This is a genomic window from Streptococcus dentasini (assembly GCF_053206945.1).
The window spans coordinates 1-57,671 of the sequence record NZ_JBRUHS010000013.1 but is presented as its reverse complement, the minus strand read 5'-3'; the positions used below and the strand labels follow the sequence as shown (position 1 = coordinate 57,671).

The following is a 57,671-nucleotide window of genomic DNA, read 5'->3' as shown; positions in this document are numbered from 1 at the left end:
TAACATCTGCTGCTTTGTTACGAGCTTCATTCAGAAGTTCGCGAACCTCATCATCAATGACCAAAGCAGTCTGACTGGAGTATGATTTATCCATTGGCATTTGGCCCGGATTCATAGCATGATTACCTTCATACTGAACAGGTCCAAGTTTATCACTCATCCCATATTCAGTAACCATAGCACGCGCCATAGCAGTAGCCTGTTCAAAGTCATTAGAAGCACCTGATGTTTGGACATTAAAGATGATTTCTTCTGCAACACGACCACCCATTAAACCAGCCAGTTGTTCTTTTAACTCATCCTTAGACAGAAGAGATTGATCTTCCTTAGGCAAGGAAATCATGTAACCACCAGCACGACCGCGTGGAACAATGGTAACTTTATGAACATCACGAGCACTTGAAAGTACCAAGCCAACTATAGTGTGACCCGCTTCATGGTAAGCCACAATTTGACGTTCTTTTTCCGAAACTTTTTTATCTTTTTTAGATGGGCCGGCAATAACACGGTCTTCCGCTTCATCAATATCACTGGCATCAATCTTAGTCTTATTACGACGAGCAGCCACTAGAGCAGCTTCGTTTAAAACATTTTCCAAATCAGCACCAACAAAGCCTGGGGTTTGCTGGGCAATAACCTTGAGGTCAACATCTTCCTTGAGCGGTTTATTTTTAGAATGAACCTTCAAAATAGCTTCACGTCCTTTAACATCAGGACGGCCAACCAAAACTTTACGGTCAAAACGACCGGGGCGAAGAAGAGCTGGATCAAGTACGTCACTGCGGTTTGTAGCAGCAATAACGATGATACTTTCATTTCCTTCAAACCCATCCATTTCAACCAAAAGCTGATTGAGGGTTTGTTCCCGTTCATCATTTCCGCCACCCATTCCGGCTCCACGACGACGGCCAACAGCATCGATTTCATCAATGAAAATCAAAGCTTTTTCAGCCTTTTTTGCATCTTCAAAGAGGGAACGAACACGACTAGCTCCAACACCGACAAACATTTCCACAAAATCAGAACCTGAGATGCTAAAGAAAGGAACACCAGCCTCACCAGCAACAGCCTTAGCTAAAAGCGTCTTACCAGTACCCGGAGGGCCTTCAAGAAGAACTCCGGTTGGAATACGTGCTCCTAAAGCACGGTATTTTTTTGGATTTTTTAGAAAATCTACAACTTCGACTAATTCCTGTTTTTCCTCCTCAGCTCCGGCAACATCAGAGAAACGAACTTTAATATCCCCCTGACTAGCAGCCTTAGCTTTATTACGACCAAAGCTCATAGCGCCTCTGGCACCACCACCGCCACCTTGATTCATCAGGAAATAAAAGAGCATTCCCATGATAACTAAAGGAACAAAGAGGCTAAAAACATAAGACAGAATCGTCCCACTAGAACTCTCTGGAATAACTTTTATCTTCGTATTAGAATCATTGGCCGCCTTCTCTAATTGGTTCAAAGACGAATCACTTGGTAGGATGATGGATGTAAACTTGGTAACAGAAGCAGACCCACTATTAAAGAAATTAAAATCAGCATTCCCATTTTCTGATGAACTCTTCTTTGCCTTAGCATAGTCACCCGTTACTTTAACAACACTGCCGCTCGGTTGATAAGTGACCGACTTAACATCACCATCTTTTATTTCCTTCACTAGGGTCGAATAACCAATTTCCTTGGTCTGACTAGAATCCCCCTTGAAATAAAAATTAAGAGCCGTAACTCCCACGATAATGAGAGTGAGGTAGACATAGGCATTTCTGACTAACCCATTTTTATTTTTATTATTCATTGACTAACAAAAAACTTTCTAATTACTCGTGTGTGTAAATTTCTTCTTTTAAGACACCAACATAAGGCAGATTACGATACTTTTCCGCATAATCTAAACCAAACCCAACAATAAACTCATTAGGAACATCGTAACAGATATAATCCGCTTCAATATCAACAACCCGTCCTTCAGGTTTATCAAACAGAGTTGCAATTTTTACGGAACTGGCCTTACGATACTTGAACATATCGCGTAGATAGAGGAGAGTACGTCCAGTGTCAATAATATCTTCAACAAAGATGACATCCCGACCCTCTATATTAGTATCAACATCTTTTAGGATCTTAACTTCGCCACTACTTTGTGTACCACCTTGATAGCTGGAAACAACCATAAAGTCAATCTCAATATGAGTATCAATATGCTTAATCAACTCAGCCATAAAGGGAACAGCGCCTTTTAATACTCCTACTAAAAGAGGATTTTTATCAGCATAATCTCGTGTCAACTGCTCACCAAGCTCTCTTGTTTTAGCAGTGATTTCCTGAGCAGAATACAGCACTTTTTCAATGTCATTATCCAGAGTCATAAGTCACCAGTTTCCTTAGTTTCTATACACAATTTGGCTCTTATTGTAACACATTGAGGCACTTTTCTCAAATATAAGTTTCCTCCAGCAAGGACAAAAATAATCTGCCCATCTTGTTCTGCTACGACTGCCGTTTGTCGATCCTTTATAGAAATTTTTTCATCAATAAAAAGGCGGCGCAGCTTCTTATGAAAATTCCCAAAATCCAGTTGATCGCCTGCCTGCCTAGGTCGTAAGGTAATTGGCGATAGACTGACCAGATCTACATCGCCAATCTGGCCAAATTTAAAGCAATTTTGACCAATACTGACGATATTGCCATATTCTAACACTTTAGCGGTAAAGCTGTTATCCGTCTCAGGACCGATTTTATCAATCCAAAATCTTTTATCCGCAACATGTAAATAAAAACCTGCTTTCAAATAATAGACACACGCTTGGGACTTTTGTAACTGTTTAAGAGTTTGATTAAATTGAGGTTTGCTCAACCTTAAATCAGAGAAATTAGCTAGATAATCTTGCAAAAGAAAATATTGTACAGCTTTTGTTTGCGCTCTAAAAACTTCCAAATTACCCTTTTTAAAATCAACCGTTAAATCCATCAAGGCTGTCAGCAATAAGTCGGTCTCTTCTCCCAAATCTCGAAGGTGTCGGGAGAAAGCAGGATTTTCCTGCGACAAATATGGTAAATATTCCCTACGAATTCTATTACGAAGGTAACAATTGCTGGCATTTGTTTCATCTTCAAAGTGAAAAATAGTAGGCAGTTCACTTTTTGAAATCGTTAAAAACGGACGAATCAGTTGACCGCCTGCAAAGGACTGTATGGCTGCCATTCCGCCTAAATGTCTGAGACGACTACCACGTAACAGGCGCATAAATATTGTTTCTGCCTGATCATCAGCATGATGAGCTGTCACTAAGGCTGTATAGCCCTTTTCCCGCATGAGGCGCTCAAAAAAATGGTACCTAAAATCACGTGCTGCTTTTTCAGAAAATCTTCCCGAAAAATAAGAGACAAAAAATGGAATATTCTGATGACTAGTCCACTCTTTTAAGTAAGCCTCTTCCTTATCTGATGATTCTCTTTGTTTATGGTTAACATGAGCTACCCCGATAGTAATGTCTAGGTCATCTTTATATTGATGTAAGAAATGGAGTAAATTCATTGAATCTACTCCACCTGAGACTGCCACTAAAACCTTTTTATGAGAGGTAAAATACCCTTTTTTCTGAATATCTTTGAAAATAGTTTGATAAATCATTTTAAAATCCTGTACACACCGTCAGCGATAGCTGTAATATCATCATAGGTAGCATTTTCTGTAAAAACAGATAAAACAAAGGGGGTATCACCATAAACAATAGCTACATCATGACGGTATTCGTAGGCATCACCAATTTTGTGAGCGACTTTTACAGGGATATTTTTAGAAATCCGCTGCTTATCAAAATCAGTCGAGGATAGATAATTTGTAATATCGCCATTTTGCTCATAGATAGCTGTCATCATTTTTCCAGCTATCTTGGCAGAAACCTTACGGTTTTCCATATTCCAATCAGTGCCAATAGCTGATTTTATTGTCTTTTGGAAGTCTTCATTATACTGATTAGCCACGTAGTAACCTAAAATATTTGTAGCGACATTGTCAGAATACTGGGTAACCTTTTGCTCCAAATCTTTGATACTGTAAGTTTTATTATCAGGAGTTTTACTGATAATTCCACTTCCTTCAGTCTTATAAGCACTCTTAAAATCATTAACTGCTGCATTATAAACTAGTTTCTTAGAGCTATCTATTTTCCCTTTATTCAACTGCTCTTGAACATAATAAAGCAGAGGTAATTTACTAACACTCGCCGAATACATGGTCTTATCTGCATTGATTTCGGCTGTTTTACCATTATCTAACTGCTCAACATAAATACTGTATTTATTGGGATTATTATACTTTTTCTTCAGGAAATCTTGAACAGCTTCTATTCGTTTATCTTTTTGGGAAACCAAAGCTTCATTGATCCACCCTTGTCCTTTAATAAATAAATAACTGCCATGATGGGTAAGGGCTCTTTCAGAGACTTGAATCTTACTGTAAGCTGTAACAGCCGAACGTTTAGATACCATCCCTGTTACATAGGGCTTTTCATAAATTGCTACCTCATTGCCCGTCCAATAGGACTTTTCCTTCCCTAAAGTTCTCTTAGCAAGGACCTTATCATCATAAAACTGACTGTAACTGGCCTTGGCATAAGTCCCGTTAGCAAACTGAAAAAGCGGGATTCCTTTAGAATTTGTAAATACTTTTTTTATCTTTATCTTAGAATCAGGATCAATCTTACCTGAAACCTTGGTCAGGTTACTATCAGCATAAGTTTTTACTGTTCGATAAACATTAGGATTAGCCGGAACTTTGGCAAAATAAAAGTAATCAAACTGCCGTTCTGAAACCTGATCAAACTGCTTCCAAGAGGAAGAAGAAACTTCTCTGTCTCCCTTAACAGTCCAGAAAGAAACCAAAAAAATCGGCAGTAAAACTATAAGGGCAAAAAAGATGATATTCTCATTGCCTGTCTTAATCCTCATGAGGCACCTCCTCTTTTAAGGATTGATTTTTCTGTCTGAGCTCTTCTAATTTTTCATCAGAATGAGCTAAAAATTTTTCAATAATTACAATCAAATTTTCCATATATACTAATTATTGAGGAACCAGCTCAGGAATAATAAAGGTGACCTCACCTGAATTAGAGTAATGATACTTTGCACGCGCATATTTTTCCACAAACTCATCGTCTTTTAGTCGGTCAGCTAATTTTTCTTCCTGAGTTGTTTCTGACTTGGTTTGCTTATAATCCTTTTTTAGCTGAACAATCTGAGCTTTCTTATCCTGCAAATCTCGATAACTTGAAACCAAATTATAGGTTGGCAAAATAAATAGCAAGATGACAAAAATCAAAGTCCACCCCATAAAACGGTGACGCTTACGCGTTTCTTCCTCTTCATAACGTTTAGTAAGGTTAGTAACCTTGATATAGTCATTATTCAGTTGAACGACCTTATCATTTTTCCCCATCAGCGTCTATCCTTTTTTCACTAATGATCTCATACATACTCTCTGCATCATCTTTTTTTGTACTGTCTTTCATCTCCAGAACGCGGACAGTTAACAACTTATTACCAAAACGGATTTCAATGTCATCATTAATTTTTAAATCCGTTGAAGATTTGGCCAGCACGCCATTAACCTTGATGCGACCCTTATCAGCCACCTCTTTAGCAACCGGCCGACGTTTGATAATACGTGATACTTTTAAGTACTTGTCTAATCTCATCCTACCAACTTCTTTCCTTTCTGAAGTCTATCCCTCTCATTTTACCATTTTTTGGCTATGCGTTCTAGAGAAACTACAAAATGTAGGAGAAAAGGGGGCGTGATCAGTCCAAAATTTTAAAATTTTAGCTCTCACCACGTCTTGGTTTTAAGGTGGTTACCTGAAACAGCCTTTCCCCAGATCGTTTTTGACACTTGCTTTGCAAGTTTTATTCCTGATTAAAAAGGTCTGGGGACAGACTGCCAAAGCCTGCCACCTAAAAACAGGAAACTGGCAGAGGACTGAGCCTTAAAATAAGAGAGCGAGGAAAATCAGAATCGTGATTTTATAACGATTTATTGATTTCTGTCCCACTCTCGACTTTATGTCTCCATAAATAAGCTTAATTCCTCAATTATCTGTTTAAGCAAATAAACTTTTCATATTTTTTAAAACTAACAGCAACATAATGATAACACATAATCATATTATGCAGGCGAATAAACTGACTTCTATACCAATAATCCAATCAGTTGCACTTGATTTTGCTGAGAGCCTCAGGAGGGACGATCCTGCTGACTACCCACCAGCATAACAGCAATTCTCAAATGGCGGAAATAAACGAAGGTAGTAAAATGTTAGAAATAAAATAGAAGGTAGGGCATATATGATGGTGATACTATCACTCACAAAATAATGCATCATAAGATTAAGTATAAAAACATGATAGGCAAACATCAATTTTGTAATCTTAACTTCATACGAATGGCTCCTTGCCCCACCATTTGAAAGAATAGATTGACAGGAAAGTAAAGTTAAAAGCTATCCTAGTCTCTGGTTGTTGTCAAACTACATTATATATTCCGACTATAAAAGACCAATCTTTCAACAGCTTTAAAGCCTGTTTTCTGATAAAAAACTTCCGCTGGTGTTTCGCGATCAGTCAATAAAACAAAGTTTTCAACACCTGAATCTGCCAATTCTTTCTTTAGTTCCTCTAACAGCCTTTTTCCAATTCCCTGCTGTCGAAAAGCCTTTTTAACCCCCATCTCGTTAATAAAAAATTCTCTTCCTGACCACCAATTTCTTATCGTTCCATAAACAAAACCAATAAACTCATCGTTTTCAATAGCTAAAATACCTAGAAACTTTGGCGTATGATAAAAGTCTGAAATATATTCTTTAGCACCCTCAAAGGTCCACTCATCGTACCAAGGTTCACCATTAAAAATATCTACAAAAGCTTGTGTACAGTCTTCCAAGTCTGCTTCCGTCATTAGTCTAAAAATCATATAAAATCCTTTCTAATTACGATTAACTACTATTTGAAAAATAATAGCGCTCCAATGGCTTGACCTAGGATAATTAAAACCCATATAGCCAGTAAAAGTCCTAACCCTTTTAAACTCTCTTGAAGGAATGTTCGCTTTACTTTTTCCTTCCCATTGATAAAATCTAGAATTTCTCCATAAGTTTTAAGATGATGTTTTTTTGATAGTGAAAAGATTTTATAGAGACAATAAAGTATCGGCAAAATGAAAATATTTCTGATGATCATGTCATTAGGTAAGATAGCAAAACGTCCTACATAAAAGCGCCCTATAGGTTCCAGTAATGAGTCTAAAAAGATGACTATTCCGGTAGTTATCAACCATCCCTTTAACTGTGATGAATCTACATGATGTTTCATAATCACGACATCTCCTTTAATTAGATTATCTAAGGAGATATCGAAAAAAGTAGCTATCAATAACAGTGAGTTGATATCTGGATAGGTTTTTCCTTGCTCCCAGTTAGAGATTGTTTAGCGCGAAACATAGAGTTTTTCCGCCAGTTCTTCCTGAGAGAGACCTTTTGCCTTCCGTAATTCAACCAAGCGATTGTGTAGCTCCATTTCGATCTTCTTATTAATTTCAGTCTAATCATTTCATCCTAACTTTACCATACAAATTCTTTGCTAGGCCAGCATTTTTTATGTCAAAAGGATTTGACACATTGATCTACCAAGTTTCTCATAATTTTTCTTTGGTTTGTTTTCCTTCTTTTATCTCTGTAAAAGCACGGCCAAAGACCATGAGCTCTTCTAGAATTTCGTAATCTTTTTTATGGCGTACATCAAAGACTACTTCGATTTTACCGTCGTGTTCCCCAATGCGAGCCTTGAGTTGGGTCTTGGACAGAGCTTCAAAATAGTCTTGAGTCAAGAAGAGCTGTCTAGTTGACTTTTCAAAACGAACCACAACATCCTGTTTCTTTTTCTCAACTAATTCAACAAAGACATTGTCCATATAGGATTTAAGAAGACCAATTTCAAGGAGGTAAGCGACCTGATCTGGATACTCACCAAAGCGATCAATCAATTCATCCTGCAAATCTTGGTAATCTTGCTGGGAGTTAAGCTCGCGAATCTGCTTGTAGATATCGATCTTTTGACGCTCATCGCTGATATAGTCAGCTGGTAGGTAGGCATCAATTTGTAGGTTAATCTCAGCGTTTCCTTTTTGACGGACTTGTGATCCCCCTTGCTTATGCTGGATGGCCTCTTCCAGCATTTGAGAATACAACTCAAAACCAACTGAGTCAATAAAACCACTCTGAGAGGCCCCCAGGATATTGCCAGCACCGCGAATGGAGAGGTCTCGCATAGCAATTTTAAAACCAGATCCTAACTCAGTAAAACCCTTAATCGCCTCTAAGCGTTTCTCAGAAGCTTCTGACAAGAGTTTATCTGGCTGATACATGAGATAAGCATAGGCAATACGATTGCTGCGTCCGACTCGGCCGCGTAGCTGATAAAGTGTGGAGAGACCCATACGATCTGCATTTTCGACAAAGAGAGTATTAACATTAGAGATATCAATACCGGTTTCAATAATTGTCGTTGCTACCAAAACATCATAGACACCATCAATAAAATCAAAGAGGGTATTTTCCAGCTGAATCTCACTCATCTGACCATGAACAAATCCAATACTAGCTTCTGGGACAATTTCTTGAAGTTCTGCTACTTTTTGTTCAATACTCTCAACACGATTATAAATATAGAAGCTCTGACCGCCGCGATCCATCTCGCGAATAATAGCTTCGCGAATCATACCTGGATTAGTCTCAAGTACATAGGTCTGAACAGGATAACGATTGGTCGGGGGTGTCTCAATAACGGAAAGGTCACGAATCCCCAACATAGACATATGGAGCGTTCGGGGAATAGGCGTTGCGCTCAAGGTCAAGACATCCGCCTTCGTTTTAAGTTCCTTAAGACGTTCCTTGTGCTTAACACCAAAACGCTGCTCCTCATCAATGACAATGAAGCCTAAATTTTTGAAAGTTAGGTCTTTTGAAAGAAGACGATGAGTCCCGATAATGATATCAATCTTACCGTCTGCAATCCGCTCAAGCGTCTCTGCCTGCTCTTTCTTCGTTTGGAAACGGCTGAGCACCCCAACCTCAACAGCAAAATTTTCAAAACGCTCCTTAAAATTGTTGAAATGCTGCTGGGCCAGAACTGTTGTTGGCACAAGAACGGCAACCTGCTTGCCATCATTGACCGCTTTAAAGGCTCCCCGCATAGCAACCTCTGTCTTACCAAAGCCAACATCCCCAACTAAGAGGCGATCCATAGGCTTGTTTGATTCCATATCTGCTTTGACTTCCTTGATAGATCTGAGCTGGTCGTCCGTTTCTGCATAAGAGAAATCCTCGTCAAACTCATGCTGATTCTCATCATCTGGTGAAAAAGCAAAGCCTTTGAGCTGGCTACGCTCAGCATAAAGTTTTAAGAGATCGTCAGCAATATCTTCAACCTGCTTAGAAACTCTGCTTTTAGCCTTTTGGAAACGGCCATCATTGAGCTTGTTGATTTTAGGCTCTTTACCATCACTGGCCATGTATTTCGACAAAAGTTCAATCTGCTCAACTGGAATCGAGATAGTATCCGCATTTTGATACTGAACGGTCAGGTAGTCGCGGTGAACACCAGAAATCTCAATAGTCTCAATCCCCATAAAGCGACCGATTCCGTGGGTATTGTGGACGACGTAATCCCCTTTTTCCAGCTCATTGTAGTCTTTAAGTCGCTCAGCATTACTAATATGCTGACGTCTAATACGGCGTTTGGGAGTCTTATGATAGATCTCTTTTTCTGTGATGAGAACTAGCTTTTCATCCGCAAAATAAAAACCACTGGTCAGATGGCCCGTAATCAGCTGAATCTGGCCTACTTGTAGATCATCCTCCGCCACGATAGGAATGTTTAACTCGTACTCAGATAGACTCTCCTGAAGTTTTTCCAATTTAGCCGCGTTATCAACTTGCAAGACAACAGTAGCACCAGATTTAGAGTAGCGCTTAATTTCATCAATCAAAAGAGGAATCTGGTTGAAGAATTCCTGCATGCTATACTGGATCAGATTGTAAATCTGATGAAAGCGGATATTGCCCAAACCCCTGTGGAAATTTGAAAAGAAAGTCGCTGGCTGATAATGACGCAGTGTCTGATAGGTATCTGCAAAATAAACCTGATTAGCCAGAGCCTTTTCCTGATGCAGACCCTCGGTTAGGTAGTTAGCAATCTCCATCTCTAGCTTAGCATGACGATCCGTCAGTTTTTGAAAATCATCAAAGAAGAGGGGAGTCCCCTTCGGAAGGTAGTCAAGCAAGGTATAGGTCTTGGCATAAAAGAATGACAGAAATTTCTTAAGATCCTCATGGCGATGGCCATCTGCTACTGTCGTGTAGAGTCCTTCCAAATAATCCTTAAGCCTCTTACTTTGTGACTTAGCTATAGCAGTATCAAAATGTTTCAATGCTCGCTCACGATTTTCCTGAGTCAATATAGCTTCATCAACTGGACTAAGGCGAACACAGTCCAAATTTGTCTGAGATACTTGGGTTTCAGGATCAAAAATTCGGATACCATCAATCTCGTCACCAAAGAATTCCAAGCGATAGGCAGTGTCTGTAGATCCATCATAGATATCCAAAATATCTCCACGATGGCTATATTCCCCTGGAGACAAAACTTGAGAAACGGACTTATAGCCAATGCTGGTCAGCTGCTTGACCAAATCAGATATCTGATACTCCTCACCCACCTCAAAATCTAGGACAAACCTAGCATAGTCTTTAGGATTTGGCAGTAAAATCTTACTGGCTAAAAGACTGATGACCAGAATTCCAGTGCTAGCTTCATCCAATAGAAAATTGAGACTTTCCACACGTGACAGAGATTTTTCTTGGGAGGCCACGATAAACTCTGCTCCGACAATATCATCTGCAAAGAACTGATAAACTTGGTCATCCCCGACCAAGCCTATCAAATCAGCAGCTAAGTTCTCAGCTTCATTTTGTGTAGCCGTAATAACGACCAGCTTACCTTGATTAGCCTTGAAGTTAGAAGCAATAGCCAAACTTTTAGTACTGCCAGATAAGCCCAAAACTAGCTGACGATCAATTAAACCAGTCTTATCTTGCCATTCTTGAATCTGTTTATTCTGCCCAAATAGGCTTATTAATGTTTTATCTCTATTATCCATTGTATTTTTGCATTGTTTGCTCAAAATCACGAGTTTCTAGATAGAAATTAAGGGCGTCTGCAACCTTATCCAAAGAAGCCTGCATAGTCGCATAGTCATCTTGGTCAAAATGACTGAGTACATGATTAACTACGGTCATCCCAGGCTTAGGGCGACCGATGCCAATCTTAATACGGTCAAATTCCTGAGAGCCAACATGCTTGATAATACTCTTAATACCATTGTGACCACCGGCAGATCCTTTCTGACGGAAACGAATCTTACCGACCATCATATCCAAATCATCATAAATAACTACCAGATCTTTAAGCGCAAGATTGTAATAGGTCATCAAAGCATGAACAGCCTGACCGCTTTCATTCATAAAGGTCAGGGGCTTAACAAAGTAAATTTTTTCTCCATTGATAAAGCTTGAGCCAACTGCTGCCTTAAAATTTTTCTCTTCTGAAAATGTAACGTTGAGATTTTCCACAAAGCGCTCAATAGCCATAAAACCAGCATTGTGACGCGTTTTATCGTATTTTGAACCAGGATTCCCCAGTCCCACAATTAATTTTGCCATAATTTATCACTTTTCCTTAAACACACTAAAAGGACTGGAATATGCTTCCAGCCTTATTCTTCATAAAATTATCAGACATTAAAACGAAATTCCATAATATCGCCATCTTGAACCACGTAGTCTTTACCTTCTTCACGCAAGCGACCAGCCTCTTTGACGGCTTTTTCTGAACCGTACTCAATCAGGTCATCGTAAGACATAGTAACCGCACGAATAAAGCCCTTTTCAAAATCTGAGTGGATAATACCAGCGGCTTGAGGAGCTTTGATCCCGCGCTTGAAGGTCCAAGCACGAACCTCCTTTTCACCAGCAGTAAAGTAAGTTCCAAGGCCCAATAAGTGGTAGGCAGCGCGTGTCAATTTATCCACACCGGACTCTTTCAAACCCAGATCCTCAAGAAACATAGCCTTGTCATCATCATCTAGCTCTGATATTTCTTCTTCAGCACGCGCTGAGATAACTACTACTTCGGCATTTTCAGTCGCTGCAAATTCACGAATCTGCTTGACATACCCTATCTCGTCCGGATTAGCTACCTTATCTTCATCGACATTTGCCACATAAAGCACTGGCTTAGTCGTCAAAAGGAAAAGTTGCTTGACAATCTTTTCTTCTTCCTCAGTAAAATTGATGGTACGCGCAGATCTACCATCCTCAAGAACAGGTTTGATTTTCTCAAGAACGGCAAATTCTGCCATAGAATCTTTATCTTTTTGCGTACGTGCAACTTTTTCCACACGCGCATAGCGTTTGTTGACAGATTCAAGATCTGCCAGAATCAACTCTAAATTGATAGTATCAATATCTGCAATTGGATCTACAAAGGCATCTTCACGGCCTTGCTCCCGCATAACATTTTCATCATCAAAGGCACGGACCACATGAACAATGGCATCTACCTCACGAATATTGGCCAAGAATTTATTTCCCAGACCTTCACCTTTAGAAGCTCCTTTTACAATCCCCGCAATATCGGTAAATTCAAAAGTTGTTGGTACCGTCTTTTGAGGAGTAATCATCTCTGTCAACTTCTGTAAACGCTCGTCTGGTACTTCTACCATCCCTACATTTGGATCAATCGTCGCAAATGGGTAGTTGGCAGACTCTGCACCTGCTTTGGTAATTGCATTAAAAAGAGTTGATTTACCAACGTTTGGTAAACCAACAATACCTGCTGTTAAAGCCATTTATATAGTCTCCATTACATTTTTCGTCCTGACTATTATAGCAGAAAATCAAAGAAAAAGCTTGTCTAGTGACAAGCAATTTATAAGAAAATGAATAATAAAGGGACAGTAGCTAGTAGTACCCACCAATATTCTGAAAGTAAATCAACAATAATCGTCAAACCATCTCTTTTCTCATATTTTCCAGTTTCAGGATTGATGACATACTCACGACCTTTTAATAAATGTAAATTGCCATCATCTTCGTCTATTTGAAAAGTGGATTGCTGCTTTCCTTTAACTAACTCATCTAGGTTAACCTTCAGAATTTCTGATAACTTGACTAGATTCTCCAAATCAGGTGTTGCATCACCATTTTCCCATTTGGCGGTAAGACAGAAATCTATGATTTCGTCGTCGCACCCCCGCAAGGCTGATTAGAATGGTCACGAGAGAAGCGAAGGGAACATTCAATCAGCTACTGCGAAGACAGCTTGATGAGAAATAAAGAGTTGTTGTGCTAATTCTTCTTGCGAAATGTTTTTTCTTGCCGAATTTTTTTGAGCTGTTCTGCAAACATGGTCATCACCATAACCACCCTTCTTTTTTCTAGTCTCATTATACTAAAAATATTAGAGTAAATTAGCACTTTTTATCGCAACTAACAGTTGCATAATGCTAGAAAAATGCTGTTCATAAGGTTTCCAAGGTTGCATCCCATTAAAAAGACAGTTAAAAGTCACTTTACATCAGACTTTCTACAGTTGTAAGACTTTTTTCATCTTCCGCTCAAAATCATGTCTGCTCATCATGACGACATGGTTACAATTGGTACAGTGAATTTTGATATCAGCCCCAATGCGTGTAATTTCCCATTCATTAGCCTTTTTACCAGTGGACTTGATGGTACAGGCATGAGGTTTTTTCATCTCAACCAAAGAACCTACTTGATACATAGACACCTCCAAAATCTCTAAATAGTAGCCCTATTATAACCAAAAAGCTCCAGCCTGACAAACCCAGTAAAACACTGAGCACTTCCCGAAGATTATGAAAAAGACACGTCCATTCTTCGATACGCAATAAGCTAGAAGGGCGGGTTCTAGGGCATCGGAGTCGCCCTAGGGAAAGTTTATTGACATAAAAAGAAAGAACTCAGTAAAACACTGAGCACTTCCCGGAGATTATGAAAAAGAAAAGTTTATTTAGGATTGACTATAGTATAGCCTAAACCACTTAAAATTAACTTAAAATTTCCTGATTTTTTTAATTTGTTCGAACTGGGGTAATCAGCTGGATGAAGTTTTCACTATCATCACCTGGCGTTAGGGTGAAAGGACGCACTGGTGAGATAAAGCGAATACGTACAGTTTCACTCTGTAAAGCTTTTAGAGCTTCAATCAGATAAGTTGGATTGAAACTAATAGTCAAATCACTGCCGCTAGTTTCTAGAGTATCAATTTCTTCATTGACCTTTCCAACTTCCGGTGAATTAACATGAGCTGAAACTGTACCATTAGCAATTTCTAGCTTAACTGTTCCATTTTGGGTCGCATTAGAAATCAAATGGGCCCGCTCCATAGCTGAACGAAGACTATGAGTATCAAAGAGAATTTCCGTTTCAAATTCATTGACTAAGAGACGATCAGTATCTGGATAAGCCCCTTCAAGCATACGCGCATAGAAGCTAATATTTTCACTTCTAAAGAGAATCTGGCTGCCAGATAAGAAGACTTCAACTGTTTCTATCTCATCTGTAAAAACCGATGAGAATTCACGAAGGGAGCGACTCGGAAGGACAACATCAAAGTCATCACCTGCATTTTCCAAAACAAGTTTACGCTGACTCATACGATGAGAATCTGTTGCGACAGCCTTAAAATTTTGGTGTTCTGTCAGCACCAAATGAATCCCTGTTAGTATGGGACGACTTTCTTGTGTACTAGCAGCAAATGCTGTTTCAGCAATTAAAGTTTTCAGCACCTTTGTATCAAAAATCAAGGGATTGCTAGTAGGAACCTCTTGGAGACGAGGATACTGCTCAACATCTTTTCCTTTAAGGGTAATTTCTGACTTTCCACTAGTTAGCACCACTTGATGATGGTCAATCTCTTTAAAATCAAGACTGATATCTGGCAAACTCGAAACAATATTGATAAAGAAATTTGCTTCAAGCAAAATACTACCAATTTCTGTAATTAAAAGTCCTGCATTATCATTTGTACTAGCAATAGAATTTTCAATAGAAATTTGTCCATTAGAACCTGTAAGCGTAATGCCAGCAGTAGTAACATCGATTTTTATACTGGATAAAATAGGGATAGCATTTTTAGAACTGATAGCTCGTTTAGTTGCATTAAGCGCTTGTAAGAAAAAAGCTTTATTGATTGAGAAGTTAATCATAATGACTCCTTTATATTTATAAGTATTAGTTTAGTAGTAGTAGTAGGTCTTGTTTATAGGGTGGAAAAATATGGACAAGCTATAGGTCATAAGGCTTACAGCTTGTGCACAACCTGTGGATAAATCTCTAAAAAAAGCTTTATTTATCCACAAGTCTATTTGATCTTATTTTTAATGGTATCAATCTCAATACGCAGACTGTCATCTTGAGCAATAATGTTCTTAATTTTATTATAAGCATGAAGGACGGTTGAATGGTCACGTCCGCCAAACTCTTTACCAATTTTTGGTAGACTGTTGTCGGTCATCTCACGCGCTAAATACATAGCAACCTGACGAGCTAAGACGATATTTTGATTACGCTTAGTTGACTTGATTTCCTTAACAGTTACACCGTAAAATTTGCTAACCTGACTTTGGATTTCTTCGATAGAGACAATATTGATAATTGGTGCATCTTGTTTGCGGGCTCGAATAGCTTCTGCTGCCAGATCTACTGTAATAACATTAGCCTGCTTGAAAGTGGCAACCAAATTGATATCCTTAAGAGCACCTTCTAAATCACGAACATTAGAGTCGAACTGACCAGCCAGATACTCAATTGTATCTTGTGAAAAAGTATAAGGATAGCCCTGTTCAAGAATCTTATTAGTCAAAATAGCAATCCTAGTTTCGTAGTCTGGTGGCGTGATATCAACTGTCAATCCCCATTTAAAGCGTGTAACCAAACGTTCTTCAAGATTATTGAGATGGTCGGGTGTTCGGTCGCTGGTCAGAACAATTTGCTTATTGTTAGCATGGAGGGCATTAAATGTATTGAAAAATTCTTCCTGTGTCCCCTCTAAGGTTTTTTTAGCCAAAGACTGAATATCATCAATAAGGAGAACATCAAGGCTGCGGAAATTTTCTTTGAGCTCTTCCATAGATTCTAAGCGAATATGAGTGACGAACTCATTAATGAAGTTTTCTGCTGTAATATAGCGAACCCGCGCATTGGGATTATTTTCCAAAACCGTGTTGCCAATAGCATTGAGCAGGTGAGTCTTCCCAAGTCCTGGACCACCCCAGATGAAAAGGGGATTATAGGTCGTCCCAGGGCTATTAGCAACAGCAATAGAAGCCGCTTTAGCCCACTTGTTTTCATCCCCTTGGATAAAATTATCAAATTGATATTTAGAATTTAAATTAGAAGAGACAGAAAGGTCCTGAGTAGCTTGGTTATTGTTTTCTTGATAGTTGGTCTCTTGTCCATTACTACCAGCCTGAATATTGTTAATTTCTGCACTTTCAAAAATGTACTGGGCGTTAATCTGGGTGTTAAATACTTCAAAGCCAGCCGTAATCAAAACTTGTTGAAGGTTTTTTTCCCAAAATAATTCCTTCATGCGATCGATATAAATAATAGCTGTATCATTTTCAACTCGGATCAATTGAGCATCAAGAACGAAATACTCGAATGTCGCTTGAGTAAGATGTTCTCGAGCTAACTCAAAAACTCTATTCCAAAAAATCTGCTCATTTTCGGTCATAGATTTCTCCTTTGCTTGATAATAAGGACTTCTCCTGTTTTCCTAGTTTAATCTCGTACCGTATTTTAACATAAAAACTATAAGTTTTCCACAGGGGTGATAAAAACAATTCACATTGTTCAAAGAAGTTTTCCACAACTTGTGGAAATGCAGTGAACTCCCCATAAAATAGGCTTTTTTGTCCACTAAATAGTGTGGAAAAAGCAAGCAAGGATGAAAGCTTTTTACACAATCTATTTCAGTCTGTTGATAATTCTGTTGAAATCGTCTTGGGATGAAAAATTGATAGAAAGTTTTCCTGAGTTCTTTGCTGTCATTGTAATAGTGACAGGTGTTCCCAAAGTGCGTGTCAATTCTTTTTCTAAATCTTCTTTAAAAAGATCTTTTGCAGAATTTGAAGGTTTTCCCTTATCCTTAGGTGAGGGTTTTAATTGTCTTTCTAGAGAACGGACAGACAAGCCCTGTTTCTGGATAGTTACTAACCAAGCTTCTTGGTCAGCTTGACTGAGACCAAGTAGCAGACGAGCGTGACCTGAAGAAATGTGCCCCTCCTCTAACGCGCTTTTAGCCTTATCAGATAAATTAAGCAGCCGCAGAACATTTGTAATATAGGGCCTTGATTTTCCCATATAATTAGCAATATCTTCGTGTGTCATCTGATTGGTTGCTAACAGATTCTGATAAGCTTTAGCTTCCTCAATTGGATTAAGATCAGAGCGTTGTAAGTTTTCAATAATAGCCTGAATACGACTATCCTGATCAGAAAGTTCTTTGACAATAGCTGGCATCATCTCTAATCCAGCTAATTGACAGGCTCTAAAACGTCTCTCACCAGCGATTAATTCATAACCAAAAACAGGAGATTTGCGGACAATAATAGGCTGAATTAAACCATTCTCCTTGATAGACTGAGCCAGTTCTTCTAATTCCTCTTGATTAAAGTGTAGGCGTGGTTGAAAAGGATTGGGAGAAATATCACTCAGCCTAATGTTTTTCAATTCTTCTGCCATGGTGTTCCTTTCACAAGTTATACAGCCTAAGGGCTGCAATTATATTAAAGATAAAGCGTATAAGTTTGAAGATAAGCTTTCCGAGTTCTAATTTTATGCTATTAATTACTAGGAAGGTGAAATAGAGGTCGAAAATTAAACAACTGAATCGTTTCTTCACAATATTTTAGCAAGTTTTATTCATAAAAAGAGAAGGCTAGGCATATTTGCCCAGCCCCATCTAAAACTACTGCTAAATTAATAAGAATACTAATGGCCTTAATCTCATTACTCATCTTCAGATGAAGAATCAAGATCTTGGCTGGTTTTATTCAGCTTAATATCAGTTGTCTTTTTATCCCCATCACGGTAGAAGGTAAGTGTAACAGTGTCTCCAACCTTGTGCTTATATAGTTCTTCTTGGAGTTCAGCAACCGTTTTAACCTCTTTGTCATCAATTTTTGTGATCACATCATATTCTTTCAATTTACCATCTGATGGCATGCCTTCCTGAACAGAACCAACAACAACCCCTGTAGAGACTTCATCAGGAACATCAACCCTAGCTCTAGCTGATTCACTTGCTGATCCTAAATCAGCCATAGTAATACCAAGAGCCGGACGAACAACTTTTCCATCTTTTTCCAGCTGGTTGATAGTTTTTATAGCATCGTTAGCAGGAATCGCAAACCCTAAACCTTCAACGCCTTCAACGTTAATTTTACTTGATGTGATGCCAATAACCTGACCTTCAATGTTGATAAGGGCTCCGCCTGAATTACCCGGGTTGATAGCGGCATCAGTTTGAATTGCTTTAGTATGGATAGTAGAGCCATCTTCAGCCTGTAGAGTGACATTACGATCCAAGCTAGAAACAATTCCTTGGGTTGCACTGTTGGCTAACTCGGAATCTACTGGACTACCGATAGCGATAGCAGTTTCTCCCACTTTGATTGAAGATGAATCTGCAAATTCAGCTATTTTGGAAACATCCTTGGCTTTTACCTTGATAACCGCCAAATCAGAATAAGTGTCAGAACCCACTAGCTCAGCCTTAATAGAATTTTTTGTATCTTTTTCTTTTCCTCGCAAGATAGTCAATTTCTCAGCGCCGGTCACAACGTGAGCGTTAGTGACAATATAAGCATCATCGCCATCTTTCTTATAAACAACACCAGAACCTTGACTTAAGGGAGCTAAACCATTTTCATCAACTTCAAGCCCAGAAGCTCGCACAGCATCTTCTGTCTCAGCATCGGGAACTTCCTGATAGTTAACAACGGTTACTATAGCATCCTTAGTTTTATTGATAGCTTTTGTCACATCAGATGAATTATCATATTGAACATTGCTCTTTACAGTTGGATTAAATGAAGATGTGACCCCGTTGAGCTTTAGAACAAGCAGAGAAGCCAGCAAGCCCCCTAAAAATCCAGCTAACAATATAAAAACAGGTTGAAACCACTTTTTCCAGTCAAATTTTTTCAATGGGAAAACCTCCTAAGCGCTCTTACTTATATTTATACCTCCCTACTATACCCTATTGTTTGGGAAAAATCAAGAATCCACAGCTTGTGGATAAGTTTGTTGAAAGGATTATAAAAAGCCTTTAAATAAGCAAATTTATGGGCTAAACTATTGTGGAAAACTTGTGAATGAAAGTGATATGATATAATAATGTCATGAAAGTGAAAGTTATTACTGTGGGGAAACTCAAAGAAGCTTATCTTAAAGATGGGATAGCTGAATATCGAAAACGCTTAAACCGTTTTAGTAAAATTGAGCTTATTGAACTTCCTGACGAGAAGATACCTGATAAAGCTAGCTCTGCTGAAATCAAGCAAATATTTGAAAAAGAAGCTGAGCGTATTATGACTAAAGTAGCTGAACGTGATTTTGTGATTGCTTTAGCTATTGAAGGAGACGAATGGTCTTCCGAAGAATTTTCCCAAAAATTGGCTGATACAGCCTTGAGAGGATATTCAGATTTCACGTTTATCATAGGTGGCAGTTTAGGTTTAGCTAACCGTGTGAAAAAACGAGCAAATCTGTTGATGAGTTTTGGAAAGTTGACTCTGCCCCATCAACTAATGCGTCTGATTCTCATGGAGCAAATCTACCGCGCTTTTATGATTCAAGCAGGCAGCCCCTATCATAAGTAAACAACGTTTATTTTATCATTCCTTAGTAAAGTTGAAGTCTAATGTAAGAGCCATTAAAAAGCAATAATTAAAATAAGCTTATAAGGAAAATCAGATTAATCCTACAAAGCCAGAATTTTCGACCAAACTTTATTAGGTTTAACACATACAGCAACTTGTTTATCATATTGACAGTAGGAGTTGTATTTTGATAGAATAAGGAAGAATTGGTTCCATAGCTCAGCTGGATAGAGCATTCGCCTTCTAAGCGAACGGTCGCAGGTTCGAATCCTGCTGGAATCATCGTTTTGTGTAAGCATTCAGATCTAGTAAGGGCTGTTTTTTAATCTATGCAGAAGAGCTTAGCTTAAGTTTTCATCTAGCTCCTTAGTGAGAGGCTTCTCTCCAGCGTTTAGTAGTTTAAGGAATTTATAAAATAAAAATAGAAAATACTATTGACAGCTCACAAAGAGTAAGGTATACTATCTAAAGTCTGGTCCGTTGGTCAAGGGGTTAAGACACCGCCTTTTCACGGCGGTAACACGGGTTCGAATCCCGTACGGACTATGATAAGACTTAAGAGCTGTCCTCCAGGCAGCTTTTTAAAACATTATAAAAAATAAAAGCTTCTGGTAATTAATCTCCAGAAGCTTTTATTTTTTTCTCAGACCAGAAATATCGGCTACTGCTATAGCTAATAAACAGTAGGAAACCTAGTAAAGAGAGAAAACTGGCTATTTTAAAGCCATTAGGCAGGTAGTTGAGTTCAACCTTTCCTTTACCAGCCGGCACATCTATAGCCATAAAGCCTTTTTGGACCCTGCGAATTTTAGCTCTGTGTCCATTGATTTTTGCTGTCCATCCCTTGTCGTAAGGAAGAGTGAAAAAGAGAGAGCCGGCTTTCTTAGCAGAATATTTCGCATGAACCTGACTGCCACTAGTTCTTACAGAGACCTTTCTATTATTAATAGTCGTCATAGCCCTCTGATAAGCTCTAGTATCAAGACCATAAAAGGTCGGTGTTTCAAAAGAAATTTGATTATTTTCAGGGAAGCTCAAAGTTACCGTAAGCTCAGTAGGTTTATTAAAATAGCCCAAATCAAAAAAGCTGTACGCATTATCGGTTGTGTAAATATGATCTTTACCATTGGCAGTAACAGTAAGGGATGATGTGGTGTCATTGCTAAAACTCAGATCAGGAATGCTGATATAGACCTGCTGATTTGGGATAGTTTGAACTTTGTAAGTAACAGCCTTTGTCTGTCCAGTTCCTGTTTCTAAATTGATACGATTATTGAAATTGGGGTGAACAGCATCAGTAGCGGATTGACTTGACAAATGTGTAAAGTACTGTTGATGAAGGCCACTCAAATGATTTAATAATAAGGCTTGGTTATCTAATGTATTGACAGTAAAAGGAAGATCCTTGTAGACACCTTTAGTAAGAATAGCCATCTGACTAGCATTTTTATTTTTATACAGTGTTAAAAGTCCAGAATTAGCGACTGATGTAAAACCGTATTTATCGATATCTTCTGCTGATAAGTTATAAGTAATATTAAATAAACTGTCAGCGATAATGGTATTGTTTTGGTAACGTAAGTTGAGATTCGTACCCGTTGACTGGAAACCCAAACGATCTAAAGTACTGCTGGAAGCTGTATTTCTGATAGAAGAAAACTGGGAAATACCGTTGTAATTAAATTTCATACTATCATTACCAGTCTGTGGCATGGTACGCTCCAGTCTAAAAAAGCTTTTCTTATCACTTTTAGCTTTTTTGACAAGACTAGTGATTTCTGTCTGTTCGCGGTTATATCCTTCACGAGAAGGAAAAATCCATTCGTCACCCAAGCTAGTTACTTGATAATAGGAATTGAGTCCAATTTCAAAAGTAGAAAAGAGTAGAGTAAAGAGAATAAAAGCCAAGGTGCTTAACTGTTTTCTATTGAAAGACAGCAAAATAACTGCATAAGCTAGAAGGAAAGCAAGTGTCAAGATAAGGTTGACAGGTTTTAAAAAATGATAATGGGTTGTGTAAAGGAAGGTTAATACAAAACCACTAGCTAAGGCAGAAAAAGTAACAATCAGAAAATTAGGTTGAAACTCTTTAATATGTGATAGACTTTCAGCAGCCATTAGGATGATTAAAAGAGAAAAGAGCCAGGCATAGCGATGCAAGAACATATTCGGCGTATGCATTCCCTGCCAGATTAAATCCAGCGGGCTAAGATAAAAACTAGCGACCATAAAACCTAACAATAATCCATAAGCTAGTTTAACTGGCCACTTGAGTGTTCGTAGGCTAAAGAAAATGAGAGCGAGGGATAAAGGGAAAAGTCCTACATAAATCATTGGAATAGCGCCAAACTTAGTCGTATCATAGGCACCGACAAAATTTTTAGCAAAAATATCAAAGAACCATGCCTTTTCAGATAAGAGACTATTAAATTGAGAAAACTCCTCACCGTGAGTTGACAGATCCAAATAGCTCGGTAACAGCATAATAGAAGCAGTCAAACCCGATAATATTGACACAACTGTAAAGTCTAAAAATTTTCTAAAGACTAACTTCCAACGAAAATCTCGACTAAGTTGAACCAGAAAATAGAGTGTCAGGAATATGGCCATCATAAAACCAAAATAATAATTTTGGATAAAGAGTAAACTTAGTGTCAAGTAATAAAGCCAAAATTTCTGTTTATCTAATAGGGAGTGGAGTCCCAAAATAATAAGGGGAGCAAGTATAAAAACATCCAGCCAAGTATTAATTTCAAGCTGACTAACGGCAAAACTCATCAAAGAATAGGAGCTTGATAAGCTAATAATAAGCGCTTGTTTAATATTGACAAAGAGTCGTTTCAGTGTAAACGACATTGACAATCCGATTAATCCGAATTTTATCAAAGTAAAAAGGTAGATGGCATCTGCCATTGATTTTACAGAAAAGAAATAATAAAACGGCGATAGAAAAGATCCTAAATAATAGCTTATTAAAGCGTAAAAATTCAGTCCCAAACCACTAGTAAAAGTGTAAAATAGGCTGTCACTGCCGTGCAAGATGTTGCGGAGTTGGGTTGCAAAAATAACATACTGATGAAAACCATCACTTGCTAATATAGTAGTCTTACTACCCCAGTAAATTCCCTTTGACCAGAGGGCAACTAACATGATAAAAGTAGGAATTAAAAAAGATAAACTATAAAAAAGAAGGTTGACTTTATGCTTAGTAAAAAAATTTTTCATGGTATTTGAGAAAAAGAGTCTGAGACACCTACGTTTCAGACTCTGCGAATGTTGTGGATCTTACCTCTCAGCGAGATAGCATTATTGCCATAGTTCTTGGACCTTAGTCTGAACTTCTGTATTTTCAAGAAACTCATCATATGTTTCATCGATACGGTCGATAACCCCATTTCTAGAAATGACAACGATATGATTGGCTAAGGTTTGAATAAATTCATGGTCGTGACTAGCAAAGATAATGGATTCTTTGAAATCTTTGAGGCCATCATTAAGACTGGAAATGGATTCCAAGTCCAAGTGATTTGTTGGGTCATCTAAAACAAGAACATTAGATTTAAGAAGCATGAGCTTAGACAGCATCACGCGCACTTTTTCTCCTCCTGATAAAACGTTAACGGACTTATTAACTTCATCACCGGAGAAGAGCATACGTCCTAGGAAACCACGCAGGAAGGTATTATCATCTTCCTCCTTAGAAGCAAACTGGCGCAGCCACTCGAGAATAGACTCGCCAGACGCGAAGTCTTTAGAGTTATCTTTTGGCAGATAAGAGCGGCTGGTAGTGACACCCCACTTGATGGTTCCCTCATACTCAATTTCTCCCATTAGAGCTCGAATAAGGGCTGTAGTCTGGATATCGTTTTCTCCGATGAGGGCGGTCTTATCACCTGGACGTAGAATAAAGCTGATCTTATCAAGAATTTTTTCACCATCAATAGTGACAGAGAGGTTCTCAACACTCAAAAGATCATTACCAATCTCACGTTCAGACTTAAAGCTGATAAATGGATATTTACGACTAGATGGGACAATCTCTTCTAACTCAATTTTATCCAGCATCTTTTTACGGGATGTCGCTTGTTTAGATTTTGAAGCGTTAGCTGAGAAACGGGCAACAAACTCCTGCAATTCCTTAATTTTTTCCTCTGCTTTAGCATTGCGGTCAGCCTGTAGTTTTGCGGCCAGTTCAGAAGACTCCTTCCAGAAGTCATAGTTACCAACGTAAAGCTGAATCTTACCGAAGTCAAGATCAGCCATGTGGGTGCAGACCTTATTTAAAAAGTGGCGGTCGTGAGATACAACGATAACGGTATTTTCAAAATCGATTAAGAAATCTTCCAACCAAGCAATAGACTGAATATCAAGACCATTGGTCGGCTCATCCAAAAGAAGAACATCTGGCTTGCCAAAGAGAGCCTTGGCAAGGAGAACCTTAACCTTGTCTCCATTGCTAAGCTCGTTCATATTTTGGTAGTGAAGCTCTTCAAGAATATTGAGATTTTGCAGGAGTTGAGAGGCTTCACTCTCAGCTTCCCAGCCGCCTAATTCAGCAAAAACACCTTCAAGCTCGGCAGCACGAACCCCATCTTCTTCGGAAAAATCGGCCTTCATATAAATAGCATCCTTCTCCTTCATAACCTTATAGAGCTGCTCATTTCCCATGATAACAACATCAATAACGCGCTCTTCTTCGTAGTCAAAATGGTTTTGACGAAGGACAGATAGACGCTCATCTGGGCCGAGCGTCACATGGCCGGTTGTTGGCTCAATGTCACCAGCCAAGATTTTTAGGAAGGTGGATTTTCCAGCACCGTTGGCTCCGATTAATCCATAAGTGTTGCCAGCTGTAAAGTTGATATTGACATCATCAAAAAGCTTGCGGTCGCTAAAGCGCAGTGAAATATTTGAAACTGTGAGCAATGAAACTACCTCTTTATCTTCTATAAACTGTCTTTCATTCTACTAGAAATAGGCCGATTTTTCAAACTAAAGCCGTTTATCTAAAATAAGTTAAAAGAAAGCTTTAGTAAGGAATTCTTGGAAAAGCAGCCGGTAAAGACTTCTGCATAAGAGCTACGTGTCCAACAAGATTTATGATATAATTTAAAGAGCTATTCAAACAAAAACTAGGGGTAAAATAATGACGAAACCAATTATTCTGACAGGCGATCGGCCGACAGGTAAACTTCACATTGGACACTATGTAGGTAGTTTGCAGAACCGTGTTCAACTGCAAAATCAAGGTAAGTATAAAATGTTTGTCTTCTTGGCGGATCAGCAGGCTTTAACAGATCACGCAAAAGATCCGCAAACAATCGTTGATTCTATCGGTAATGTAGCTTTAGACTATTTGGCAGCAGGCCTTAATCCTGAACAATCGACAATTTTTATTCAAAGTCAGATTCCGGAGTTAGCCGAATTAACCATGTATTACATGAATCTGGTGTCTTTAGCCCGTCTAGAGCGCAATCCTACTGTCAAAACAGAGATTGCACAAAAAGAATTTGGTGAATCCATTCCTACAGGCTTTTTGGTTTATCCTATTGCACAGGCAGCAGATATTACGGCCTTTAAGGCGAATTTTGTTCCTGTTGGTAATGATCAAAAGCCCATGATTGAACAGACCCGCGAAATTGTGCGTAGTTTTAATCATGCTTATAATACTGATGTTCTGGTCGAACCAGAAGGCATCTATCCTGAAAATGAGTCGGCGGGTCGCCTGCCAGGCCTTGATGGCAATGCTAAAATGTCCAAGTCTTTAGGCAACGGGATTTATCTAGCTGATGACGCAGACACACTCAAGAAAAAAGTCATGAGTATGTATACTGATCCCAATCATATAAAAATTGAAGATCCTGGAAAGATCGAAGGGAATATGGTCTTCCATTATTTAGATGTCTTTGGACGTGAGGAAGATCAAGCAGATATTAAGGCTATGAAAGACCATTATCAACGTGGTGGCTTAGGTGATGTCAAAACAAAACGTTACCTTTTAGAAATCTTGGAGCGTGAGCTAGGGCCTATTCGTGAACGCCGCTCGGAGTTCGCAAAGGATATGGGCGAGGTCTATCGCATGTTAGAAAAAGGAAGCCAAACAGCCCGTCAAACTGCTGCCCAAACCTTAGATGATGTTAAGTCAGCCATGGGGTTAAAATACTTTTAAACTTTAATTGAATTCAAGCTCTTTTTGACCCTTGGATTCTTTTTATTTTCATAAAATTTTGCGCTGATTGTTATTGACAAAAATTTTTAGCATGATATGATTATATACTAATAATAAGAGCTCTTGAGGCTAAATATCTTATAGAAAAGAGGATGGATTTGATGTCAAATTGGGACACTAAATTTTTGAAAAAAGGCTATACCTTCGATGATGTTTTGCTTATTCCGGCAGAAAGTCATGTACTTCCAAATGAAGTTAATATGCAGACGAAACTGGCAGCGAATTTGACATTAAACATTCCTATCATTACTGCTGCCATGGACACTGTAACTGAAAGCGGTATGGCTATTGCTATGGCACGTGCTGGCGGACTTGGAGTTATCCACAAGAACATGTCAATCGAAGCTCAGGCTGAAGAAGTCCGTAAGGTAAAACGTTCAGAAAATGGCGTTATCATTGACCCATTCTTCCTAACACCAGAGCATACTGTTGCAGAAGCAGATGAATTGATGGGGCGTTATCGCATTTCTGGTGTTCCAGTTGTAGAAACTCTGGAAAATCGTAAATTAGTCGGTATTCTTACCAACCGCGATATGCGTTTTATTTCTGATTATAGCCAGCCGATCAAGACTTACATGACTAGTGACAATCTAGTGACGGCTCCAGTAGGCACGGATCTAAAGACAGCTGAAGCTATCCTACAACAACATCGCATTGAGAAATTACCTTTGGTTGACGATAACGGTCGTTTATCTGGTTTGATTACCATCAAAGATATTGAAAAAGTTATTGAGTTTCCTAATGCTGCCAAGGATGAATTTGGTCGCCTCTTAGTAGCGGCTGCAGTCGGTGTTACTTCAGATACGTTTGAGCGGGCAACAGCTCTCTTTGAAGCTGGTGCAGATGCCATTGTTATTGACACAGCTCATGGTCACTCAGCTGGTGTTCTTCGCAAAATTGCTGAGATCCGCTCAACCTTCCTAGATAAGACCTTGATTGCTGGTAATATTGCAACTGCTGAAGGAGCGCGTGCCCTCTATGAAGCAGGTATCGATGTGGTTAAGGTAGGTATCGGCCCAGGTTCAATCTGTACAACCCGTGTTGTAGCCGGTGTTGGTGTTCCTCAAATCACTGCTATCTACGATGCAGCTGGTGTTGCTCGTGAATATGGTAAGACGATTATTGCTGACGGCGGTATCAAGTATTCTGGCGATATCGTCAAAGCCCTAGCTGCTGGTGGCCATGCTGTTATGCTTGGTTCCATGCTGGCAGGTACCGATGAAGCTCCTGGTGAAACAGAAATCTTCCAAGGACGTAAATTCAAGACTTACCGTGGTATGGGATCTGTTGCTGCTATGAAGAAGGGCTCTAGCGACCGCTACTTCCAAGGTTCTGTTAATGAAGCTAATAAGCTTGTTCCAGAAGGAATTGAAGGCCGTGTAGCTTATAAAGGTGCTGCTGCTGACATTGTCTTCCAATTGGTCGGTGGTATTAAGTCAGGCATGGGCTACACTGGTGCTGCAGATATTCCAGCCCTTCACGATAAAGCCCAATTTATCGAAATGTCAGGTGCTGGTCTAATCGAAAGCCATCCTCACGATGTGCAAATTACCAATGAAGCTCCAAACTACTCTGTTCAATAAAAAATATAAGAGTATAAAAATAAAAACTGGTAGACAATTAAAAACCGAGTTTAAGGATCAAAGGGCCTCAAACTCGGTTTTCTATTTTTCTGGAATTCCTTATTTAGATTTTTGGATAGGTTACGACATTAAGTAATAAAGTATTTCCACAGTATCTACATTTTTAGTGTAAATATAGTTGACAGAAAGTTGACGGTTTTAAATATCGAAACAACAATATCTCCCCTAATTCTTTATATCTCCCTTATCGACTGTAAATATTTTAAGATTGTCAGGTAACTGATGAAGATGCTCTAAACTTGTCGTTGTAATAAAAGTTTGAACATTTGTCTTAATCCCTTCTAGTAATTTCAGCTGTCGATGATTATCAAGTTCACTCATGACATCATCAAGCAAAAGGATAGGCTGATCACCTGTTGCTGACTTGATGAGCTCAATTTCTGCCATCTTTACTGACAGTATCAAACTGCGTTGCTGCCCTTGGCTACCAAATGAAGCATTCATCCCATTGATAAAAAAAGACAGATCATCACGATGAGGGCCTACTCCAGTATTTTTTTTAAAGCTATCACGACTGAAACTTTTAGATAGCTGCTCTAAAAAACTCTGCTTAATGTCTGATTTATCTGGAATATTGACAGAAGGTTGATAGGTAATAGTAAGGTCTTCTAACTGGTTAGAAATCGTATAGTGATGTTTGCTGGCTTCTTGTTCCAAATCCTGTATAAATTTGAAGCGATGTTCCATAACCCTACTGCCATAGTCAGTTAATTGCTCGTCAATAACAGCCAGATAATCTTTATCAATCTTTTCAGCTGATTTAAGGTAAGCATTGCGTTGCTTCAACACATGATTGTAATTGGATAAATCTGAGAGGTAAATAGGTCTTATCTGCCCCAAATCAATATCTAAAAATTTACGCCTCAGACTAGGTGCTCCCTTTACAAGCTGTAAATCTTCAGGTGCAAAAAGAACAACAGTCATATGTCCGACATAATCGGACAGTTTAGTCTGCTTGAGATAGTTAACCTTAGTTGTTCGCCCTTTGTCAGATAGATTGATTTCTAAAGGAAGTTTTCCGCTTGTTCGTCTCAAAAGTCCTGAAACTGATAGTTCCTTGGCCTGAAAATTGATGAGCTCTTTGTCTGAACGCGTTCGATGGCTGCGTGTTAGAGCTAAAAAATAAATAGCTTCGAGAAAATTCGTCTTTCCTTGGGCATTTTGACCCACAAAAACATTTAGGTTACTGGAGAATTTTGCAGTTACATCTTGATAGTTTCGAAAATTTTTAAGTGCAATAGATTCGAGCCACATCTTTAAGTCCCCGGAAATTTTACAGGTCCCCGGCCTGTAGGCTGCGTCTGTCCCCGCTTTTCTTGCTTCTTGTTCATCTTTTTAACTATAGCAGCGACACGCTCTTTTTCTGCTTGTTCTTCTTTATGTTGAGCCAACTCTTTAGAATTAGGAGCAACTAGATTAATTGTTAATTGACGACTGGGAATCTCAATTTTATCTCCAACCCTTAACTTTTTACGGCGGCGCTTCTCATCTTCACCGTTAAAGAGGACGGTAGTATCAGCTAAGAAAGATTTGACAGCACCACCACTAGAAATAACCCGTAAATCTTTCAACAGAGACTGTAAAAGAATATAGTCTTCAAAGAGTTTGTATTCCATACCCACCTCAACTTTCTAATGAGAATATTATAGCATAAAATGCTATAATTTAAGTCAATAACTAACTTAGAGGAAAGCAGATGAAACTAGTTGATGGTGTTAATTTACACCTCATTAAGACGGATAAATTTAAAACCAATCATATTACCCTACGCTTTACAGGTAAACGCCAAAAAGAAACTACTGCTCGCCGCGTATTAGTTGCACAGATGCTGGCTTTAGCAAACGAGACCTACCCAAGTTATCGAGCCTTTAAAAGGGCTTTAGCTGATTTATACGGTGCTAGTGTATCAACGAGTGTGTCAACTAAGGGTAAGGCTCATATCGTTGACATTGATATTGAATTTTTGAGCAGTCGCTTTACTTTGAATAAGGAAGAATTGTTGGATAAAATCTTTGACATTCTTTACAGCATTCTTTACAGACCCTTGATTAGTTTGGAACAATTTCAATCCAAGATTTTTGATATAGAAAAAGACAACCTTATATCCTACCTCAAGGCAGACAAGGAGGATTCTTTTTATTACAGTGAATTGAACTTGCGTAAACTTTATTTTCAAGATCCTGATTTACAGCTTTCCAAGTATAGTTCCGATGAGTTAGTTGCGCAAGAAAACTCTTTTACAGCCTATCAAGAATTGCAAAAAATGCTTAAGGAAGATCAGATTGATATTTTTGTTTTAGGTGATAGTGAGGGTTATGCTATTGTAGATAAACTCAATCAATTTCCTTTTAAAGAAAGACAGCTTTACACCTATGTCAACTACCAAGAAGAAAAGCAGGAGGTAACGACAGAAAAAATAGAACGGCGTTTAGATAACCAATCTGTTTTACAATTAGGTTATCATCTTCCTGTTCATTATGGGGATAAAGACTATCCAGCTGCCCAGATTTTAAATGGCATGTTAGGGGCCTATGCTCACTCGCGACTTTTCACAGAAGTGAGGGAAAAAGCAGGCTTAGTTTACACGATAGCCAGTGACTTAGATGGTTATACAGGATTACTACAGGTTTACGCCGGAGTTGATAAGTCTGATCGTGAAAAGGTGCTGGCTCTTATCAATAAACAGTGGCATGACTTTAAATTAGGCCGTTTTTCAAGTCATTTGCTAGAACAGACTAAAGAATTTCTGCAAATTCAATCCCAGTTGGCAGCAGATGATCCCAAAATTCTAATTGAAAGAACTTATAATGAGACAGTTGTTTTGAATAAACAAGTTAACTTTACGAAGTGGCTTCAGGCTGTAAAGAAAGTATCCAAAGCTGATATTGTACACCTAGCAAGGAAAACCCACTTACAAGCTGTCTATTTTTTGGAAGGAGTTCATTGACATGCTAGAGGAAAAAAACTATCCTTGTCTTGGCGAAAGCCTGTATAGGACGACCCTCAAAAATGGCTTAAAGCTTTGCTTGCTTCCTAAACCAGAGTTTTCAGAAATGTCAGCCTTGCTGCAAGTTGATTTTGGGGCTCTCGATCCTCTCCCAATCGACGAGGAAACAGCAGACAATGAATCTCCTGCTGGACTCGCTCATTTTTTAGAACATAAACTTTTTGAACTGCCCAATCATAGGGATGCTGCTCAAAAGTTCTCTGATTTATCAGTTGAGAGCAATGCTTTTACCGGTTTTGAAAAAACAGCTTTTTATTTTACAAGTTTAGGGTTCAATGGACAGGCTTTGGAATTGTTGCAAAGTTTTCCAATGACTGCAGATTTTGATCAAGAATCAGTTGATAGGGAGAAGAAAATTATCGAACAAGAGATTGACATGTATCTTGACGATGTTGACTGTAAACTTTACAATTCTATTTTAGCGAATTTGTATCCAAATACTAAACTTTCTAACGATATTGCTGGTGACCGCAAGAGCTTATCAGAAATAACGTTAAATGAGCTAGAAAACAGCCATAAGGCTTATTATCATCCAGCAAACATGACCCTTTTTGTTGTTGGAAATTTTGACAAGAATATCCTGCTTACTGAGGTCGAAAAAACGCAAAGCAAGTTTACAGATAGCTTGACAAAGCTTGACAAAAAACCGCTAAACTTGACAAAAAATATTAAGCGAAAATCAACCAGTTTTGATACCGCTAGACCCAAACTAGCTTTTGGTATTAGACTACCAGAATTAGCAAAAGGATCAATTCTCCGGCAAAAAGTCGGTCTGCGCCTCTTTTTCTCCTTGCTTTTTGGCTGGACCAGCAGGACCTACCAAAGTTGGTATGACCAAAAACTTATTGATGATTCCTTTGATATTGATATAGAGGTCTCCCGTCGTTTTCAATTTATTTTGCTAACAGCAGATACGCTGCAACCCATTAAATTAGTCAATCAAATTAGAGAGAGTTTGAAGCACTTCCTAATATCAGATGACATGAACCAAGAACATTTGACCTTGCTCAAGCGAGAAACTTATGGAGACTTCTTGAGGAGCTTAGATTCAATGGAGCATCTCCTTACTCAGCTGGCTGCCTATGAAACTGATGAAGAGGCTTATTTAGATTTACCCACAATTTTGAATCAGTTGACTCTGGGAGATGTTAAGCAGATTGGACAAGACCTTGTCAGGGAAATGGAAGTTTCAGAATTTACTATCTTTCCAAACTAGTTATAAAATAGTTTGAAATTTGGTATAATAAAAGGCAGTTGATTATTTTGAGGTGTTAGTATGAAGAAAAAGAGCATCGGTCAGGTTTTACGCGACGCTCGTCAAGCAAAAGATTTGACTGTAGAGCAGGTTTCAGAAGATTTGGAACTGCCTATGCAGTACATTACAGTTATGGAGCTCAACCAGTTTAAATTTGTCAGAGAAGGGCAGGTTACAGATTACCTGACTAGGTACGGTGATTATTTAGAATTAGATAGTCAACTTTTATTGGAAGGGTATCAAAATCCTGATTTTGAAATTGAAGTTGACGAAGATGAACCCCAAGAGGAAGAAGAAACAGCAGGCCAAGAGCAGGAACCTGATAAGTGGAAATGGCTCCGATCGGAGCGTTTTGATTATGTAGAAGATGATCCTAACAGAAGGCTCCCTTTAGTCATTTTGTCTTTGCTCAGTCTGCTCATGGTCGGTTTAATTGGTACAGCTGTCTATTTTCAATGGGAACAAGAAGCGAGCGCAACTGCTCCTAGATCCTCTTTAAAAGCGGTGGGATCAAGCACTCAACAAACAGGGCCATCAGAGTCGTCAACTTCTAGTCAATCCAGCTTGACAGCTAAGACCAGAGGTTCTTATACGACAGTGAAACTTACCGGTGATACACCCCCTAAGGTTACTATTGAGATTTCTCAAGATTTTGAGGACGAAAACCTTATCAGGGTTACCAATTCAGACCTAGATAAAAAGGGACTCGCCTTAGGTGGGGAAAATAAGAGTGTTACTATTACATTAACCCCTAATATTGATAAAACTGTCATTACCCTTGACAAAGTTGACCATGTAACTGTCAAGATTAATGGACAGACCCTCGATCTCTCAAACCTTAACAAAGATAATACAAACTATATTACCCTTACTCTTAACTAAGAAAGAAATTATTATGACAAAAAAAGAAAACCTTCCAAATCTTTTAACCCTAATCCGTATCATAATGATACCGATTTTCTTACTCTTAACCTCTATTCCAAGTAACACCAAATGGCATCTTCTAGCAGCTTTGGTTTTTGCAGTTGCCAGCTTTACAGATTATTTGGATGGCTATCTAGCTCGCAAATGGCAGGTTGTAACCAACTTTGGTAAATTTGCAGATCCCCTAGCCGACAAGATGTTAGTTATGTCAGCCTTCATCATGATTGTTGGGATGGACTTAGCTCCTGCTTGGATTTCGGCTATTATTATTTGCCGGGAATTGGCTGTTACAGGTCTGCGTCTCCTTCTAGTGGAGACGGGTGGGCAAGTCTTAGCCGCTGCTATGCCGGGAAAAATTAAGACAGTTACACAAATGCTAGCTATTATCCTCCTTTTGTGTCACCTATCCCTACTAGGGACTATAATGCTCTACATTGCTCTCTTCTTTACCATATATTCTGGTTATGATTACTTCAAAGGAGCGGGCTACCTTTTCAAAGATACCTTTCAGTAATTTATGACAGCGATAATTTCTCTCGAACAAGTAAGTTTTAAATACGATAAGCATCAAAACGATATTTTAAAAGACGTAACGTTTCACGTGAAACGTGGCGAATGGCTAGCTGTTGTTGGCCATAATGGTTCAGGTAAGTCAACTCTGGTTCGTCTAATTGACGGTCTCCTAGAAGCTGACTCAGGACGAATTATAATTGATGGTCAAGAATTGACAGCTGACAATGTTTGGGACTTGCGTCGCAAGATTGGTATGGTTTTTCAAAATCCTGATAATCAATTTGTTGGGGCCACTGTTGAAGATGATGTTGCTTTTGGATTGGAAAACCAAGACCTGCCTTACCAAGAAATGAAAAAGAGAGTACAGGAAGCCTTGGAGCTAGTTGGCATGTCAGAGTTTGCCAGTCGGGAACCTGCACGCTTATCTGGCGGACAAAAGCAACGTGTGGCTATCGCTGGCATTGTAGCCATGCGGCCGGAAATACTTATCCTTGACGAAGCCACTAGTATGTTGGATCCAGAAGGCCGTCTCGATTTAATGGCTACTATCAAGATTGTTCGTGAACAGTATGGGATGACTGTTATTTCTATCACGCATGATCTTGATGAGGTTGCCTTGAGTGATAGAGTCTTGGTTATGAAATCCGGACAAGTTGAGTCAACAGCCCTGCCAACTAAATTTCTAGGAAGGGGTGAGGAGCTGGAAAGCTTAGGTATGGATAGTCCTTTTACAGCTCAGTTGTTAGCAGCCTTACAAAAGACAAAATTTGCTATTTCAAAAACTTATGCTGATGAAAGGGAATTAGGAGATGACTTATGGGAATTACTCTCAAAAAAGTAGACTTCACTTACCAAGCGGGAACGCCATTTGAAGGGCGTGCCCTTTTTGATATTAATTTGAATATTAAGGATGGTTCCTATACAGCCTTTATCGGTCATACCGGCAGTGGTAAATCGACTATTATGCAGCTGCTCAATGGCCTGAACCTTCCTACTCAGGGTGAGGTTACAGTTGACGATATTGTGATTACACCGGATTCAAAAAATAAGGTTATTAAGCCTGTTCGTCAGAAAGTAGGTTTAGTCTTTCAGTTTCCTGAAAGCCAGCTTTTTGATGAAACAGTACTCAAGGATGTTGCTTTTGGTCCACAAAATTTTGGCATGGCCAAAGATCAAGCTGAACAAATCGCTGGTGAAAAGCTTCGCCAAGTCGGTATTAGTGACGATCTATTTGATAAAAATCCTTTTGATTTATCTGGAGGACAAATGCGCAGGGTAGCTATCGCCGGTATATTAGCCATGGAGCCCCAAATTTTAGTCTTAGATGAGCCGACTGCTGGCCTAGATCCTAAGGGCCGAAGAGAATTAATGGAGTTATTTGCTGAGCTCCATCAGCAAGGCCAAACTATTGTTCTAGTGACCCATCTCATGGACGATGTTGCTAATTATGCTGATTTTGTCTATGTGTTAGAACAGGGACGAATAATCGCTTCTGGCCAGCCAAGCCAGATTTTTCAGAATCTCGATTTCTTGGAGAGTAAACAACTGGGTGTACCTAAAATTACCAAATTTGCTCATGATTTAGTTCAACGAGGCTGGCAACTGGAGCATCTGCCAATAACCATCAAAGAGTTTGTGGAGGCCTTATATGGATAAGCTAATTTTAGGAAGGTACATTCCAGGTAATTCCCCTATTCATCGCTTAGATCCCCGCAGTAAGCTTCTTGCTATGTTTATCTTTATCTTGATTATTTTTTGGGCCAACAACCTAGTGACCAACCTTATTATGACTGGTTTCACTTTAAGTCTAATAGGCTTATCCCGTATGAAGCTTTCTTTTTTCTTAAATGGTTTGCAATCTATGTTTGGTATTATTCTCTTTACAACGGCCTTTCAGATGTTCTTTAATCATCAAGGGCAGCTAATTTGGCAATTTGGGATACTAAAAATAACAGACACTGGTTTTCAGACGGCAACTCTGATTTTTATGCGCTTTGTTCTGATTATCTCCTTTTCAACCCTATTGACATTGACAACAACTCCTTTGAGCCTGTCGGATGCTGTAGAATCTTTACTTAAACCACTTAAACCGTTTAAAGTTCCCGTTCATGAAATCGGCCTTATGCTTTCGCTCAGTTTACGCTTTGTGCCGACCTTAATGGATGACACCAGCCGAATCATGAAGGCTCAACGTGCCCGAGGTGTTGATTTTGGTGAGGGAAGTATGGTTCAAAAAATTAAATCCATCATACCTATCTTGATTCCCCTCTTTGCTTCAAGTTTTAAACGGGCAGATGCGCTGGCCGTTGCCATGGAAGCGCGTGGTTATCAAGGAGGGGATGGTCGCAGCAAATACCGCCGTCTGCTGTGGCGCTGGCCGGATAGTTTAACCATCCTTATAATGATAGGTCTGGGTCTTCTTCTCTTTATCCTCAAGAGTTAGTTCTTAAAATATTTGTCCTAGCCCTTAAATTAAAAGTGAAACTGGAAAACTTGAGATATTTGTGCACTAGCCCAAGCTTTTCCTTTTTCTTTATCAAGATTAAAAATGTCTGTAATATTTTTAATCTAAGACTAAAACTAAAGTAACAAAAAGAGTGTATAGTATAGGGTATATTTTAAAAAAGGAGCATAATTTTTTTATGTCTACTAAATCAATTTTGAAAAATGCACTCCATTCTAAAAAATTAGCCTTGGCTAGTTTGTCGGCAGCAGCAGCATTCGGCGCAACAGCCGTTGCCCATGTTGCCCACGCTGAAACATACACGGTCAAGGCGGGAGATACACTTTCAGCAATTGCTGAAAGTCACAATACCACTGTTGATAACTTGGCTCAAATCAATAATATTGAAAATCCAGACTACATTGTGGCTGGACAAAATATTGAAGTGTCAGGAGCTGTAGCCACAGCGGGCTCAGCAGCGGAATTGACCAGTGCTGATACAGCTGCAGCGACAAGCGAAGCGGTTGAGGCTCCAGCGGTCCAAGAGGTTGCTGACGCTTCAGTAACCAGCGAAGCCCCTGTCCAAGCTCCAGCATATGATGCAGTAGCGACAAGCGAAGTAACCCAACAAGAAGAAGTTAGTTATGCTGCTAGTGAAGCGCCGCAAGAACCAGTTGTTGAAGAGGTTCAAGCCCCAGCACCAGAAGAAGTGGCTACTCAAGAAACGACGAGCAGTGAAACATCAACTCAAGAAACAGCTGAACAAGAAGCTCCAGTTGAAAATAGTGAGGCTCCGGTTTCTGAGGCCGCAAGCTCTGAAGAAAGCCAAGCGCCACAAGATGCGAATGCTGTTGTTAGTGAAGAAACAGCTAGCAGTGAAGCCCCGGCTTCTGAAGCAGTGTCTGAGGCCCCAGCAGCTAGCGAAGCGCCAGTACAAGAAGAAGCCCCAGCAACATCTGGTTATGCATCGAGCCTGAGTTCTGCTGATGCAGCTGCCAAAGAAGAAATTGCTCAGCGTGAATCAGGTGGTAGCTATACAGCTGAAAATGGTCAATATTACGGCCGTTACCAACTGACAAGAGATTATCTAAACAATGATTTATCAGAAGAAAACCAAGAACGTACAGCAGATAGCTACGTATCAGGCCGCTACGGTTCTTGGTCAGCAGCCCTTGACTATTGGAATGCCAACGGCTGGTATTAAAAGAAGTAGGTATTCATAAGTAGTAGAGGGATGTAACAAAGAAGCTTTAAGTTAAGAACTTAGAGCTTTTTTGTGTAAATTAACATGTAATTGTAATAATTTTAACACCAATCCAACTCATTGGTAACAAGACTGGGGTAAAATGAGAGAAAACTTGTGTAGTAAAGGAGTTATCAATGCCTAAGAGAAGAACAAACAAAACTAAATTATCTGATAGACTTGTTATTTTTACTATCTTGACGACATTTGCGGCTCTAGTCTTGGGCCTCATCTCTGAAAATAGCAAATTTTCCCTATCTGAATCCTCTTTTGCAGAGGAAGTCTCTCCCTCTGCGAACGATGGAGATGAGGACAAGAAAGCCCCTGCAGATACTCAGCCTGCTGAAATTGCAGCTTCGACAGCAACAGCTCCTACGGCAGCCTCTCAGCCTCAAGAAGAAACTCTGGCAAATCAGCAACGGCCAGCCGCTGCTGATCAAGCACAATCAGCTAGCAGCAATACTCCAGCAGTAGCTACAAGTACAGCTAATACTAATGGAGCCCGTGGATTGGCCAATGGTAACACGGCTGGTGCTGTCGGGTCTGACGCCGCAGCCCAAATGGCGGCTGCAACAGGTGTTAGCCAAGCAACATGGGAATACATCATTGCGCGTGAATCCAATGGAAATCCCTACGTTTCTAATGGTTCAGGTGCTTCAGGTCTCTTTCAAACGATGCCTGGTTGGGGTTCAACTGCAACCGTCCAAGATCAAGTCAATGCTGCTATCAACGCCTACAATGCGCAAGGTATGTCAGCTTGGGGAATGTAAAACTAAAGGCGTATAAAAAACAAATTAGCCTTGATATGAAGCCATCCACAGCTTGTGGATGGCTTTTTATGATATACTAATAAGGCAAGGCCAAGGCCGTAAAAAGGAGTCAAAAATACATGAATAGAACGTATTTCCAACAATTGAGACCTATTATAGTAGTAGCTTTATTTTCCTTTGCCTTAATCCTCCCCCAATGGATAACCAAAGACGTTATCTTTGGGTCAGATTCTATTTTTCATTACAACCGCTTTTATGAAGCTGCTATGCAAATTAGGCATTGGAATTTCTCCTATTTCATATCTATCTATGGTTTTCAGCAATCAGGACGAATTGTCAATGCAGTCTACGGTCCTTTTTTTGCCTATTTTCAAGGAATCTTGGTACTCTTGGGCCGCTCTTGGTTTGGCTATCAGCTCCTGTCTCGCTTTATTTTAGGCCTAATAGCTGGAATGTCCATGTACAGTCTACTCAGAGCTGCCAAGGTCAAGGAAGAAATCGCCCTCCCTATTGCTTTGTTTTACCTGACAACCTTTTCCATTCAATATTGGACTATGCGTCAGGGGTTCACAAGTTGGGGAGCGGCTGTTATGCCCTTCTGTTTTATACCAGCTATTCGTTTTACCTTTTATAAAGAGCTTCACCCCCTGCAGCTGGCTTTTGCAGTCAGTCTTATTTTTCAAATTCACCTCTTAAGCACCCTCTTTCTGGTTATCATGTACCTCCCCTTCTTTGCTTATGGTTTTTTCCAAAGTAAAAATAAGCTCAAGATTTTTAGGCAAGGTCTGCTATCAGTTATCTTAAGTTTAGTTTTAACAGCCAATGTTTGGGTAGCTCTTCTCTTTTTAAGACTGGATAATAAACTATTGGACCCTTTCGTTAACGAACTAATCAATAACAATGCCATCAATACGGGTTCAAGCTACTGGATACTAACACCGTTTCCCCTAGTCTTATTCCTGCTGGGTCAGATCGTTTATCTGCTTTGGCGCTGGACTAATATGGCTAAGTGGAAGCGTGTCCTTCATGCAGCTTACCTCCTATTTATCATCCTGTCAACAACTATTGTTCCTTGGAAATGGCTGGTTGACAATGGTGTCAAGTTTGCTCAGCTGGTCCAGTTTCCTTTTCGGTTTTTTATCCCCGCTACTATCCTGCTTTTGCTTATCGGAAGTATGACGCTTAATCGTTTTGTTAAATGGCGTAAATTGATTTCAGTCGCATTAATTCTTTTTGCCTCAATTGGTGCAGTTCAAACTGTCAATACTGCCCACAGGCAAGCTCAAGCTGCTAAGCGTTCCCGCTATGTTTTAAAACCCAACCTCCATGTTCACCCAACTGGCAGTTACCAAGACCAGTACGATGCTGTCTTCGATAGCAATCTCAATAACCTCTTAAAACGAATTGAAAAATCTACTCCGGATTATGTTCCGGTTTACAAGTCTGTCAAGGGTAATGCCTATAATGCCTATGCTGAAAAAATTATTTTTAAGAGAGACATGACCAAATGGGTTAATAACGATGGAACCCTTACCCTAAGTTGGAGTACTAAGAACAGCGAGACAGAGCTGCCTATTGTCGTTTATAAAAAGACGAGGTTAGTACTAAACCATCATGCTTTAAAACGTGATGACTACAGTCTGTCAACCTTTGGTGTCCCAAGGATAAAAAATAAATTAGGGACTAACCAATTGACAGTTAGCTTTACAGAACCAGCTTATTTCCCGCCTGTGCTGTGGTTGACAATTCTTGCTTGGCTGCTTCTAGCTAGTTACTGGCTCTATCACCGCATCAAGGGTTACAATTTCCAAATTTTGCTTTCTGATTAAATCATGTTATAATCTTTTACGGTGTTAGCGTTGCTAACGCCGTTTTTCAATGTCGACCTTCAAATCGATTGTTGAATAACTAGACCCTTCAAGTCTATGTTAACCAAGAATAGTGGCTAAATTTTAGGTCACTATTTCCAATTGAGCAGGGGCTAAAACCAGCTGTATTTTAGCCTTTTTAGTCCTGAGCATCTTATATTTGATGGGAGATTATCTATGACGGATAATGCTAAAACACGTGTCGTTGTCGGGATGAGTGGCGGTGTCGATTCATCAGTAACAGCCCTCTTGCTCAAGCAGCAGGGCTATGATGTCATCGGCGTCTTCATGAAAAACTGGGATGACACGGATGAGTTCGGTGTCTGCACAGCGACCGAAGATTACAAGGACGTTGCTGCAGTTGCAGACCAAATTGGGATTCCCTACTACTCTGTTAACTTTGAAAAAGAGTACTGGGATCGTGTTTTTGAGTACTTCTTGGCCGAGTATCGTGCTGGACGTACCCCAAATCCAGACGTCATGTGCAACAAGGAAATCAAGTTCAAAGCCTTCCTTGATTACGCTATGAGTCTGGGCGCGGACTATGTTGCAACTGGGCACTATGCCCAAGTTAGCCGTGGCGAAGACGGCACTGTCCATATGCTGCGTGGGGCTGACAACAATAAAGATCAAACCTATTTCCTTAGCCAGCTCTCACAAGAGCAGCTGCAAAAGGTTATGTTCCCTCTGGGTCATCTTGAAAAGCCTGAAGTGCGCCGTATCGCCGAAGAAGCTGGTCTAGCGACAGCTAAAAAGAAAGACTCGACCGGTATCTGTTTCATCGGTGAAAAGAACTTCAAAGAGTTCTTAGGGAACTACCTCCCAGCGCAACCCGGTCGCATGATGACCGTTGATGGTCGTGATATGGGCGAGCATGCTGGTCTTATGTACTATACCATCGGCCAGCGTGGTGGTCTGGGAATCGGAGGCCAGCACGGCGGTGACAATGCCCCTTGGTTTGTTGTCGGCAAGGACTTGTCGCAAAATATCCTTTATGTCGGCCAAGGTTTCTACCATGAGTCCCTCATGTCAACCTCTTTACAGGCTAGTCAAGTCCACTTCACCCGTGATATGCCTGAGGAATTCAGCTTTGAATGTACAGCCAAGTTCCGCTACCGTCAACCAGACAGTAAAGTAACTGTCAAGGTATCAGGTGACAAGGCAGAAGTCATCTTTGATGAGCCTCAGCGTGCTATTACACCAGGACAAGCCGTTGTCTTCTATGATGGAGACGAATGCCTCGGCGGCGCGATTATTGATAATGCCTATAACAATCAAGAAGTTCGTCAATACGTTTAATAGATTCAATTCAGTTACTTTTGCTAATCTAGGTGAATTGACAAAAATAAGGATTTTGATACAATTACCCTAACAATAATCATGATGGTCAAAGCTCATGAGAATTGTGCGTTTTTGACGTACAGTTTTCGAGAGTTTTGGCCATTTTTGTGCGGAGGAAAGGAAATGAGCAAAAGAGATTACGAGATTTCAAACCAAGAGATGAGTAATTTTTATAATGATATTTTTTCAAAAATAAATTGTGAGTTTAAAATTAAAGATGTAATATCTTATCAGAGAAAATTTGTGGTATGGTTGATAGTATTTGCTTTTGCTTTTTATCTCGCAGTAATTACTTTTTTCATCGTACCCTTATTTAATAATTATAAATTATTTTTGATAGTATTATTAGTCTTTGCAGCTTTAATTGTTCGATTGTTTTATTTAGGTAAAAAGTTTAGGGAGCTTAATAAATCATACTTAAATAGACTAACTTATCTGAACAAGTTAAAAGAAATTAACAATTATATTTTAAAAAAACCCTCACGTCCTTTTGATGAAACTATCCAAGGATTGATGAAGGAATTAGAAATAGCCAGTTCTTTAGACCATCGGAGAACTAATTTTTTCGTCGGGATACTCTTAGCTAGTTTCACGGTTATTATAACCTCTATTACAGCTTTAAATGATGGAGATATAAAGAACATATTAGCAGGAGTTCATATAGTATTGAGTATTGCTACACTATTAATTACTGTCATGATTTTTGGTATTCAAAAGGACGTTCCATTCTTAGGTAAACAATATAAATATTCTAAAATTAGGAATATATTAAATGACATTGTTTACTATTACGGTTAAGATTCCAGACCAATTCTTAATCGGTATGGTAAGAGAAGTAAAACATTTAGTCTAAATGCTTCGACATCTGAAAAATCAGAACAGGGTCAAGTCGATACAAATAAAGTTAATAATGACATGAAATACCGACTATTTTATCGTAGCAAAAAAACTGATACTGATATTATATTAAATATCTTATGGGGACTGTATTCACATAAAATAACTCAGACAAAAAAGATTGTCAAAGTTTTGTGGGGATTGATTGAATATACTATTTCTATCAAACAGAAGGAGACGAAATGACACACACATTTGCAGAAGAATTTGATGTTATTGTGGTTGGGGCTGGGCATGCTGGTGTTGAAGCTAGCTTGGCTGCCAGCCGTATGGGCTGCAAGACCTTGCTGGCTACCATCAACCTTGAGATGCTGGCCTTTATGCCCTGCAATCCGTCTATCGGCGGCTCTGCCAAAGGGATCGTGGTGCGTGAGATCGATGCGCTCGGCGGTGAGATGGGCAAGAATATTGACAAGACCTATATCCAAATGAAAATGCTCAATACTGGTAAGGGTCCAGCGGTTCGTGCCCTGCGTGCCCAAGCCGACAAGGCCCTCTATGCGCGTGAGATGAAACACACCGTTGAGCAGCAGGAAAACTTAACCCTGCGCCAAAGCATGATCGATGATATCTTGGTCGAAGATGGCAAGGTTGTCGGTGTTGTCACGGCAACTGGGATCAAGTACGGTGCCAAGGCTGTTGTGGTAACGACTGGGACTGCCCTGCGTGGAGAGATCATCCTCGGTGACCTCAAGTATTCATCTGGTCCCAACAACAGCCTAGCCTCTGTTACCTTAGCCGATAACCTTAAAAAACTAGGGCTTGAAATTGGGCGTTTCAAAACAGGAACTCCCCCACGTGTCAAGGCCTCAACGATCAACTACGACGAAACAGAAATCCAACCCGGCGATACCACGCCTAACCACTTCTCTTTCTTGTCAAAAGATAGGGATTACCTGCAGGATCAAGTGCCTTGCTGGCTGACCTATACCAACCAGTCCAGCCATGATATTATCAATAAAAACCTCCACCGCGCTCCTATGTTTTCAGGTGTCGTCAAGGGGGTTGGACCACGCTATTGCCCATCGATCGAAGATAAGATTGTCCGCTTTGCCGACAAGGATCGCCACCAACTGTTCTTGGAACCCGAAGGACGCCATACTGAGGAAGTCTATGTCCAAGGTCTCTCAACCAGCCTGCCTGAAGATGTTCAGCGCGATCTTTTGCGCTCCATCAAGGGTCTCGAAAAGGCTGAGATGATGCGCACGGGCTATGCCATTGAGTACGATATTGTCCTGCCTCACCAGCTGCGGGCTACTCTTGAAACCAAGCTGATCTCTGGTCTCTTTACAGCTGGACAGACCAATGGGACTTCTGGCTATGAGGAAGCAGCTGGTCAAGGCCTAGTGGCTGGGATCAATGCTGCCCTTAAAGTTCAAGGTAAGCCTGAACTTATTCTCAAGCGCAGCGATGCCTATATCGGTGTTATGATTGATGATTTGGTGACAAAAGGAACCCTTGAACCCTACCGCCTCTTGACCTCACGCGCCGAGTACCGTCTGATTCTGCGCCATGACAATGCCGATATGCGTTTGACTCCAATCGGCAGAGAAGTCGGTCTGGTTGACGAAGAGCGTTGGCTCAGCTTCGAGATTAAGAAAGCGCAGTTTGACAACGAGATGACACGCCTGTCAACTATCAAGCTAAAACCTGTCAAGCAAACCAATGAAAAGGTTGTTGCTATGGGATTTAAACCCTTGACAGATGCTTTGACAGCAAAGGAATTCATGCGTCGTCCAGAAGTCAGTTATGCTGACGTCATCGAATTTATCGGCTCTGCTGCTGAGGACTTGGATGATAAGCTGATTGAACTACTCGAAACCGAAATCAAGTATGAAGGCTACATCAATAAAGCCCTAGATCAAGTGGCCAAGATGAAGCGTATGGAAGAAAAGAAAATTCCTGCTAACATTAACTGGGATGACATCGACTCCATCGCCACCGAAGCCCGCCAGAAATTCAAAAAGATCAATCCTGAAACCATCGGCCAAGCCAGTCGGATTTCGGGTGTTAATCCAGCTGATATTTCTATTCTCATGGTCTACTTGGAAGGGAATCAAAAGGCCAGCCGCAAGTCCTAAATGTCCCCACGATTTGCCTTAAAAGAAGCCTAGAATTTTAGGCTTCTTTATGATATAATATGCAGATTAAGAGGTTTAATAATGAGAAAAATTCGTTTAGAGACCATCCATCTTGTGATGATCGGTTTGATTTTCTTTGGTATCTTGGCTATCTGTGTGAGAACAATGACTTCTCAGACGTCTTTGCTGCTAGCAATTTTCCTTGTCCTCGTAGCAATGGTCGGTCTCCTTTACTACCAAAAACAGGCCTATGAGTTATCAGAGTTAGAGCAGATCGAGCGGCTTAATGACCAGACCGAACTCAGCCTCAAATCCCTTCTGGATAAGATGCCTGTCGGTGTAGTTCAATTTGATCCGGAAACTGACGACATCGGTTGGTTCAACCCTTATGCTGAGCTTATCTTTACCAATGATGCTGGTGGTTTGGATGTAGATTTACTACGCCGCACTATCCGCGAACAGAAGGAAGGATCGGCCAATCATCGCATTCGGGTCAACAATCATACTTATGTCATCAATTTAGATCTATCAGCTGGCCTCTTTTACTTTTTTGATTCAGCCAGTGATGATACTAGCATAGATACATCTTTCAAACGCCCAGTTATTGGTATCATTTCAGTAGATAACTACGATGATATTACGACTAATTTGTCTGACAGCGATGTCGCACAAATCAATGGCTTTATTGCCAATTTTATTTCTGATTTTGCCCAGCAGCATCAGATTTATTATCGTCGCGTTAGCATGGATCGCTTTTATTTCTTCAGTGATTATAAGGTTTTATCTGCCTTGATAGAAGATAAATTCACCATGCTGGAGCATTTCCGTGAATCTGCTAAAGAGCTGGAACTCCCTTTGACCCTCAGTATGGGAATTTCCTTCGGTGAAAATAACCATCAGCAGATTGGTCAAGCAGCCCAGCAAAACCTTAATATTGCTCTCATGCGTGGTGGGGATCAGGTGGTTATCAAAGAGACTGATGAACACAAAAAAGCCCTCTATTTTGGTGGTGGAACAGTTTCTACCGTTAAGCGTTCCAGAACCCGTACTCGCGCTATGATGACGGCTATTTCTGATCGAATTAAGAGTGCTGAGCAAGTCTTCATTGTCGGGCATGCCCATCTGGATATGGATGCACTGGGGGCAGCTGTTGGTATGCAGCGCTTTGCCTCAAATATTTTAGAGGCCAGCTTTGCTGTCTATGATGATACTGATATGAATACTGATATCGCTAAAGCTGTTCATAGGCTGCAAGAAGAAGGAGCTACCCAGCTCTTGACAGTTGAAGAAGCTCTAGCTCACTCTAGTGAGAACGATCTCTTAATCATGGTTGACCATTCAAAAACAGCCCTAACCCTGTCTAAGGAGCTATATAACAAGTTTACAGAGGTTATCGTCGTTGACCATCATAGACGAGATGAAGACTTCCCTGATAAAGCTATCTTGACCTTTATCGAAAGCGGTGCCAGCAGCGCCAGCGAACTGGTTACCGAATTGCTGCAATTCCAAAATGGCCGTCATACTCTATCTAAGATTCAAGCCAGCCTTTTGATGGCTGGAATTATGCTGGATACCAAAAACTTCTCAACCCGTGTGACCAACCGTACCTTTGATGTCGCCAGTTACCTGCGTACTATGGGCAGTGACAGTTTGGAAATTCAAAATATTTCAGCAACAGACTTTGATGAATATCGTCAGGTCAATGAGCTGATATTAACTGGCCAATCGTATGGTAACACTATGATCATTGCTCAAGGACCAGAAGATCAGGTTTACAGCAATATCATTGCCAGTAAAGCGGCTGACACGCTCTTGTCAATGGCCAATATCGAGGCCAGCTTTGTTATCAGTAAAAATGCAGCGGGGCAGACGGCAATTTCAGCTCGTAGCCGCAATAAAATCAATGTCCAGCGTATCATGGAACAAATGGGTGGAGGCGGCCACTTTAATCTGGCTGCCTGTCAACTAGATGACAAGACTGTTAAGCAGGCCTATGCAGAATTAACTGACATTATTGATCAAATACTTGAGGAGGAAATCTAAGATGAAAGTTATTTTTCTAGCTGATGTTAAAGGTAAAGGGAAAAAAGGAGAAATTAAAGAAGTTCCAACGGGCTATGCCCAAAATTTTCTGATTAAAAAGAACCTTGCAAAAGAGGCTACTAGCCAAGCCATCAACGAATTAAAAGGTAAACAAAAATCAGAACAAAAAGCTGCCGCCGAAATTCTTGCTGAAGCAAAGGCTGTCAAAGCCCAGTTGGAAAAAGAGGCAACCCGTGTTCACTTTACCGAGAAAGTTGGACCAGATGGCCGTACTTTTGGCTCTATCACAGCTAAGAAAATTGCTGATGAGCTGCAAAAGCAGTTTGATATCAAGGTTGATAAGCGTTCTATCGTGCTGGAGCATCCTATTCGTGCCGTGGGCCTAATTGAGGTGCCTGTTAAGCTCCACAAGGAAGTTGAAGCCCAGATCAAACTTAATATTGAAGAAGCTTAAGCTGCCGGTTCTGTAGAGAGAAATACGCTTGCGAAGAGCAATTTTGAACATTTTTGGTTTTGACTTGCTCTTAGATGATGTTTGCCATTTCGTTTTAGTCTTATTCACTTATTAAACTCAGGGACTAGGGGCTTTGCTAATACCTGTGAATTGGACATCAAGTGTTAAAGCTAGTGCAGTCACTTTCCTAAAATTCTAGTCATGTTATAGATTTAATCTAATATTTTATGAAAGGGGGTAACCGTTTATGCCAGAGACTCAAGAGCTGCGTGTGCAGCCGCAAGATTTAATTGCTGAGCAGGCTGTTCTAGGGTCTATTTTTATCAGCCCTGATAAGTTAATTTCCGTCAGGGAGTATATAGAGCCCGAGGATTTTTATAAATACTCGCACAGAATTATTTTTCAGGCCATGATCAAGTTGAATGATCGTAATGATGCGATTGATGCTACAACTGTTCGGGCTATTTTAGACAGTCAGGACGACCTGCAAAATATCGGCGGAATCGCCTATCTTGTTGAGCTCGTTAATAGTGTGCCAACCAGTGCCAATGCTGAATATTATGCTAAAATTGTGGCAGAAAAAGCCATGTTACGCAATATTATCAGCAGATTGACAGAGACAGTCAACGAAGCTTACGATGGCTCGATCGAATCAGATGATATCATCGCCCATGCAGAAAAAGCTTTAGTTGATATTAATGAACGCTCAAATAGCAGTGGATTTCGTAAAATTTCAGATGTCCTCAAGGAAAACTATGAAAGCCTAGAAGAACGTTCCCAGCAGACAACGGATGTTACAGGGCTGCCTACTGGCTTTAGAGATCTGGACAAGATTACGACTGGTCTCCATCCCGATCAGCTGGTAATATTAGCGGCGCGTCCCGCAGTTGGTAAGACAGCTTTTGTACTTAATATTGCCCAGAATGTTGGCACGAAGCAAAATGCTCCTGTCGCTATTTTTTCCTTAGAAATGGGTGCTGAAAGCTTAGTTAATCGGATGCTGGCAGCTGAAGGGTTGGTGGATTCTCATGCCCTGCGGACGGGCCAGCTGACTGATCAAGACTGGCAAAACTTGACCTTAGCCCAAGGAACCTTGGCTGATGCGCCAATTTATATTGACGATACTCCAGGAATTAAAGTGACGGAGATACGAGCTCGTTCAAGAAAGCTAGCTCAGGAGTTAGGCGGGCTGGGACTCATTGTTATTGATTATCTCCAGCTGATCACTGGATCTCGCTCGGAAAATCGCCAGCAGGAAGTTTCAGACATTTCCCGCCAGCTTAAAATCCTAGCCAAGGAGTTAAAAGTTCCCGTCATTGCCCTCAGTCAGCTTTCACGTGGTGTTGAGCAGAGACAAGATAAGCGGCCAGTACTTTCGGATATCCGAGAGTCAGGATCTATTGAGCAAGATGCTGATATTGTTGCTTTTCTCTACCGTGATGATTATTACGAGCGCGGTGACAAAGAGGAAGGGCAGGATCAATTAGAAGATAACACCATTGAGGTAATCTTAGAAAAAAACCGTGCTGGAGCACGAGGGACCGTCAAATTAATATTCCAAAAAGAGTACAATAAGTTCTCATCAATCGCACAATTTGAAGAAAGGTAAGAAATATGAGTGATGCATTTACAGATGTTGCTAAAATGAAAAAAATTAAAGAGGAAGTTAAAAACCATGAGGGCCAAGAAGTTGAGATGACTTTGGATCATGGTCGTAAACGGGAGAAAACAAAGATCGGTCGTTTGATTGAAGTTTATCCTTCTCTTTTTGTTGTTGAATACAATGACCATGCCAGCCAGCCTGGTGAAATTAGCAATGCCTACGTTGAGTCTTATACCTACTCTGATATTTTGACCGAAAAGAGCTTAATTCGTTATTTTGACTGATAGGTTAAGGAAGATAAGGGATTTTTCTTTACATTTAATTAACACAAGTGTAAAGCTATACAAATATTGAAGTGTAAAAAATTCCTGTTTAATAGGGAATTTATTAATAGATAGCTTTACAATATCCTTACCCTTGTGTAAAAGCAGCACAGCAAATGAATCTTATCAGCAGGTGTTCTAAAAACAGCAATTTTACTTGTTTAAAAGCGCCTGTCCCAACGCAGCAAGGCATTCCTTGCAATATAGACTTTTGAGGAAATAGCTAGGAAGAAAATGAATAAAACCGAGGCCTTTTGACCTATTATGTATGAAGAAATCAGCCTATGCAAAGAGGCTGTTGATGGTGGTTTAATTCTCGATAAGGCGAGAAAGACACCGCTACCAATTGTCTAGACGGACAATATCGATAAAAACTTAAAGCCTTCCTCGTAGCATTATAGAAGAAATCTTTGCCTCTTCTGGCGGTTGATGTTTTCATTTTATAGAGCCAAACGAAAATGAATCAACTGTTTAATCAGATTCTAGTCAAAAAGCCTTGTCCTAGGCTTTTTTTTGTGTTATACTTACCTTCGTGTGAAATAGCAGCAGGGCAAAATAAAGCTCGTCAACAGATGTTCTGAAAAACCAGTAACCTTGGCTGTTTAGGCGAAGGGCATCTGCACGAATTAGATTTGTCTAAGACGTTATTTCCTACAAAATTTTAATTTTATAGGAGGACATAAATATGTCACGTTATACAGGTCCATCATGGAAACAATCACGCCGCCTTGGCTTGTCACTTACAGGTACAGGTAAAGAGTTGGCACGTCGTAATTACGTACCAGGTCAGCACGGTCCAAACAACCGGTCAAAACTTTCCGAGTACGGTTTGCAATTGGCTGAGAAGCAAAAATTACGCTTCACTTACGGTTTGGGTGAGAAGCAATTCCGTAACTTATTCGTACAAGCTACTAAGATCAAAGAAGGAACGCTTGGTTACAACTTTATGATCTTGCTTGAACGTCGTTTGGACAACGTTGTTTACCGTTTAGGTCTTGCAACAACACGCCGCCAAGCACGTCAATTTGTTAACCACGGCCACATCCTTGTGGATGGAAAACGTGTTGATATCCCATCATTCCGCGTAGAACCAGGACAAGTGATCTCAGTTCGTGAGAAATCAGCGCAAGTTCCAGCGATCTTGGAAGCTGTTGAAGCAACCTTAGGGCGCCCAGCATTTGTATCATTCGATGCTGAAAAACTTGAAGGTTCATTGACTCGTTTGCCAGAACGTGACGAAATTAATCCTGAAATCAATGAAGCTCTGATCGTTGAATTCTACAACAAGATGCTTTAATCCATATCGTATTATGGCCTATGAAACCCCCGTCCAGCTGAACGGGGGTTTATTGTCTAATAATTCTGGCGGGCTGGCTGAGCCCTATTAAAATCCCAAAAACTAGTAAAGTTCACAGATCTCTTGCTTGGAAAAAGAATTTCTTCCATGATAATTTGCTCAATTACTGTCCGGTAGCAACTTCATCAGGAGTTTAGTAATTTGTTTTGGGCTTTCTTTTTTACCGCGAACCACCCAAATTTGATAGACCCCAAACATAGCGTGACTGAGATAGACACTATTGTAGAGTCTTTCTATAGAACTGCGTTCGGGGGACGGTGCATTATCATAAAAATCAGAAGAAATCAGCCGCTGTAGGTGATGGCGGATAAAATTTTGAATTTCTTTCGTTCCATTTTGGGTAATCAAGCTGGCAAAGAGTGATTCCCGATCCAGAAATTCAAATACTTCCAGCAGGGTAGACTCAATATCCCTGTGATGTTTATCAAAAACATACTCCAGTTTATTAAAAATAGCCTGTTGATAGCGGTCAATCATATCGTACTTATCCTTGTAATGAGTATAAAAGCTTGAACGACTGATACCGGCAGTCTTGGCCAGTTGGCTAGTTGTGATTTCATCAAAATTATGGCTTCCTAATAGCTGGACCATAGCTTGCTCTAATGCCTTTCGAGTGCGTTTCTTGCGATTATCTTTTGTCATCAAAATCTCCTTTCTTTACCAGTCCGTAAAAAACTGGAGCTAAAGTATCACTGCCTGTTTACAGATAGGGCACTCAGTCTAAATTCCAGGTTTTCATGAAGGTGTATTTAGGAGCTATCCTCTCAAGATTAGCTTGCTTTATATAATTTTAATCACAATGTCTAAAAAATATCGAAATATGCTGAAAATCAGCTCTAAATTTGTATAATATATTATAACAAAAATATGGACATACTGTCTAAAATATAGATCAACAAACATTAGTTAGACTAAAGGCTATTGCGAATCAGCCCAGTCTCTGGGCTACGTTACCTATTGGGAGTATCTTTGATTCCCATATTTTGTAATGCCATTTTTAAACTCTATGTAGGATCATCCTTGGGGTAATGTTAATTCCCTACCAGCAACAGTCTGTATCTTCTTCTTTGCTGTCCAAATTAGTGGCATCAAACCTGAGTCTTAAAATAAGAAAACGAGAAAAATCGAAATTGTCGTTTTATCAAAATTTATCGATACTCAAAAGAGGCTGAGACGGTCGTAATAGCTGTCTCAGCCGCTCTATCCTATTGAGGGAATTTTTATTCTATTTCAACATCACCCGTGTTGGATGATATATCAAGGAAATTTGTGTTGGAATGTATAAGTTTGTGCGTAAGCTCCTCATCGCCGGTATCTGTTTGGCTAGAAACATTGAGTTGATAATCGCTCAAGGCAAGAGAGATATCTCCTGTATCAACAGAAATTTTATTATTTTTCCTAAAGGTCAAACCGTCACCCTCGACGTCTCCTGTTGACGTATCAATAGATAAGGAGTTTAGAATTACACTATCCAGTTCAATATCTCCAGTATCTATGGATAAGCTTAGGTCTGATAAACTCGTATTAGAAATATTCATATCCCCAGTGATAAGTTTCAAACTACCTTTTTTTATGTTTGTTTTGTCCAAAGACAAATCCCCAGTATCTATGGATACAGCTAGATCTGACAAGTGGGCATTAGACGTAACCATATCGCCACTAATGAGATCAATGTGTCCCTTGTTTATAGTTGTTCTATCTAAAGACAAATCTCCAGTAGCCATCTTTACATCAGCTTTATCAATCGTAAGTTCATCGAGCTTTAAATCGTTAACGTTCAATGAGCTTTTCAATTCACGAATATTGGTTCCCTTGGGCAGGGAGATAACAACTGTGTCTCTATCATTTCTATCAATGAGTTCGCCCAAGACTTCCAAATTAAACATTTCAATAGTGATACGGGAGTTAGGAGAACCAGCAGTGACGGTCAATTCATTATTATTAACCTTTGTTTTAATGGGCTGCTTTTTATACTTATAATAGGTAATGCTAGGCTGTTTATCATCAGTAGTTTTAACTAAAAACTGGTAATTAGGATTAGTAGCTTCAAGATTAATCGTATCGAAGTTAGTCAATTTCTTTTTGACAAAACTGCGTTCACCTTGGTACTTCTGCTGGATACCACTAATGCCACCGGTATAAAATCCAACGAAGGTAAGAATCAAACCAAGCAGACTGGCCACGATTCCTATTGCGAGTAATAATTTTTTCCACTTTTTCATTGCCGGCCTCCTCTCTTACCTACCCAGCGGACCAAACTAGTTATTCCCCTGCCCAGTGCACGTGATAATTCCGTGCCTGCTAAAACAGTCAGTGCAGCGATTCCTAAAGCCAGTAATCCCAGCCCCCAGCCTAAGCAGCTAGCTGGCAGAGAAGTTGGCAGATAAGTAAACCCATCAATAAGAAATGCTATACCCGATAGAAATCCAGCTAAGGCCAGCGAAAAAAAGACAAGGATGACAGAAAAGCCTAAAATCACAAAAGTAAGAACCAATGCTAAGGCAGTAATTGCTAAGGGGAAAGCTAAAGGTGAAGCCAAAATGGCCAAAATAGCAATCCAAATCAGTGTAGCATTATTTTTAGGCGATAGATTGTTATGCTCAGTCTTCTCATCTAGGATATTATGAAGGATTTCATTAGCGGCTTCCCTAGGACTTCCCAGCTCCCGTATAACTTCTGCTTCTTTTTCCGGCCCAGCTTCATCAAAATATTCCGTAAAATATTCCATGGCTTCCTGATAATCGTCTTGGGGCAGCTTTTTTAAATATCTATCAAGCTCTCTTAAGTAGTCATTCCTTGTCATGTCTAATCCTCCCTTCGATGATGCCGTCGATAGTCGAAATATGGTCATGCCAAACCTGCTTGCGTTGGGTCAGTTGCTCTAACCCAGTTCCTGTAATAGAATAGTATTTACGGTGTCTTCCCTGATATTCTCGGCTGTAAGTTGTGACATATCCAGCTTTTTCTAGTCTCTTGAGAATGGGATAGAGAGTTGATTCTTTAATATTGGCGATGATTTTGATGGTTTGACTAATCTCATAGCCGTAAGAATCCTCCTTTTCAATGATAGCTAGAATCAAGAATTCAATGAGGACGGATGATACTGGAAAAAACATACGAACCTCCTAAAATTTAATATATATTATTTTTATATACTAAGCATAATCTATTTGATAGCCTTTGTCAACAAAATATACAAAATTTTTATATATAAGAGGAAAAAGTAGTCTTGGCTTGTCCAACGACGGTTAATCATGGTATTATGGTAAAAAATAAAGCAGTAAACAAGGGAGTTCCTATGTCAGGTTATCTCGATATCTTTAGACATTACCAGCCTAAGCCCATCGGCGAGGAGCGTCGCTATGCGGTTCTTTTGCCCTTGGTCTGGAATAAGGCTAGCCAAGATTGGCAAATTCTTTATCAAGTCCGAAGTAAGCATATTTCGCAGCCAGGGGAAGTATCTTTTCCTGGCGGGCGGGTAGAAAAGAATGAAACCTTTTATCAGGCTGCCCTGCGCGAGACAGTCGAAGAACTAAATGTTACAACAGATAATATTGAGATATTGGGGGAGATTGACTATCTTGTCCACCATCATCGAACCATTCGCTGCTTTGTCGGTATCATTTCTGGTGATTGGCATACTATCTCCCCGAACCCAGATGAAGTCGAGCGGCTGTTTGTTCTCTCTTTGTCTGACTTACTTGCGACTCAGCCTAAAACCTATAATTTAATCGCTAAGGCTAAGCCAGCTGGTAACTTTCCTTTTGAGCGTATTCCTAATGGTCAAAGTTATGACTTTGGTCAAGATAAACGCAAGATTCCCTTCTATGATTTAGCCGGTGAAAATCTTTGGGGGTTGACTGCTCAGTTTACAGCTCGTTTTATTGAAATTATTCAAGAAAGGACATGAACTGTAAAGAAAATTGACACAAACGTCAAGTATACTATAAATGACTTGAGCACTTTTAGTATCGTTTAGCTTATTTTTGAAAATTTGAATGCTGAGCTCTGCGGTCCTTTAGTAATGGTTTTTAATTAAATATTTAGAGTGGGTTAAAGGTCTAGCTGTCAACCATTTGTAAACCTAATCTGATATTTCACTGTTCTGATGTCAAAATGCTGAGTCTGGGACAAAAGTCCAGACCTGTTAGCATTATCCTAGATTTACCAGATTGACGCAGTGGTTGGGAGTAAGACTTGTTGGCTATGCCAAGAAGTCTTACCCCTGCACAGTTCATTGGTGCTAAAGCACCTAATGAACCACTGCTGATTGGCGATCCTTATCTTGGGGCGCTTCCCTATCCTTAGGCGCCCCCTTAAACAGTCCACTGGACTGTTTAACGACCACCCAAGTGATAGCTCCAACAGTTTGGGGAACTGTTGGAGGTTATCTAATGTGATGAACGATGTTCATCTTATCCTCAACCTTCAAACATCCACCGGATTTTTTGTGATGAACAGCAAGTGTCAAAATGCTCCAGTGGAGTTTGGCAGTCTGGGGATAGACTGCCAAAGCCTGCCGCCTAAAAACAGGAAAGTGGCAGAAACCTGAGCCTTAAAATAGGAGAGCGAGGAAAATCAAAATCGTGATTTTGCTACGATTTACTGATTGAGTCCAACTCTCAAAACTATTAGCTATTCCAGATTTTCGATCGTTAGTTACTTTAAAAAGAGACTCCAGCTGGTCATAGCTGGAGTCTTCGTTTGGCTTTTTTTAGTGACGGAAGAGTGGCTGGCTGAGGTGAAAGCTAAAATCTTTAACATCCACTAATCCCACCACGCTATCACTTTGATACAGCTGGATTAGAAAGTCAGCCATCTCTTCAGCGGTGTGATATTGCTTGAAATGTTGATCATAATCATAGGTGCTGGAGTTTGTTGCGACTTGCCCAAATTCGGTTTGGGTCGCAGCAGGGGCAAGCACTTTTGCCTGCAACTTAGAATAATTATGTCTCATCTCAAGAGCAAGCCCTTCGGTGAAGGCACTAACATAAAATTTTGTAGCACAGTAGCTCACAGCCTTGTCGACCAACATATAGCCGCCGCGAGATGATATATTAATCAGCTGAGCTCCTTCAGTATCCTGATAGTCTCTGACATACAAGGTAGACAATATCGTCAGCGCTTCAATATTCAAATGAAGCATGGTCCTAATTTTTTCTAAACTTTGGTCAGCTACGCTATCATAACTACCAAAGCCAGCATTATTAATCCAAACCGAGATATGATAGTCTTTTAAATCCTCATACAGCCTATAAGCATTATCTGGGATAGCTAAGTCAGTGCTCTTGACAACAATATCTAGATTGGGATAAATCTCAAGGATCTCTCTTGTTAACTCCTCTAAAAGCTCCTGTCGTCTTGCTGCTAAAATTAAATTGAATCCTAGATGAGCGAAAGCTTTGGCGGACTCTAGTCCAATACCGGAACTAGCGCCCGTAATACATACGTATGAGTTTGAAGCTTCTGTCATTTTTAAATTCCTCCTTTTTAAGTTATACTTATTATAGCTTCTAGAGTTAACTCTAGGTCAAGGGGAAGGTGAGGAAAATGAATTATTCAATCGGAAAAATATCAGAATTAACAGGTCTCAGTATCCATACCCTAAGGTACTATGAGAAAGAAGGTCTCCTATCGCCAAAGAGAGACGAGGGAAACAGACGCTATTATGATGAAAATGATTATAGATGGCTCCAGTTTATTCAGCGATTAAAAGCGGTAGGGATGCCTATCAAAGACATCAAAACCTATTCAGACCTTCGTTTACAAGGTGATGCCACCTATCACGAAAGACTGGTATTGTTGGAATCTCATTTGAAGTTATTGGACAGCAGTATTTCAGAATTACTGGAAAATAGGGAGAAACTGATTGAAAAAATTGAGTTTTATGAAGACGAAATTTCAAAACAAGAGAAGTAGTCATTATAGGAGTGGGATAAACCCAAAAATAACAAAAGAGTTGGGTACTAGCCCCATAAAATGAGACACAAGAAAAACACTCCTGTTGAAATCTAGTGAACTAGGATTAGGAGTGTTTTTGTTATGATCAAAAAAGCGTATTCGTTAGAAACTAAGTTAGCCTGTATCGAGATGAAGAAGGTAGGCAAGTCCAATTCCAGCTCATGCCTGATAAAGTCCTTCCTCAGAACACCGCTGGGTAGATTGATAACACCGATTGTTTAACAGTCGTAGAATACCTGACTCTATTCTATCATCCCCCCCTTTCGTTACGCGTTAAGATAATTTGTGATCCAACACATAACATCACGCAATTTTTGATTGTAGTAGCGCATATCTGATACAGGCATAGTCCTTTCCATACAATCATCTACTTTGAAATTTTAACTTAATTCTATCAAAAATTTCCCTCCTATCAAGTTTCTTATTTTAACGTAGAAACTTATTTAAACTCTCCTTGTGGTATCAGAGCAATCCTTCTCCCTGTGGGAGCAACCAATCTTGAGTTCATAAAATAGTTACTGGTGCTTGCCTCTCTTAGATAGATAAAATAAAGCTGCAATGGCTATGGCATAAGCTAAAATCGCGAGGGGAGAAATATCAGCGCCATACTTACCGCCGAATAAAAAGGACTGCTGTTTAAATAATACCGTTCCCATGATGAGGTTCCAAACAGAATGAATCAGAATACTATTAACGATTGACTTAGTCAGATAGGTCGCCAAGGAAAACAGAATCCCAACTAGTGTTCCAGCTAGTAAGAGTTGAAGAGCTGTTATAAGATTCAAGGCTCCATTTAACAAATGTAAAGCTGCAAAAGCAAAGGATGGCGATAGTATAGCGATAGTTCTAGAATATTTGAGCTCCAATAGTCTCATGATAAATCCTCTAAAGAATAGCTCTTCGGCAATCGGAGCAGCTAAACCTCCTATAATGATCGCTTTGTACAAATCATCGGCCAGATAACTTTGACCACCTGACAGATGCAAACCTAACTGTACGGCTAGTGGCATAAGGACTGCTACAGCTAAACAAGATAGGCGGGGTAAGGTCAGCTTTATCCCAAATTTTTCAAAGTCAAACTGACAGATTCTTTTGGCTAGCACATAAATAGATAGTAGAGCTAGGCTTACATAACTAAAGCCGAATAATCCATAGCTGATAAGGGGGATGCCAAGCAATCGTGATCCTTGATAGAACAATACAGAACAAGCCCCACTAAGCATAAAAGCTAAGAAAGCTAACAAACAGATTCCAAGGATTTTCCAGGTTGACATCTTTTTTACAGTCATCATAATTCTTTCTCCTTTGTGAGTTTACTAGGGGATTTGCTGCCGACTGATCCTTTAAGACGTAAAACATAGTCAAACAAGTGCGCAAAAAATCCCCCTCCAAAGTTCGGTCAAAAATATGTTGCTTCGTGCATTCGTTCCTCCTTATCGGTCCGGTACCAGAGATAGATACTGTAAAGGGCCATGGTAGCAATACCACCTAAGTAAAAGAAGAGGTTGATCTGAGATAAATCACCAAATCCCATAGCCTCTCCTATACCAGTAAAGCTAGTAGGTACGGTGTTAATCAGCGCGTGGAAGAGTACGCAGACGACAACAGACCTCGTCCTCTTATAAAGTCCGGCAAACCAGATAGCAAAGACGATACAACTGATAAAAAAGAGCGGGAAAGAGGTCTGGCCTCGGTC

The 57,671-nt window shown here is 39.9% G+C and carries 53 protein-coding genes and 2 tRNA genes (1 of these 55 running past the window's edge); 25 read left to right on the top strand and 30 right to left on the bottom strand.

Going from position 1 to position 57,671, the window contains the following annotated elements; translation table 11 throughout:
* The 19 genes from ftsH to ACVR1G_RS09345 all read right to left on the bottom strand — a co-directional run.
* On the bottom strand, nucleotides 1-1,795 hold the 5' portion of the coding sequence (ftsH, locus tag ACVR1G_RS09435) for an ATP-dependent zinc metalloprotease FtsH (RefSeq protein WP_447452926.1). The gene continues 203 nt to the left of window position 1, outside the view; 1,795 of the gene's 1,998 nt are visible here — the first part of the coding sequence; it begins with the start codon at nucleotides 1,793-1,795; the stop codon falls past the left edge of the window.
* 22 nt (nucleotides 1,796-1,817) lie between these two features.
* Complete coding sequence (gene hpt / locus ACVR1G_RS09430) at nucleotides 1,818-2,366, bottom strand: hypoxanthine phosphoribosyltransferase (RefSeq protein ID WP_447452925.1); 549 nt, start codon at nucleotides 2,364-2,366, stop codon at nucleotides 1,818-1,820.
* Nucleotides 2,363-3,631 carry a tRNA lysidine(34) synthetase TilS gene (gene tilS / locus ACVR1G_RS09425; protein WP_447452924.1) on the bottom strand — a complete coding sequence of 423 codons (1,269 nt, stop codon included), beginning with the start codon at nucleotides 3,629-3,631 and terminating at the stop codon, nucleotides 2,363-2,365. The genes hpt and tilS overlap by 4 nt, the downstream gene beginning before the upstream one ends.
* On the bottom strand, nucleotides 3,628-4,950 hold the full coding sequence (locus ACVR1G_RS09420) for a serine hydrolase (RefSeq protein WP_447452923.1): 1,323 nt from the start codon (nucleotides 4,948-4,950) through the stop codon (nucleotides 3,628-3,630). The genes tilS and ACVR1G_RS09420 overlap by 4 nt, the downstream gene beginning before the upstream one ends.
* On the bottom strand, nucleotides 4,940-5,053 hold the full coding sequence (locus ACVR1G_RS09415; RefSeq protein ID WP_447452922.1) for an SP_0009 family protein: 114 nt from the start codon (nucleotides 5,051-5,053) through the stop codon (nucleotides 4,940-4,942). The genes ACVR1G_RS09420 and ACVR1G_RS09415 overlap by 11 nt, the downstream gene beginning before the upstream one ends.
* A gap of 9 nt (nucleotides 5,054-5,062) precedes the next feature.
* Nucleotides 5,063-5,437: an FtsB family cell division protein gene (locus ACVR1G_RS09410; protein ID WP_447452921.1), complete on the bottom strand. Its 375-nt coding sequence runs from the start codon at nucleotides 5,435-5,437 to the stop codon at nucleotides 5,063-5,065.
* Nucleotides 5,424-5,696 carry an RNA-binding S4 domain-containing protein gene (locus tag ACVR1G_RS09405; protein ID WP_447452920.1) on the bottom strand — a complete coding sequence of 91 codons (273 nt, stop codon included), beginning with the start codon at nucleotides 5,694-5,696 and terminating at the stop codon, nucleotides 5,424-5,426. Before ACVR1G_RS09405 ends, ACVR1G_RS09410 begins: the two co-directional genes overlap by 14 nt.
* Nucleotides 5,697-6,529: 833 nt before the next feature.
* On the bottom strand, nucleotides 6,530-6,967 hold the full coding sequence (locus ACVR1G_RS09400) for a GNAT family N-acetyltransferase (RefSeq protein WP_447452919.1): 438 nt from the start codon (nucleotides 6,965-6,967) through the stop codon (nucleotides 6,530-6,532).
* A 29-nt stretch (nucleotides 6,968-6,996) separates the two neighbouring features.
* Nucleotides 6,997-7,365 carry a hypothetical protein gene (locus ACVR1G_RS09395; RefSeq protein ID WP_447452918.1) on the bottom strand — a complete coding sequence of 123 codons (369 nt, stop codon included), beginning with the start codon at nucleotides 7,363-7,365 and terminating at the stop codon, nucleotides 6,997-6,999.
* Nucleotides 7,366-7,479: 114 nt separating this feature from the next.
* Nucleotides 7,480-7,569, bottom strand: coding sequence for a helix-turn-helix domain-containing protein (locus ACVR1G_RS09390; protein ID WP_447452917.1), 90 nt, complete (start codon nucleotides 7,567-7,569; stop codon nucleotides 7,480-7,482).
* Between the two features lie 118 nt (nucleotides 7,570-7,687).
* On the bottom strand, nucleotides 7,688-11,209 hold the full coding sequence (gene mfd / locus ACVR1G_RS09385; protein WP_447452916.1) for a transcription-repair coupling factor: 3,522 nt from the start codon (nucleotides 11,207-11,209) through the stop codon (nucleotides 7,688-7,690).
* Entirely contained in the window at nucleotides 11,202-11,771 is a 570-nt protein-coding gene (gene pth, locus ACVR1G_RS09380; RefSeq protein WP_447452915.1) for an aminoacyl-tRNA hydrolase, read from the bottom strand. Before pth ends, mfd begins: the two co-directional genes overlap by 8 nt.
* A gap of 71 nt (nucleotides 11,772-11,842) precedes the next feature.
* Nucleotides 11,843-12,958: a redox-regulated ATPase YchF gene (ychF, locus tag ACVR1G_RS09375; RefSeq protein WP_447452914.1), complete on the bottom strand. Its 1,116-nt coding sequence runs from the start codon at nucleotides 12,956-12,958 to the stop codon at nucleotides 11,843-11,845.
* An 80-nt stretch (nucleotides 12,959-13,038) separates the two neighbouring features.
* The gene (locus ACVR1G_RS09370; protein ID WP_447452913.1) at nucleotides 13,039-13,368 is read right to left on the bottom strand and encodes a helix-turn-helix domain-containing protein; all 330 of its coding nucleotides are present in this window, start codon (nucleotides 13,366-13,368) and stop codon (nucleotides 13,039-13,041) included.
* A gap of 327 nt (nucleotides 13,369-13,695) precedes the next feature.
* Nucleotides 13,696-13,893: a DUF951 domain-containing protein gene (locus ACVR1G_RS09365; protein ID WP_447452912.1), complete on the bottom strand. Its 198-nt coding sequence runs from the start codon at nucleotides 13,891-13,893 to the stop codon at nucleotides 13,696-13,698.
* Nucleotides 13,894-14,203: 310 nt separating this feature from the next.
* Nucleotides 14,204-15,340, bottom strand: a complete 1,137-nt coding sequence (gene dnaN / locus ACVR1G_RS09360) for a DNA polymerase III subunit beta (protein WP_447452911.1) — start codon at nucleotides 15,338-15,340, stop codon at nucleotides 14,204-14,206.
* A gap of 155 nt (nucleotides 15,341-15,495) precedes the next feature.
* Nucleotides 15,496-16,869, bottom strand: a complete 1,374-nt coding sequence (gene dnaA, locus ACVR1G_RS09355) for a chromosomal replication initiator protein DnaA (protein WP_447452910.1) — start codon at nucleotides 16,867-16,869, stop codon at nucleotides 15,496-15,498.
* A 233-nt stretch (nucleotides 16,870-17,102) separates the two neighbouring features.
* Entirely contained in the window at nucleotides 17,103-17,879 is a 777-nt protein-coding gene (locus ACVR1G_RS09350) for a ParB/RepB/Spo0J family partition protein (protein ID WP_447452909.1), read from the bottom strand.
* A gap of 267 nt (nucleotides 17,880-18,146) precedes the next feature.
* A complete protein-coding gene (locus ACVR1G_RS09345) occupies nucleotides 18,147-19,346 on the bottom strand; it encodes a S1C family serine protease (protein ID WP_447452908.1) in 1,200 nt (399 codons plus the stop codon).
* Nucleotides 19,347-19,540: 194 nt separating this feature from the next.
* On the opposite strand from ACVR1G_RS09345, the gene rlmH reads away from it, so the two are divergent.
* From rlmH to ACVR1G_RS09330, 3 genes are all read left to right on the top strand, one after another.
* Nucleotides 19,541-20,020, top strand: a complete 480-nt coding sequence (gene rlmH, locus ACVR1G_RS09340) for a 23S rRNA (pseudouridine(1915)-N(3))-methyltransferase RlmH (protein WP_447452907.1) — start codon at nucleotides 19,541-19,543, stop codon at nucleotides 20,018-20,020.
* 208 nt (nucleotides 20,021-20,228) lie between these two features.
* Nucleotides 20,229-20,302 (top strand) — tRNA-Arg (locus ACVR1G_RS09335).
* 192 nt (nucleotides 20,303-20,494) lie between these two features.
* A tRNA-Glu gene (locus tag ACVR1G_RS09330) sits at nucleotides 20,495-20,566 on the top strand.
* A gap of 69 nt (nucleotides 20,567-20,635) precedes the next feature.
* Here ACVR1G_RS09330 and ACVR1G_RS09325 read toward each other — a convergent pair.
* Both ACVR1G_RS09325 and ACVR1G_RS09320 read right to left on the bottom strand, forming a co-directional pair.
* Complete coding sequence (locus ACVR1G_RS09325; RefSeq protein WP_447452906.1) at nucleotides 20,636-23,245, bottom strand: YfhO family protein; 2,610 nt, start codon at nucleotides 23,243-23,245, stop codon at nucleotides 20,636-20,638.
* 81 nt (nucleotides 23,246-23,326) lie between these two features.
* Nucleotides 23,327-24,946, bottom strand: coding sequence for an ATP-binding cassette domain-containing protein (locus ACVR1G_RS09320; protein ID WP_447452905.1), 1,620 nt, complete (start codon nucleotides 24,944-24,946; stop codon nucleotides 23,327-23,329).
* Nucleotides 24,947-25,166: 220 nt separating this feature from the next.
* Between ACVR1G_RS09320 and trpS the strand changes: the two genes are divergently transcribed.
* On the top strand, nucleotides 25,167-26,189 hold the full coding sequence (gene trpS, locus ACVR1G_RS09315; RefSeq protein ID WP_447452904.1) for a tryptophan--tRNA ligase: 1,023 nt from the start codon (nucleotides 25,167-25,169) through the stop codon (nucleotides 26,187-26,189).
* A gap of 161 nt (nucleotides 26,190-26,350) precedes the next feature.
* The gene (gene guaB / locus ACVR1G_RS09310) at nucleotides 26,351-27,832 is read left to right on the top strand and encodes an IMP dehydrogenase (protein WP_447452903.1); all 1,482 of its coding nucleotides are present in this window, start codon (nucleotides 26,351-26,353) and stop codon (nucleotides 27,830-27,832) included.
* A 225-nt stretch (nucleotides 27,833-28,057) separates the two neighbouring features.
* Here the strand turns inward: guaB and recF are convergent, their stop codons facing one another.
* A complete protein-coding gene (gene recF / locus ACVR1G_RS09305) occupies nucleotides 28,058-29,146 on the bottom strand; it encodes a DNA replication/repair protein RecF (protein WP_447452902.1) in 1,089 nt (362 codons plus the stop codon).
* 2 nt (nucleotides 29,147-29,148) lie between these two features.
* The gene (locus tag ACVR1G_RS09300) at nucleotides 29,149-29,508 is read right to left on the bottom strand and encodes an RNA-binding S4 domain-containing protein (RefSeq protein WP_447452901.1); all 360 of its coding nucleotides are present in this window, start codon (nucleotides 29,506-29,508) and stop codon (nucleotides 29,149-29,151) included.
* Nucleotides 29,509-29,588: 80 nt separating this feature from the next.
* On the opposite strand from ACVR1G_RS09300, the gene yfmF reads away from it, so the two are divergent.
* The 18 genes from yfmF (at nucleotide 29,589) to rpsD (ending at nucleotide 49,954) form a co-directional block, all read left to right on the top strand.
* Entirely contained in the window at nucleotides 29,589-30,839 is a 1,251-nt protein-coding gene (gene yfmF / locus ACVR1G_RS09295) for an EF-P 5-aminopentanol modification-associated protein YfmF (protein ID WP_447452900.1), read from the top strand.
* Between the two features lies 1 nt (nucleotide 30,840).
* On the top strand, nucleotides 30,841-32,115 hold the full coding sequence (yfmH, locus tag ACVR1G_RS09290) for an EF-P 5-aminopentanol modification-associated protein YfmH (protein ID WP_447452899.1): 1,275 nt from the start codon (nucleotides 30,841-30,843) through the stop codon (nucleotides 32,113-32,115).
* Nucleotides 32,116-32,175: 60 nt separating this feature from the next.
* The gene (locus tag ACVR1G_RS09285; RefSeq protein WP_447452898.1) at nucleotides 32,176-33,036 is read left to right on the top strand and encodes a helix-turn-helix domain-containing protein; all 861 of its coding nucleotides are present in this window, start codon (nucleotides 32,176-32,178) and stop codon (nucleotides 33,034-33,036) included.
* Between the two features lie 13 nt (nucleotides 33,037-33,049).
* On the top strand, nucleotides 33,050-33,592 hold the full coding sequence (gene pgsA, locus ACVR1G_RS09280) for a CDP-diacylglycerol--glycerol-3-phosphate 3-phosphatidyltransferase (protein WP_447452897.1): 543 nt from the start codon (nucleotides 33,050-33,052) through the stop codon (nucleotides 33,590-33,592).
* 3 nt (nucleotides 33,593-33,595) lie between these two features.
* On the top strand, nucleotides 33,596-34,432 hold the full coding sequence (locus tag ACVR1G_RS09275) for an energy-coupling factor ABC transporter ATP-binding protein (protein WP_447452896.1): 837 nt from the start codon (nucleotides 33,596-33,598) through the stop codon (nucleotides 34,430-34,432).
* Nucleotides 34,408-35,247 (top strand): energy-coupling factor transporter ATPase, encoded by an 840-nt coding sequence (locus tag ACVR1G_RS09270; protein ID WP_447452895.1) that lies wholly within the window; start codon nucleotides 34,408-34,410, stop codon nucleotides 35,245-35,247. The genes ACVR1G_RS09275 and ACVR1G_RS09270 overlap by 25 nt, the downstream gene beginning before the upstream one ends.
* Nucleotides 35,240-36,034 carry an energy-coupling factor transporter transmembrane component T family protein gene (locus tag ACVR1G_RS09265; protein ID WP_447452894.1) on the top strand — a complete coding sequence of 265 codons (795 nt, stop codon included), beginning with the start codon at nucleotides 35,240-35,242 and terminating at the stop codon, nucleotides 36,032-36,034. The genes ACVR1G_RS09270 and ACVR1G_RS09265 overlap by 8 nt, the downstream gene beginning before the upstream one ends.
* A 199-nt stretch (nucleotides 36,035-36,233) precedes the next feature.
* Nucleotides 36,234-37,238 (top strand): LysM peptidoglycan-binding domain-containing protein, encoded by a 1,005-nt coding sequence (locus tag ACVR1G_RS09260; RefSeq protein WP_447452893.1) that lies wholly within the window; start codon nucleotides 36,234-36,236, stop codon nucleotides 37,236-37,238.
* A gap of 176 nt (nucleotides 37,239-37,414) precedes the next feature.
* On the top strand, nucleotides 37,415-38,047 hold the full coding sequence (locus ACVR1G_RS09255; protein WP_447452892.1) for a transglycosylase SLT domain-containing protein: 633 nt from the start codon (nucleotides 37,415-37,417) through the stop codon (nucleotides 38,045-38,047).
* A 119-nt stretch (nucleotides 38,048-38,166) separates the two neighbouring features.
* A complete protein-coding gene (locus tag ACVR1G_RS09250) occupies nucleotides 38,167-39,876 on the top strand; it encodes a putative glycosyltransferase family protein (RefSeq protein ID WP_447452891.1) in 1,710 nt (569 codons plus the stop codon).
* Between the two features lie 216 nt (nucleotides 39,877-40,092).
* Entirely contained in the window at nucleotides 40,093-41,214 is a 1,122-nt protein-coding gene (gene mnmA, locus ACVR1G_RS09245) for a tRNA 2-thiouridine(34) synthase MnmA (RefSeq protein WP_447452890.1), read from the top strand.
* Nucleotides 41,215-41,295: 81 nt separating this feature from the next.
* Nucleotides 41,296-42,054: a hypothetical protein gene (locus ACVR1G_RS09240; protein ID WP_447452889.1), complete on the top strand. Its 759-nt coding sequence runs from the start codon at nucleotides 41,296-41,298 to the stop codon at nucleotides 42,052-42,054.
* 281 nt (nucleotides 42,055-42,335) lie between these two features.
* The gene (mnmG, locus tag ACVR1G_RS09235; protein WP_447452888.1) at nucleotides 42,336-44,234 is read left to right on the top strand and encodes a tRNA uridine-5-carboxymethylaminomethyl(34) synthesis enzyme MnmG; all 1,899 of its coding nucleotides are present in this window, start codon (nucleotides 42,336-42,338) and stop codon (nucleotides 44,232-44,234) included.
* 81 nt (nucleotides 44,235-44,315) lie between these two features.
* Entirely contained in the window at nucleotides 44,316-46,277 is a 1,962-nt protein-coding gene (locus tag ACVR1G_RS09230; protein ID WP_447452887.1) for a GGDEF domain-containing protein, read from the top strand.
* 1 nt (nucleotide 46,278) lies between these two features.
* Nucleotides 46,279-46,731 (top strand): 50S ribosomal protein L9, encoded by a 453-nt coding sequence (rplI, locus tag ACVR1G_RS09225; protein ID WP_447452886.1) that lies wholly within the window; start codon nucleotides 46,279-46,281, stop codon nucleotides 46,729-46,731.
* A 247-nt stretch (nucleotides 46,732-46,978) separates the two neighbouring features.
* Entirely contained in the window at nucleotides 46,979-48,340 is a 1,362-nt protein-coding gene (gene dnaB, locus ACVR1G_RS09220; RefSeq protein ID WP_447452885.1) for a replicative DNA helicase, read from the top strand.
* Between the two features lie 5 nt (nucleotides 48,341-48,345).
* Nucleotides 48,346-48,618 (top strand): Veg family protein, encoded by a 273-nt coding sequence (locus tag ACVR1G_RS09215; protein WP_447452884.1) that lies wholly within the window; start codon nucleotides 48,346-48,348, stop codon nucleotides 48,616-48,618.
* Nucleotides 48,619-49,342: 724 nt separating this feature from the next.
* Nucleotides 49,343-49,954: a 30S ribosomal protein S4 gene (rpsD, locus tag ACVR1G_RS09210; RefSeq protein WP_447452883.1), complete on the top strand. Its 612-nt coding sequence runs from the start codon at nucleotides 49,343-49,345 to the stop codon at nucleotides 49,952-49,954.
* Between the two features lie 159 nt (nucleotides 49,955-50,113).
* Here rpsD and ACVR1G_RS09205 read toward each other — a convergent pair whose 3' ends face one another.
* From ACVR1G_RS09205 to ACVR1G_RS09190, 4 genes are all read right to left on the bottom strand, one after another.
* Nucleotides 50,114-50,656 carry a TetR/AcrR family transcriptional regulator gene (locus tag ACVR1G_RS09205; RefSeq protein WP_447452882.1) on the bottom strand — a complete coding sequence of 181 codons (543 nt, stop codon included), beginning with the start codon at nucleotides 50,654-50,656 and terminating at the stop codon, nucleotides 50,114-50,116.
* Between the two features lie 578 nt (nucleotides 50,657-51,234).
* Complete coding sequence (locus tag ACVR1G_RS09200; RefSeq protein WP_447452881.1) at nucleotides 51,235-52,236, bottom strand: DUF4097 family beta strand repeat-containing protein; 1,002 nt, start codon at nucleotides 52,234-52,236, stop codon at nucleotides 51,235-51,237.
* The gene (locus tag ACVR1G_RS09195) at nucleotides 52,233-52,817 is read right to left on the bottom strand and encodes a DUF1700 domain-containing protein (protein WP_447452880.1); all 585 of its coding nucleotides are present in this window, start codon (nucleotides 52,815-52,817) and stop codon (nucleotides 52,233-52,235) included. The genes ACVR1G_RS09200 and ACVR1G_RS09195 overlap by 4 nt, the downstream gene beginning before the upstream one ends.
* Complete coding sequence (locus ACVR1G_RS09190; RefSeq protein WP_447452879.1) at nucleotides 52,804-53,130, bottom strand: PadR family transcriptional regulator; 327 nt, start codon at nucleotides 53,128-53,130, stop codon at nucleotides 52,804-52,806. The genes ACVR1G_RS09195 and ACVR1G_RS09190 overlap by 14 nt, the downstream gene beginning before the upstream one ends.
* A gap of 182 nt (nucleotides 53,131-53,312) precedes the next feature.
* Here ACVR1G_RS09190 and ACVR1G_RS09185 point away from each other — a divergent pair, with 182 nt between their 5' ends.
* Nucleotides 53,313-53,924, top strand: a complete 612-nt coding sequence (locus tag ACVR1G_RS09185; RefSeq protein ID WP_447452928.1) for an NUDIX hydrolase — start codon at nucleotides 53,313-53,315, stop codon at nucleotides 53,922-53,924.
* Between the two features lie 804 nt (nucleotides 53,925-54,728).
* On the opposite strand, the gene ACVR1G_RS09180 is transcribed toward ACVR1G_RS09185, so the two are convergent.
* Nucleotides 54,729-55,487 carry an SDR family NAD(P)-dependent oxidoreductase gene (locus ACVR1G_RS09180; protein ID WP_447452878.1) on the bottom strand — a complete coding sequence of 253 codons (759 nt, stop codon included), beginning with the start codon at nucleotides 55,485-55,487 and terminating at the stop codon, nucleotides 54,729-54,731.
* A gap of 77 nt (nucleotides 55,488-55,564) precedes the next feature.
* Between ACVR1G_RS09180 and ACVR1G_RS09175 the strand changes: the two genes are divergently transcribed.
* A complete protein-coding gene (locus ACVR1G_RS09175) occupies nucleotides 55,565-55,933 on the top strand; it encodes a MerR family transcriptional regulator (protein WP_447452877.1) in 369 nt (122 codons plus the stop codon).
* Between the two features lie 557 nt (nucleotides 55,934-56,490).
* On the opposite strand, the gene ACVR1G_RS09170 is transcribed toward ACVR1G_RS09175, so the two are convergent.
* Entirely contained in the window at nucleotides 56,491-57,267 is a 777-nt protein-coding gene (locus ACVR1G_RS09170; protein ID WP_447452876.1) for a CPBP family intramembrane glutamic endopeptidase, read from the bottom strand.
* A gap of 107 nt (nucleotides 57,268-57,374) precedes the next feature.
* Nucleotides 57,375-57,671: CPBP family intramembrane glutamic endopeptidase (locus ACVR1G_RS09165; protein ID WP_447452875.1), on the bottom strand; the 297-nt coding region annotated here is incomplete at its 5' end.

Excerpts from the sequence above, each read along its gene's own strand:
- ACVR1G_RS09250 (WP_447452891.1), top strand. The coding sequence starts at position 38,167 with ATGAATAGAACGTATTTCCAACAATTGAGACCTATTATAGTAGTAGCT.
- ACVR1G_RS09420 (WP_447452923.1), bottom strand. The coding sequence starts at position 4,950 with ATGAGGATTAAGACAGGCAATGAGAATATCATCTTTTTTGCCCTTATA.
- ACVR1G_RS09190 (WP_447452879.1), bottom strand. The coding sequence starts at position 53,130 with ATGTTTTTTCCAGTATCATCCGTCCTCATTGAATTCTTGATTCTAGCT.
- ACVR1G_RS09395 (WP_447452918.1), bottom strand. The coding sequence starts at position 7,365 with ATGAAACATCATGTAGATTCATCACAGTTAAAGGGATGGTTGATAACT.
- dnaA (WP_447452910.1), bottom strand. The coding sequence starts at position 16,869 with ATGACCGAAAATGAGCAGATTTTTTGGAATAGAGTTTTTGAGTTAGCT.
- ACVR1G_RS09175 (WP_447452877.1), top strand. The coding sequence starts at position 55,565 with ATGAATTATTCAATCGGAAAAATATCAGAATTAACAGGTCTCAGTATC.
- ACVR1G_RS09275 (WP_447452896.1), top strand. The coding sequence starts at position 33,596 with ATGACAGCGATAATTTCTCTCGAACAAGTAAGTTTTAAATACGATAAG.
- dnaN (WP_447452911.1), bottom strand. The coding sequence starts at position 15,340 with ATGATTAACTTCTCAATCAATAAAGCTTTTTTCTTACAAGCGCTTAAT.
- ACVR1G_RS09350 (WP_447452909.1), bottom strand. The coding sequence starts at position 17,879 with ATGGCAGAAGAATTGAAAAACATTAGGCTGAGTGATATTTCTCCCAAT.
- ACVR1G_RS09230 (WP_447452887.1), top strand. The coding sequence starts at position 44,316 with ATGAGAAAAATTCGTTTAGAGACCATCCATCTTGTGATGATCGGTTTG.
- dnaB (WP_447452885.1), top strand. The coding sequence starts at position 46,979 with ATGCCAGAGACTCAAGAGCTGCGTGTGCAGCCGCAAGATTTAATTGCT.
- pth (WP_447452915.1), bottom strand. The coding sequence starts at position 11,771 with ATGGCAAAATTAATTGTGGGACTGGGGAATCCTGGTTCAAAATACGAT.
- hpt (WP_447452925.1), bottom strand. The coding sequence starts at position 2,366 with ATGACTCTGGATAATGACATTGAAAAAGTGCTGTATTCTGCTCAGGAA.
- ACVR1G_RS09240 (WP_447452889.1), top strand. The coding sequence starts at position 41,296 with ATGATGGTCAAAGCTCATGAGAATTGTGCGTTTTTGACGTACAGTTTT.
- ACVR1G_RS09195 (WP_447452880.1), bottom strand. The coding sequence starts at position 52,817 with ATGACAAGGAATGACTACTTAAGAGAGCTTGATAGATATTTAAAAAAG.
- mfd (WP_447452916.1), bottom strand. The coding sequence starts at position 11,209 with ATGGATAATAGAGATAAAACATTAATAAGCCTATTTGGGCAGAATAAA.
- trpS (WP_447452904.1), top strand. The coding sequence starts at position 25,167 with ATGACGAAACCAATTATTCTGACAGGCGATCGGCCGACAGGTAAACTT.
- ACVR1G_RS09180 (WP_447452878.1), bottom strand. The coding sequence starts at position 55,487 with ATGACAGAAGCTTCAAACTCATACGTATGTATTACGGGCGCTAGTTCC.
- ACVR1G_RS09300 (WP_447452901.1), bottom strand. The coding sequence starts at position 29,508 with ATGGAATACAAACTCTTTGAAGACTATATTCTTTTACAGTCTCTGTTG.
- ACVR1G_RS09170 (WP_447452876.1), bottom strand. The coding sequence starts at position 57,267 with ATGATGACTGTAAAAAAGATGTCAACCTGGAAAATCCTTGGAATCTGT.
- ACVR1G_RS09365 (WP_447452912.1), bottom strand. The coding sequence starts at position 13,893 with ATGTATCAAGTAGGTTCTTTGGTTGAGATGAAAAAACCTCATGCCTGT.
- ACVR1G_RS09200 (WP_447452881.1), bottom strand. The coding sequence starts at position 52,236 with ATGAAAAAGTGGAAAAAATTATTACTCGCAATAGGAATCGTGGCCAGT.
- mnmG (WP_447452888.1), top strand. The coding sequence starts at position 42,336 with ATGACACACACATTTGCAGAAGAATTTGATGTTATTGTGGTTGGGGCT.
- ACVR1G_RS09415 (WP_447452922.1), bottom strand. The coding sequence starts at position 5,053 with ATGGAAAATTTGATTGTAATTATTGAAAAATTTTTAGCTCATTCTGAT.
- rplI (WP_447452886.1), top strand. The coding sequence starts at position 46,279 with ATGAAAGTTATTTTTCTAGCTGATGTTAAAGGTAAAGGGAAAAAAGGA.
- ACVR1G_RS09260 (WP_447452893.1), top strand. The coding sequence starts at position 36,234 with ATGTCTACTAAATCAATTTTGAAAAATGCACTCCATTCTAAAAAATTA.
- ACVR1G_RS09270 (WP_447452895.1), top strand. The coding sequence starts at position 34,408 with ATGGGAATTACTCTCAAAAAAGTAGACTTCACTTACCAAGCGGGAACG.
- ACVR1G_RS09285 (WP_447452898.1), top strand. The coding sequence starts at position 32,176 with ATGAAGAAAAAGAGCATCGGTCAGGTTTTACGCGACGCTCGTCAAGCA.
- yfmF (WP_447452900.1), top strand. The coding sequence starts at position 29,589 with ATGAAACTAGTTGATGGTGTTAATTTACACCTCATTAAGACGGATAAA.
- ACVR1G_RS09265 (WP_447452894.1), top strand. The coding sequence starts at position 35,240 with ATGGATAAGCTAATTTTAGGAAGGTACATTCCAGGTAATTCCCCTATT.
- ACVR1G_RS09400 (WP_447452919.1), bottom strand. The coding sequence starts at position 6,967 with ATGATTTTTAGACTAATGACGGAAGCAGACTTGGAAGACTGTACACAA.
- rpsD (WP_447452883.1), top strand. The coding sequence starts at position 49,343 with ATGTCACGTTATACAGGTCCATCATGGAAACAATCACGCCGCCTTGGC.
- ACVR1G_RS09390 (WP_447452917.1), bottom strand. The coding sequence starts at position 7,569 with ATGGAGCTACACAATCGCTTGGTTGAATTACGGAAGGCAAAAGGTCTC.
- pgsA (WP_447452897.1), top strand. The coding sequence starts at position 33,050 with ATGACAAAAAAAGAAAACCTTCCAAATCTTTTAACCCTAATCCGTATC.
- ACVR1G_RS09255 (WP_447452892.1), top strand. The coding sequence starts at position 37,415 with ATGCCTAAGAGAAGAACAAACAAAACTAAATTATCTGATAGACTTGTT.
- guaB (WP_447452903.1), top strand. The coding sequence starts at position 26,351 with ATGTCAAATTGGGACACTAAATTTTTGAAAAAAGGCTATACCTTCGAT.
- rlmH (WP_447452907.1), top strand. The coding sequence starts at position 19,541 with ATGAAAGTGAAAGTTATTACTGTGGGGAAACTCAAAGAAGCTTATCTT.
- ACVR1G_RS09185 (WP_447452928.1), top strand. The coding sequence starts at position 53,313 with ATGTCAGGTTATCTCGATATCTTTAGACATTACCAGCCTAAGCCCATC.
- ACVR1G_RS09205 (WP_447452882.1), bottom strand. The coding sequence starts at position 50,656 with ATGACAAAAGATAATCGCAAGAAACGCACTCGAAAGGCATTAGAGCAA.
- ACVR1G_RS09410 (WP_447452921.1), bottom strand. The coding sequence starts at position 5,437 with ATGGGGAAAAATGATAAGGTCGTTCAACTGAATAATGACTATATCAAG.
- tilS (WP_447452924.1), bottom strand. The coding sequence starts at position 3,631 with ATGATTTATCAAACTATTTTCAAAGATATTCAGAAAAAAGGGTATTTT.
- recF (WP_447452902.1), bottom strand. The coding sequence starts at position 29,146 with ATGTGGCTCGAATCTATTGCACTTAAAAATTTTCGAAACTATCAAGAT.
- mnmA (WP_447452890.1), top strand. The coding sequence starts at position 40,093 with ATGACGGATAATGCTAAAACACGTGTCGTTGTCGGGATGAGTGGCGGT.
- ACVR1G_RS09325 (WP_447452906.1), bottom strand. The coding sequence starts at position 23,245 with ATGAAAAATTTTTTTACTAAGCATAAAGTCAACCTTCTTTTTTATAGT.
- yfmH (WP_447452899.1), top strand. The coding sequence starts at position 30,841 with ATGCTAGAGGAAAAAAACTATCCTTGTCTTGGCGAAAGCCTGTATAGG.
- ACVR1G_RS09215 (WP_447452884.1), top strand. The coding sequence starts at position 48,346 with ATGAGTGATGCATTTACAGATGTTGCTAAAATGAAAAAAATTAAAGAG.
- ACVR1G_RS09405 (WP_447452920.1), bottom strand. The coding sequence starts at position 5,696 with ATGAGATTAGACAAGTACTTAAAAGTATCACGTATTATCAAACGTCGG.
- ychF (WP_447452914.1), bottom strand. The coding sequence starts at position 12,958 with ATGGCTTTAACAGCAGGTATTGTTGGTTTACCAAACGTTGGTAAATCA.